The organism is Pseudomonas sp. 13B_2.1_Bac1 (genome assembly GCF_025466155.1).
Taxonomy (GTDB): Bacteria; Pseudomonadota; Gammaproteobacteria; order Pseudomonadales; family Pseudomonadaceae; genus Aquipseudomonas; species Aquipseudomonas aylmerensis.
Window position 1 is genome coordinate 1 of the sequence record NZ_JANLOH010000103.1, and the last position, 46,076, is coordinate 46,076.

Annotated in this window: 50 protein-coding genes; 17 read left to right on the forward strand and 33 right to left on the reverse strand. The window is 63.2% G+C overall.

The window, feature by feature from the left end:
• Positions 1-91: 91 nt before the first annotated feature.
• The 5 genes from NTD80_RS25310 to NTD80_RS25330 form a co-directional block, all read right to left on the reverse strand.
• Positions 92-1,300, reverse strand: a complete 1,209-nt coding sequence (locus NTD80_RS25310) for a DSD1 family PLP-dependent enzyme (RefSeq protein ID WP_262135409.1) — start codon at positions 1,298-1,300, stop codon at positions 92-94.
• Positions 1,301-1,356: 56 nt separating this feature from the next.
• Positions 1,357-2,694: a D-arabinono-1,4-lactone oxidase gene (locus tag NTD80_RS25315; protein WP_410017437.1), complete on the reverse strand. Its 1,338-nt coding sequence runs from the start codon at positions 2,692-2,694 to the stop codon at positions 1,357-1,359.
• 66 nt (positions 2,695-2,760) lie between these two features.
• A complete protein-coding gene (locus NTD80_RS25320) occupies positions 2,761-3,120 on the reverse strand; it encodes a c-type cytochrome (RefSeq protein WP_262135381.1) in 360 nt (119 codons plus the stop codon).
• 146 nt (positions 3,121-3,266) lie between these two features.
• Complete coding sequence (locus NTD80_RS25325; protein WP_065900920.1) at positions 3,267-4,019, reverse strand: outer membrane beta-barrel protein; 753 nt, start codon at positions 4,017-4,019, stop codon at positions 3,267-3,269.
• A 133-nt stretch (positions 4,020-4,152) separates the two neighbouring features.
• The gene (locus NTD80_RS25330; RefSeq protein ID WP_262135382.1) at positions 4,153-4,980 is read right to left on the reverse strand and encodes an arylamine N-acetyltransferase family protein; all 828 of its coding nucleotides are present in this window, start codon (positions 4,978-4,980) and stop codon (positions 4,153-4,155) included.
• Positions 4,981-5,100: 120 nt separating this feature from the next.
• Here NTD80_RS25330 and NTD80_RS25335 point away from each other — a divergent pair, with 120 nt between their 5' ends.
• Complete coding sequence (locus NTD80_RS25335; protein WP_065900922.1) at positions 5,101-5,337, forward strand: DUF6555 family protein; 237 nt, start codon at positions 5,101-5,103, stop codon at positions 5,335-5,337.
• A gap of 30 nt (positions 5,338-5,367) precedes the next feature.
• Here the strand turns inward: NTD80_RS25335 and NTD80_RS25340 are convergent, their stop codons facing one another.
• Positions 5,368-5,568 carry a DUF6021 family protein gene (locus tag NTD80_RS25340; RefSeq protein ID WP_065900928.1) on the reverse strand — a complete coding sequence of 67 codons (201 nt, stop codon included), beginning with the start codon at positions 5,566-5,568 and terminating at the stop codon, positions 5,368-5,370.
• 12 nt (positions 5,569-5,580) lie between these two features.
• Complete coding sequence (locus NTD80_RS25345; protein ID WP_065900931.1) at positions 5,581-5,760, reverse strand: hypothetical protein; 180 nt, start codon at positions 5,758-5,760, stop codon at positions 5,581-5,583.
• Positions 5,761-5,881: 121 nt separating this feature from the next.
• On the opposite strand from NTD80_RS25345, the gene NTD80_RS25350 reads away from it, so the two are divergent.
• Positions 5,882-6,403 (forward strand): DUF3087 domain-containing protein, encoded by a 522-nt coding sequence (locus tag NTD80_RS25350; RefSeq protein ID WP_262135383.1) that lies wholly within the window; start codon positions 5,882-5,884, stop codon positions 6,401-6,403.
• On the opposite strand, the gene NTD80_RS25355 is transcribed toward NTD80_RS25350, so the two are convergent.
• The 11 genes from NTD80_RS25355 to NTD80_RS25405 form a co-directional block, all read right to left on the reverse strand.
• On the reverse strand, positions 6,400-6,840 hold the full coding sequence (locus NTD80_RS25355) for an MEKHLA domain-containing protein (RefSeq protein WP_262135411.1): 441 nt from the start codon (positions 6,838-6,840) through the stop codon (positions 6,400-6,402). The two genes, NTD80_RS25350 and NTD80_RS25355, sit on opposite strands and share 4 nt — an antisense overlap.
• 43 nt (positions 6,841-6,883) lie before the next feature.
• Positions 6,884-8,014, reverse strand: a complete 1,131-nt coding sequence (locus tag NTD80_RS25360) for an MFS transporter (protein ID WP_262135384.1) — start codon at positions 8,012-8,014, stop codon at positions 6,884-6,886.
• Between the two features lie 57 nt (positions 8,015-8,071).
• The gene (locus tag NTD80_RS25365; RefSeq protein WP_065900938.1) at positions 8,072-9,439 is read right to left on the reverse strand and encodes an MFS transporter; all 1,368 of its coding nucleotides are present in this window, start codon (positions 9,437-9,439) and stop codon (positions 8,072-8,074) included.
• Between the two features lie 86 nt (positions 9,440-9,525).
• Entirely contained in the window at positions 9,526-9,978 is a 453-nt protein-coding gene (locus NTD80_RS25370; protein ID WP_262135385.1) for an alpha/beta fold hydrolase, read from the reverse strand.
• A complete protein-coding gene (locus NTD80_RS25375; protein ID WP_262135386.1) occupies positions 9,971-10,720 on the reverse strand; it encodes a DNA-binding domain-containing protein in 750 nt (249 codons plus the stop codon). The genes NTD80_RS25370 and NTD80_RS25375 overlap by 8 nt, the downstream gene beginning before the upstream one ends.
• Complete coding sequence (locus NTD80_RS25380) at positions 10,717-11,541, reverse strand: DUF692 domain-containing protein (RefSeq protein ID WP_106803410.1); 825 nt, start codon at positions 11,539-11,541, stop codon at positions 10,717-10,719. Before NTD80_RS25380 ends, NTD80_RS25375 begins: the two co-directional genes overlap by 4 nt.
• A 55-nt stretch (positions 11,542-11,596) precedes the next feature.
• Positions 11,597-11,869 carry a hypothetical protein gene (locus tag NTD80_RS25385; RefSeq protein WP_016979675.1) on the reverse strand — a complete coding sequence of 91 codons (273 nt, stop codon included), beginning with the start codon at positions 11,867-11,869 and terminating at the stop codon, positions 11,597-11,599.
• 25 nt (positions 11,870-11,894) lie between these two features.
• The gene (locus tag NTD80_RS25390) at positions 11,895-12,656 is read right to left on the reverse strand and encodes an alpha/beta fold hydrolase (protein ID WP_065900946.1); all 762 of its coding nucleotides are present in this window, start codon (positions 12,654-12,656) and stop codon (positions 11,895-11,897) included.
• A gap of 13 nt (positions 12,657-12,669) precedes the next feature.
• A complete protein-coding gene (locus NTD80_RS25395) occupies positions 12,670-13,083 on the reverse strand; it encodes a DoxX family protein (protein ID WP_065900948.1) in 414 nt (137 codons plus the stop codon).
• Positions 13,080-13,352 (reverse strand): DUF2282 domain-containing protein, encoded by a 273-nt coding sequence (locus NTD80_RS25400; protein WP_106803409.1) that lies wholly within the window; start codon positions 13,350-13,352, stop codon positions 13,080-13,082. Before NTD80_RS25400 ends, NTD80_RS25395 begins: the two co-directional genes overlap by 4 nt.
• A gap of 327 nt (positions 13,353-13,679) precedes the next feature.
• Positions 13,680-14,555, reverse strand: coding sequence for a Dyp-type peroxidase (locus tag NTD80_RS25405; protein ID WP_262135387.1), 876 nt, complete (start codon positions 14,553-14,555; stop codon positions 13,680-13,682).
• 266 nt (positions 14,556-14,821) lie between these two features.
• Here NTD80_RS25405 and NTD80_RS25410 point away from each other — a divergent pair, with 266 nt between their 5' ends.
• Positions 14,822-16,438 (forward strand): NADP-dependent glyceraldehyde-3-phosphate dehydrogenase, encoded by a 1,617-nt coding sequence (locus tag NTD80_RS25410; protein WP_213554288.1) that lies wholly within the window; start codon positions 14,822-14,824, stop codon positions 16,436-16,438.
• A gap of 139 nt (positions 16,439-16,577) precedes the next feature.
• Positions 16,578-17,639: an FUSC family protein gene (locus NTD80_RS25415; RefSeq protein ID WP_262135388.1), complete on the forward strand. Its 1,062-nt coding sequence runs from the start codon at positions 16,578-16,580 to the stop codon at positions 17,637-17,639.
• Between the two features lie 267 nt (positions 17,640-17,906).
• Here the strand turns inward: NTD80_RS25415 and NTD80_RS25420 are convergent, their stop codons facing one another.
• Entirely contained in the window at positions 17,907-18,665 is a 759-nt protein-coding gene (locus NTD80_RS25420; RefSeq protein WP_065900958.1) for a TetR/AcrR family transcriptional regulator, read from the reverse strand.
• Between the two features lie 356 nt (positions 18,666-19,021).
• Here NTD80_RS25420 and NTD80_RS25425 point away from each other — a divergent pair, with 356 nt between their 5' ends.
• The 4 genes from NTD80_RS25425 to NTD80_RS25440 are packed head-to-tail and all read left to right on the forward strand — an operon-like array spanning position 19,022 to position 23,645.
• On the forward strand, positions 19,022-19,729 hold the full coding sequence (locus NTD80_RS25425) for an ABC transporter ATP-binding protein (protein ID WP_065900960.1): 708 nt from the start codon (positions 19,022-19,024) through the stop codon (positions 19,727-19,729).
• Positions 19,726-20,943 carry an ABC transporter permease gene (locus tag NTD80_RS25430; RefSeq protein ID WP_262135389.1) on the forward strand — a complete coding sequence of 406 codons (1,218 nt, stop codon included), beginning with the start codon at positions 19,726-19,728 and terminating at the stop codon, positions 20,941-20,943. Before NTD80_RS25425 ends, NTD80_RS25430 begins: the two co-directional genes overlap by 4 nt.
• Positions 20,936-22,414, forward strand: coding sequence for a TolC family protein (locus tag NTD80_RS25435; RefSeq protein WP_262135390.1), 1,479 nt, complete (start codon positions 20,936-20,938; stop codon positions 22,412-22,414). The genes NTD80_RS25430 and NTD80_RS25435 overlap by 8 nt, the downstream gene beginning before the upstream one ends.
• A complete protein-coding gene (locus NTD80_RS25440; RefSeq protein ID WP_262135391.1) occupies positions 22,404-23,645 on the forward strand; it encodes an efflux RND transporter periplasmic adaptor subunit in 1,242 nt (413 codons plus the stop codon). The genes NTD80_RS25435 and NTD80_RS25440 overlap by 11 nt, the downstream gene beginning before the upstream one ends.
• 770 nt (positions 23,646-24,415) lie before the next feature.
• Here the strand turns inward: NTD80_RS25440 and NTD80_RS25445 are convergent.
• The 12 genes from NTD80_RS25445 to NTD80_RS25500 form a co-directional block, all read right to left on the reverse strand.
• Positions 24,416-25,810, reverse strand: coding sequence for an FAD/NAD(P)-binding protein (locus tag NTD80_RS25445; RefSeq protein WP_262135392.1), 1,395 nt, complete (start codon positions 25,808-25,810; stop codon positions 24,416-24,418).
• A gap of 12 nt (positions 25,811-25,822) precedes the next feature.
• Positions 25,823-26,590 (reverse strand): ABC transporter ATP-binding protein, encoded by a 768-nt coding sequence (locus NTD80_RS25450; RefSeq protein WP_213554281.1) that lies wholly within the window; start codon positions 26,588-26,590, stop codon positions 25,823-25,825.
• A gap of 3 nt (positions 26,591-26,593) precedes the next feature.
• Positions 26,594-27,934, reverse strand: coding sequence for an ABC transporter substrate-binding protein (locus tag NTD80_RS25455; RefSeq protein WP_065900974.1), 1,341 nt, complete (start codon positions 27,932-27,934; stop codon positions 26,594-26,596).
• Positions 27,935-27,955: 21 nt separating this feature from the next.
• Positions 27,956-29,005: a branched-chain amino acid ABC transporter permease gene (locus NTD80_RS25460; RefSeq protein WP_262135393.1), complete on the reverse strand. Its 1,050-nt coding sequence runs from the start codon at positions 29,003-29,005 to the stop codon at positions 27,956-27,958.
• Positions 29,006-29,009: 4 nt separating this feature from the next.
• Entirely contained in the window at positions 29,010-29,891 is an 882-nt protein-coding gene (locus tag NTD80_RS25465; protein WP_262135394.1) for a branched-chain amino acid ABC transporter permease, read from the reverse strand.
• Positions 29,891-30,661 carry an ABC transporter ATP-binding protein gene (locus NTD80_RS25470; protein WP_262135395.1) on the reverse strand — a complete coding sequence of 257 codons (771 nt, stop codon included), beginning with the start codon at positions 30,659-30,661 and terminating at the stop codon, positions 29,891-29,893. Before NTD80_RS25470 ends, NTD80_RS25465 begins: the two co-directional genes overlap by 1 nt.
• Positions 30,658-31,560 (reverse strand): AMP-binding protein, encoded by a 903-nt coding sequence (locus NTD80_RS25475; RefSeq protein WP_262135396.1) that lies wholly within the window; start codon positions 31,558-31,560, stop codon positions 30,658-30,660. Before NTD80_RS25475 ends, NTD80_RS25470 begins: the two co-directional genes overlap by 4 nt.
• Positions 31,561-31,682: 122 nt before the next feature.
• Positions 31,683-33,062: an LLM class flavin-dependent oxidoreductase gene (locus NTD80_RS25480; RefSeq protein WP_262135397.1), complete on the reverse strand. Its 1,380-nt coding sequence runs from the start codon at positions 33,060-33,062 to the stop codon at positions 31,683-31,685.
• Entirely contained in the window at positions 33,062-33,388 is a 327-nt protein-coding gene (locus NTD80_RS25485; RefSeq protein WP_065900990.1) for an acyl-CoA dehydrogenase, read from the reverse strand. The genes NTD80_RS25480 and NTD80_RS25485 overlap by 1 nt, the downstream gene beginning before the upstream one ends.
• 12 nt (positions 33,389-33,400) lie before the next feature.
• Positions 33,401-34,597: an SfnB family sulfur acquisition oxidoreductase gene (locus NTD80_RS25490; protein ID WP_106803397.1), complete on the reverse strand. Its 1,197-nt coding sequence runs from the start codon at positions 34,595-34,597 to the stop codon at positions 33,401-33,403.
• 278 nt (positions 34,598-34,875) lie between these two features.
• A complete protein-coding gene (locus NTD80_RS25495; RefSeq protein WP_262135398.1) occupies positions 34,876-35,214 on the reverse strand; it encodes a hypothetical protein in 339 nt (112 codons plus the stop codon).
• 203 nt (positions 35,215-35,417) lie between these two features.
• The gene (locus NTD80_RS25500) at positions 35,418-35,981 is read right to left on the reverse strand and encodes a helix-turn-helix domain-containing protein (protein ID WP_262135399.1); all 564 of its coding nucleotides are present in this window, start codon (positions 35,979-35,981) and stop codon (positions 35,418-35,420) included.
• A gap of 93 nt (positions 35,982-36,074) precedes the next feature.
• Between NTD80_RS25500 and NTD80_RS25505 the strand changes: the two genes are divergently transcribed.
• From NTD80_RS25505 to NTD80_RS25535, 7 genes are all read left to right on the forward strand, one after another.
• Entirely contained in the window at positions 36,075-37,004 is a 930-nt protein-coding gene (locus tag NTD80_RS25505) for a DMT family transporter (protein ID WP_262135400.1), read from the forward strand.
• A gap of 174 nt (positions 37,005-37,178) precedes the next feature.
• Positions 37,179-40,100: a monovalent cation/H+ antiporter subunit A gene (locus NTD80_RS25510; protein ID WP_262135401.1), complete on the forward strand. Its 2,922-nt coding sequence runs from the start codon at positions 37,179-37,181 to the stop codon at positions 40,098-40,100.
• Positions 40,100-40,444 carry a Na+/H+ antiporter subunit C gene (locus tag NTD80_RS25515; protein WP_003192163.1) on the forward strand — a complete coding sequence of 115 codons (345 nt, stop codon included), beginning with the start codon at positions 40,100-40,102 and terminating at the stop codon, positions 40,442-40,444. Before NTD80_RS25510 ends, NTD80_RS25515 begins: the two co-directional genes overlap by 1 nt.
• On the forward strand, positions 40,441-42,123 hold the full coding sequence (locus tag NTD80_RS25520; RefSeq protein ID WP_262135402.1) for a monovalent cation/H+ antiporter subunit D: 1,683 nt from the start codon (positions 40,441-40,443) through the stop codon (positions 42,121-42,123). The genes NTD80_RS25515 and NTD80_RS25520 overlap by 4 nt, the downstream gene beginning before the upstream one ends.
• Positions 42,120-42,608 carry a Na+/H+ antiporter subunit E gene (locus NTD80_RS25525; RefSeq protein ID WP_262135403.1) on the forward strand — a complete coding sequence of 163 codons (489 nt, stop codon included), beginning with the start codon at positions 42,120-42,122 and terminating at the stop codon, positions 42,606-42,608. The genes NTD80_RS25520 and NTD80_RS25525 overlap by 4 nt, the downstream gene beginning before the upstream one ends.
• Complete coding sequence (locus tag NTD80_RS25530; protein WP_005789171.1) at positions 42,605-42,883, forward strand: K+/H+ antiporter subunit F; 279 nt, start codon at positions 42,605-42,607, stop codon at positions 42,881-42,883. The genes NTD80_RS25525 and NTD80_RS25530 overlap by 4 nt, the downstream gene beginning before the upstream one ends.
• A complete protein-coding gene (locus tag NTD80_RS25535; RefSeq protein WP_262135404.1) occupies positions 42,880-43,218 on the forward strand; it encodes a Na+/H+ antiporter subunit G in 339 nt (112 codons plus the stop codon). The genes NTD80_RS25530 and NTD80_RS25535 overlap by 4 nt, the downstream gene beginning before the upstream one ends.
• 126 nt (positions 43,219-43,344) lie before the next feature.
• On the opposite strand, the gene NTD80_RS25540 is transcribed toward NTD80_RS25535, so the two are convergent.
• On the reverse strand, positions 43,345-43,803 hold the full coding sequence (locus NTD80_RS25540; protein WP_106805635.1) for an HIT family protein: 459 nt from the start codon (positions 43,801-43,803) through the stop codon (positions 43,345-43,347).
• 50 nt (positions 43,804-43,853) lie between these two features.
• Positions 43,854-44,522, reverse strand: a complete 669-nt coding sequence (gene lepB / locus NTD80_RS25545; RefSeq protein WP_065901009.1) for a signal peptidase I — start codon at positions 44,520-44,522, stop codon at positions 43,854-43,856.
• Positions 44,523-44,634: 112 nt separating this feature from the next.
• Here lepB and NTD80_RS25550 point away from each other — a divergent pair, with 112 nt between their 5' ends.
• Together NTD80_RS25550 and NTD80_RS25555 are read left to right on the forward strand one after the other, a co-directional pair.
• On the forward strand, positions 44,635-45,198 hold the full coding sequence (locus NTD80_RS25550) for a dihydrofolate reductase family protein (RefSeq protein WP_262135406.1): 564 nt from the start codon (positions 44,635-44,637) through the stop codon (positions 45,196-45,198).
• Positions 45,199-45,222: 24 nt separating this feature from the next.
• A complete protein-coding gene (locus tag NTD80_RS25555) occupies positions 45,223-45,729 on the forward strand; it encodes a dihydrofolate reductase (RefSeq protein ID WP_262135407.1) in 507 nt (168 codons plus the stop codon).
• Positions 45,730-46,076 lie beyond the last annotated feature (347 nt).

Sequence of the window (46,076 nt, forward strand, 5' to 3'; positions counted from 1 at the left end):
TGGTTACTTTTGGGGCTTTTCCAAAAGTGACCCGCCGTAAGGGCGGAACCAATCTCAGCCATTACCCCAACAATCGATCCACCCACAAAAGTCAGCCATAAACAGCCCAGGTATCAACCACCCTACCCCCCCGAACCGCCAGCAAATCCCCAAACTGCAACAACACAAACTCACTCTGGGTCGGCCGCAAAAACACCTGATCCTCCACCCTCAAGCCCACCGCAGGCGAGCCATTGACCATCTCCTGGTTAGAGCTACGCCCAAACACCTCATTGCTCTGCAACCCCTGGGGCGATTCAAACTCCGCCATCCAGTTCCCGCCATAAATAAACAACGTCTCCCGCTGGTTCGGGTCCCACCACGAAAACAACCGCGACGCACCCTCCAGCGCCGGAATATCCACCGGGCCCGTGCTTTTCAACACCGGCGTGGCAATAAACGCCGCCGGCACATGCTCACTCAGCGATGGCAAATCGTAATGCGTAGGCTTGAGCAACGCCGTACCCACCGACACCTCGGTACTCAAGCGCTCCTGCTCATGAATGCGATAACTCGGACTGCCCGCCGTGTTCAGCGTCAACCCGTCGCGCCACAACCCGGGGAACTGCTGGCGAGTAAAATCCACCGCCCCGTTGTAGCGTTGCATCACCTGCTCGAACAACGCCTGGGGCGAGCCGAGGATACCCGGCACCCCCATGCCCACGAACGGGTCATAGCCCATGAAACCCGCAAAGACCAAGTGCTGCGGGTGCGCGCCGATCAGCGTGAGCATCTGCCCCAGCACCGCGTTGTCACGGATACCGCCGCGGTGCAGCCCCACATCCAGTTCGATATTCACCCGCAGACGCGTGCCCAGGCCCTGGGCCAGCTTCAGGTACTGCTGCAACCGCTCAGGCGTATCCAGCAGCCACTGCAGCTGCCGCGAGGGGTCGAACGGCCCTTTATGCGTTTGATAAAACAGCTCGGCCGAGCGCACCGGCAACGGCTTGCCCATCAGGATGTCGGCGTCGGGAAATACCTGCGCATCGTGATTCAGAAACGGCTGGTGAAACGACATCAACCGCTGAGTGCCAGCGCGCTTGGCGATATACGCCAGCAACCCCGGCGACGGCAGTGACTTCTCCACCAGCCGCAGCTGCTTGCCGCCGCGCTGCACCGACTGCATGACCACGTCGATGTTGTGATCCAGGCGGTCGAGGTCGATCAGCATCACCGGCCGCATCGGGCCATGGGCCTTCAACTCATTATTGAGGTTGCGAAAGTATTCGCTGTACGGCGCGCCGCGATCACTCGGACGCAGCAGCCAGGCACCCGCCGTAAATAAAGCCGCGGTGCCCAGCACAAAATGTCGGCGGTTCATCGGGCCACTCCCAGGATCGATTGCAGGTGCGCATTGAGGAATTTGCCGCTCGGGTCCAGCTCGCGGCGTACGCGGGTGAATTCATCCCAGCGCGGGTACAGCGGCTGCAGCGTGCGGGCATTGAGGGTATGCAACTTGCCCCAGTGCGGGCGCCCGGCGTATTTCCAGAAGATCGGCTCCACGGCGGCGAAGAAGTTGTGGTGGTCCATGGCGTAATGCTGGTGCACGGAGATCGAGCAACTGTCGCGGCCCTCGAACATGCTCAGGGGAATGTCATCCGCCTTGACGTAGCGGTACTCGATGGGAAACCAGGTGCGCAGGTCCTTGTCGTTGATCAGCTTGAGGATCTCGCGCAGGCACGCGGGGCCGTGTTCGGCGGGCACCGAATACTCCATCTCGTTGAAACGCACGTTGCGCACATTGGCGTAGACCTCGAACGACTCGGCCACCCGGTCCTCAAAACTGGCGAAAAAACGCAGGCTGTTGAGCAAGGTGCGACGCGTGTCCGGAAAGTCGCTGGCGTACTTGTCGAGCTTTTCGATGATCGACACGAATTCGTTGCCGCCCGCCTCGGCCGGGTCGATGGGCGGCGTCGGCGCATCGCCGGTTTCGTTGAGGGCGATGGACAGCGCGTAGTCGGAATGGGTCACCACGAGCATTTCCCAGTGCTGGTTCTCGCGGGTGTTCTTCTCGACGTCTTCCAGCAGCTCTTCGGTCCTGGCGATCCATTGGCGTTCGCGCAGGCGGTAAGGCGCGCGGTTCTGCGAGCGGATCCGGGTGGCCACGCCCAATGCGCCAAGGGAGACCCGGGCGGCGTTGAACACCTCGGCATGGCGCTGGGCGTCGCAGTCCAGGACCTCGCCCTGGGCGGTCACCAGTTGCAGCCCGGTGACGCAGCCGGAATACGAGGTAAAGCCGACGCCGGTGCCATGGGTCGAGGTGGAAATCGCGCCAGCCAGGGTCTGGTAGTCGATGTCCGCCATGTTCGGCAGCGCCTGGCCCACGGCCCTGAGCGCCGGGCCCATGCGCGACATCGGCGTGCCGGCGGCGAAGGTGGCTTGCAACGTGGCCGGGTCGTGGTCCAGCAGCCCGTTGAAATAACTCAACGACAGCAACGTGCCGTCGGTGGGCACCAGCGCACTGAAGGAATGCGCCGAGCCTACCGGACGGATCTGCCCCGGCGCCTGGCGAATCACCTGCACCAGTTCGTCCAGGTCCTTGGGGGCCAGCCGCGCCAAGGGCAGGCAGGTCTGCGCCCCCGACCAGTTGCGCCACGGAATCAGGCGCGGCGCCCGCGCCAACTGGGCGAGTGTCGGGCTACTCGCCAGTGCCATAAATGCCCCGGCGAGTGCCGAGCCTTGCAAGAGTTGCCGCCGTGAAAGCGTCATCCACCACCCCTTTTATTCTTGTTGGAGTTGAACACCGGCCATAAAGCTGATCAGCGCCACAAACTGCTCTTCGGAACACTGCATGCACAGGCCCATCGGCGGCATGCCGTTGTAGCCGTTGATGCTGTGGTCCAGCAGCGTGTCCACGCCCTGGGCCACACGCGGGCTCCATGCGGACTTGTCGCCGCTCAGCGGTGCGCCGGACGCCGGGTTGGCGTGGCACAGCTTGCAACTGCTGTCGTAGACCTGGGCCAGTGCCGGGTCGACGGGCATGGCAATCGCGGCCGTGGCACGTGCGGGGGGATGTTTGGGGGTGTCGTCACAGGCGGCAAGCAGGCCGGAGACGGCCAACAACAAGGCGATGCAACGCATGGCCAGCCTCTCTTTTTATAAGGTGGAAAGCGATTCCACACTAAGGCAGCGGCGGCGCGGCGTTGAGGGTTTTGCGGGACACAAAGGGGGGCATTAACGGACAGCCGGATGCGGGGCGTTGGCCTCCCTGCATCCGGCCGTGGGGCTTAGAACGCGATACCGACCTTGAAGCCGTATTCATCACGCTTGAGCTTGGTGTTGTCGGCCACTGCCGAGTCTTCGTCGAGCTTGTACTCGGTGCGGGTGTAGTACAGGCCCGCCATCACTGGCAGGTCGCCCTTCTGGTTCATCAGCAGGCTGACTTCGGCATACGGGTTGGTGCGGTCCTTGAGGTCGACGGTGTCGCTGCCGACGTCATCCACCTTGAGCTTGGCACGCCCGTCGAGGGTGCGGCGCGCACCGGCTTCGACACGCAGGGTCATGTCATCGAACTGGTGGTTGTAACCCAGCGCGGCCTTGGCGAACGGCGATTTGTTGGTGAGCTTGACGTCGTAGTCGTTGGTGTCCGGCTCGTAGCGGGTCCAGCTGTAGCCACCGCCCACGATCACGTCGACGAAGTTGCGCGCATCCAGCGCGGCACGCCAGCCGAGGTCCAGGTCGGCCTGGCCTTCCTTGAGTTTGTTGTCACTCTTTTCGCCGTATTTGGCCTCGATACCGGCCTGGTAGATAAACCCGGATTCGCCGGTCAGCTTGTTGCCGAAGGTGTAGAACAGGCCCGCTTCGGGCATGTGGTCCTTGTCGCTTTCGCTGCCGCCTTCGAGTTTGAAGTCGTTGTAGCTGCCCTGGATCCCGAAGGTCGAAATCGGGTCGGTGGATGGGGCCGCAAACACCACGGCAGGCGCGGCAACCAGTGCCAGTACCGAGGTGTTCTTGAGGAATTTTCCGAATAGCTTGGACATCGTTTTACATCTCCTTGTCTGGTGAGCAAATTATTCAGGAACCGGTTCGAACCCCCGCTCGCGCCAAAGGTTCGAATTAATTTGCTCGGTTTTGGAGGTAAAACGGTTCAGCGCAGGCTCTAGATCAATACTCTTACGCATCTGCCACTATTAAGCCATCAAGCGCCGGACGCAACATAGCCTCCTGCGGCAGACGAATACCAAAGGTCTCGCTGAGCAACGTCGACAGCTCATCCGCGCTCTCAAGCGTGCGCTTGTCACTTGGACGATCCAGGTAATGCACCGCGTAGTGGGCGTTGTTCAGGGTATGGCGTTTGCCCGCGGCCAGGCGCGCGACTTTGAGCTGGCCCACAAACGGCGATTGCGGGTGCGTGGAGACGTACCAGTTGCCGATTTCGTAGTCGATGGCCGCCTGCACTTGCAGGTCGAACACATACAAACCACGCCACTCCCCGCCCACCTGCGCCCACAAGGTGTAACTGCCCTGCCCGTCGAAGCTCAGCCGATAGGGTTCGTGGGCGGTGGCTTGCACCGCCTCGCTGTCCAGTTGCAACGGGCTGCTGGGCACCATGCCGCCGAAGCCGACATCGGTGATGTAGCGCACGCCGTCCAGGGTCACCAGGCTCAGGCGATGGGTGCGCGCGGTGTGCGCATCCGGCGGCCCGCCCATGACCACGCGGCCGGTGATGCCGCGCGCGTCGAAACCCAGCTCCTGCAACAACGCGAGGAACATCTGGTTGAGTTCATAGCAATAGCCGCCCCGCCCATCGAACAGCACTTTTTGCTCGACGCTGGGCAGGTCGATCGGCACCGGCAGGCGCAGCAGGGTCGACAGGCTTTCAAAGGCAAAGGTGCAGACGTGGCGCAGCTGCAACTCCTGCAGTGTCTGCAAGGTCGGCGGTGGCACGGTGTCGTAGCCCAGGCGTTGCAGGTATAGCTGGCGATGAATCAGTCGGGGCATGGCACGGTCCTTGGGCACGGGGCGGGTGCGTCACTATGCCGTGCCGACGTGCGGATTGTCATTTTGAATGAACCTTTTTGAACACTCCCGTATCCATCTATAACAAGACAGGGAGGCAACATGAGTACCGCAAAAATCTACACCATCCACTATCAGCTGCACGGTCAACCGAAGTCCTTTGTAGTGCGCGCCGAAGTGATGAACAACGCCGAGGCCTGGCACTGGGCGGCCGTTGATGCCGACATTGCACACGTCAGCCGAATCGGCCGCGTGGGTCACGAGCAGGTGAAGAAAACCACGCGTCCCTGGGCAGAAAAATACGGGATTACCGAAGTGACCTGGACACCACCCAAGTAAACAAAAGCCCCGCTCAATGGCGGGGCTCGTTTACTTCTTCAAGTCGCCCAACGGATCGTAGGGCGGCTTTTTTTTTGCCTCATCCTTATCCTTCTGATCCAACGGCGCGATTGCCGCACCGATGGGGTCGACCTGCGGGTCGGACACGTCCGGCGAGTCCGGGTCGAAGCCCAACTCATCCTTGTCACGCGCCTGTTCGTTGGAAGCCGGGCCATCTGGGCGTTTGTTCATTACCGTCTCCTGTTACAGCGGGCGAGCCTGGTCGTGGAGGTTTTCGAGGTCTTCCTCGACGCGCTCGACATCATCGTGTTCGTCACGCTCTTTCGGGTCATTGGGGCGCAACGCATCGTTGTCGCGCTCTTCTTCACCGGGTGTGCGATCGGGGTCGGGGGTACCGGGTGGCGGCTGCTTGTAGTCGGGCATGATGGTTCACCTCACGGGGGTTGTGGTGTACCCAGGTTTAGAGAAAGCCCTGGGAACCATCGTTCAACTTGATTGCGCAAAGCATGCGAAGATGCCAGCCCTATGTGGAGAAATGACCCGGATGTTCGAACTCAAACCCTGCGACCCCGTCACCTACCGCCAACAGACCCGCCGCAGCACGCTGATCGTGGCGGTGCTGTTCCTGGCCTTGGCGATGCTGCTGTCGAGCCTGGCGGTGATGCTGTTCGGCGAGCCCGGCGGTGACAACGTGCGTTTCAATGTCGGCGGCGTCTTTGCCGGGGTGCTGGTTACCGTCGCCCTGGTGCGCGGGCTGTTCTGGAACCAGCCGTGGCTGGCGGCGGCGGTGTATGGCTGGCAGCTCAAGCGCGGCCTGATGAGCGTGACCAATGTGATGCACACCGTCACCGCGCGCGTGCAGGCCGATGACCCGACGGCGATCAAGCTGCTGCGCTTCTACCACCTGGGGCTGACGCAGATGCACGCGTTGGACGCCAACTCCAGCGCCCAGGCGCAACTGGCCGGGGAGATCCAGGCGCACGCCGCAAAGATGCAGGCACTGGGGATCGACACCGAGCAAACCCGTCTCGATCCCGCCTGGCTGGAACGTCTTAAAAGCGCTTAAGCCAATACGCCGATACGTTGCCGATCCGGCCAGAACAGCGCCGCCTGGCCGCAGGGCCGGTCCGCCGCATCGAGCAAGGTCCACACCACCCCGGCATAAATCATGAAGGGCTGGTTATGCGCGTCCACCCGCCAACCGCTGTAGCCCTCGGCGATGCCATGGGCGCTGACCTGTTCCAGCAGCGCCTGGCGCGCGGCGCGGTCCAGTTCCGAGGCACTGAACCGCGACGGCATGCCGATAAAGCGCTCGCGCGGGTATTTGAAGCACTGCAAGGCGCATTCATTCACGTAGGTAAAACACGGGTCCGCTGCGCCATCATGGGCCAACAGACTGTAGGGCGCCTGGGTGTGCAGCCAGTCCAGGCGTTGTTGCGGATCCAGGTGAGCGGGCGCCGGCAGTCCCTGGCCGGTCCAGTGGCGATAGGCAGCGTCCAGCACCTGTATCAAGGGTTCTTGTCGGGACACACACAACCTCAGCTTGTCAGTTGGAAATCCTCGTGCGCCAGCAGAACACCGCGCTCACGGCAATCGCCGCGCCAGCCACGCCGAACACCCACGGCGCCGAGGCGATCGGCAGCAGCAGGCCCGCCAGCAACGGCCCCAGGCCCGCGCCGATATCACGCCACACCGCATTGGACGCCAGGGCCGACACGCGCATCGAACCGGGGTTGCGCTCGGCCACCAGGGTGGTCACCAACGGCAGTTGCAGCGCACGCAGCACCAGCACCGCCGCTGCGCCGACAATCACCCAATAGCTGCCGAACGCGGTGAGGGCCAGGGCACTCAGGAACGAAAACAGCAACAGCATCGACGTCGCACCAAAGCGCTGGGCCGCATGGCCGCCGAGGGGGCTCAGGAGCATTTCGGAGACATAACGCAGCGCCATCAAGCCACCGGCGATCAACACCGCATCGCCGCCGAGCAGCTTCTGCGCCTGGATCGACAGGCCAAAGATAAACAGCCCGTCGAGTGCCACCCCTTCGATAAACGACCACAGCGCCACACTGTCGGGCCACTTGAAACGCCGCCCCGGGGTGCTGTGCAAATCATGTCCGACAGTAGGCAGGCCGCGCGCCATCCAAAAGCCCACCAGGCAGCACCCGGCCAGAATCAGAAAAATCGGACGCGGCCCGGCCCACAATGTCAGCCAGCCACCCAATGGCAACGCCAGCATCGGCCCGAGGGCGATCAACGCCCGCGACCGCCCTGCCCGGCGCGCGGCACCGGCCGGTTCCGCGGTCGCCAACACTTGGGTCGAGAGGTTCAGCGCGGCAAAACACAAGCCCCAGACCAGCCGCAGCCCGAGCAGCGCCGCAAAGCCCGACAATACCGAATTGCCCAGCGCGCACAGCGTGGCGGCCCCGGCGGCGATCATGCAGGTCAGCCGGTCGCCGTTGCGCGCGTAGAAATTCAACACATGGCGGTAACCGAAAATCCGCACCAGGCGGTTGGCTGCCAGCAGCACCCCGGCCTGCGCCAGGGTGATGCCGAAGGCCTGGGACTCCATGGGCAGCAACAGGTAGAGCAACACGTCACTGGGCAGGCATAAGGCGAGGGTCAGCGCGGCGCGGCGGGACTGGGTATCAGCGGTACGGAGGGCCAGGCTGGACATAAATCTGAAACATCCCGAAATATTCAGGTCGCCACGGTAGCCTTCCCACCGCGGGTTTTACAACGGCTTTTTCCCGTAGGGCAGCAAACGCAAGCCACTGGCCACGGCGCCCACCAGCGCGAATACACAGCCCAGCCACAACGCATACTGCGGGCCGCTGCCGATAAACAGGTGGAAACACAAGGCCACCAACGACGCCCCCAGCGTCTGCCCGAGCAAGCGTGAAATCGCCACGATACCGCTGGCGCCGCCGCTGCGTGCCAATGGCGCGCTGGTCATCAACGCCTTGAGGTTGGGCGACTGGAAGAAACCGAAACCGGCGCCGCACAACGCCATGCGCCAACCGATATCGAACGCCGAGGCGCCGCTGCCCAGGCTCGCCAGTGCTGCCATGCCCACACTCAGCATCAGCAGGCCGATGCCGCACAACGCGCCCAGCGACACGCGGTCCGCCAGGCGTCCGGCCACCAGCGCCATCACCGCAACCACCGCCGGCCACGGCGTCATCAGGAAACCGGTTTCCACCTGGCTATGCCCCAGCACCGCCTGCAACAGGAACGGCAGTGACACAAACGCCAGGCCCTGGGCACTGAAGGCACAGATTGCCGTCAGGGACGACAAGGCAAACACCGGCCGCTTGAACAGGTCCAGGGCCAGCATCGGCGCCGGGTGCCCGGCCTGGCGACGCAACAGCAACGCACCGCACACCAGCGCGACGGCGATCAGGCCCAGGGTCAGCGCGCCCTGGGCGCCATGCACCGCCGTGCCCAGGCCCAGCACCAACAGGGCAAATAGGCCGGCGCACAGCACCGCCGCCCACCGGTCAAAGGCGTGCCCGGTCATCGGCAGGGTCGGCAATGAGCGCAGGCCCAACGCCAGGGCCAGCAGCCCCAAGGGCACGTTGATCAGGTACAGCCAGTGCCAGGTCGCCACCGAGAGGATGGCCGACGCTGCAGTCGGCCCCAGGGTAAACGCCAGCCCGACGACCAGCGAGTTATAGCCGAGGCCACGGCCGAGCATTTTCGACGGGTAGATATGCCGTAGCAGCGCGGTATTCACGCTCATGATCGCCGCCGCCCCCAACCCTTGCACCACTCGCGCAGCGGTGAGCGTGACCAGCGAACCGGCCAGCCCGCAAAACAGCGACGAGAGGATAAACACCAGCAACCCGCCGAGGTACACGCGGCGATGCCCCAGCACATCACTCAGGGACGCGAACGGCAGCACCGTGGCGATAATCGCCAGTTGATAGGCGTTGACCACCCAGATCACCGAGGCGGAATCGGTGCCGATCCCTTCGGCCAGGGTCGGCAGTGCGGTGTTGACGATGGCCGTGTCCAGGGTGGCCATGCCGATCCCCAGGGAGATCGCGATCACGGCCGGCAGGCGTTTGTTGAGGGGCAGCCCATCGGCAACAGAAGACATGAACAATCCGCACAGGTGGCAAAGGTGTCTAGATTACGGGCAGATCGGGATTTTTTCAGTGAGTGATTGCCTGGCTGTCGAAATTTTCATGTTCGCCAGTGCGCGGTGTTCGCCATCAATGCCACCGCTTCGGCGAAGCCGGCCTGTGCCGAGGTGTTGAGCGTGACCATGCCCACACAGCGACTCGGCTTCAGGCTGGCCGTCCGGGCCGCCACCCGCGCGCCGAGTTCCACGCCGGCGAGCAGCGCCTCGGGGATGTGCAGGGCGTTCATCAGTTCCAGCACGTCCTGGCCAAGCACCGCCTCGTCGGCGCTGCGCAGGGACGGCACGATCACGCGAAAGCCCTGGGCCGCCAACGGCGCTGTCATTTCGGCGAACGCGCCGACATCCGCCGCCAACAACAGGATCGCGTGGCCCTCCTCCGGCCCTGCGGCTTCATAACGCATCTCGAATTCATCGGTGCTGACCTGTTGCAGCGCCAACGTCGGCATCGACACGGTCACGCTGGCCAACAGTAAAAAACCACGCCGATCAACCATCACTCACCTCCACGATCAATTCACTGCCCAGCCATCCGGCCAGGTATTCACCGGCCCGCGCCACGCCGGCCTCTTCGCCCAGCCGCGCCACCAGCCATTCGCACAACCCGGCAAAACTGCCGTCGCCCTGAAGCTGCGCGAGCGCTTGAAACTCCAACGCATCCACCTGGCGCAAACGCGAGGTGAACTGGCGCCGCCACACCAGCACGCCGCCCGCCGCCTCCAGCATCTGCGCCGGCGGTGCGGGCTGCGCCTGCCACAGCGCCGACCAGATGGCATCGGCATTGGTGGTCAGGGCGTGGCAACGCAGGGACGGCGCCAGGCGCAGTACTGCCGTGTCCCACTCCAGCGTAGCCAGCGCCTCCAGTGTCAAAGATTGGGCATCGGCGGCGACAAAGGCCTGGTTGAGGGCCGATTCGATCCAGGCCAGCTCATGCACATCCGGGTTGTGGGGGAACACCTCCAGCAACGTCGGGTAAAACCCCTCGGGATAGGCATCCAGGGTCCAGGCGTGCGGCGGATTTCGGTCGATATGGGTAATGCTGGCGGCCAGGAAGGCCTCGTCACCGAGCCAACGGCGCAGGTGTGGAAACGCCTGCTCCAGGCACGCGACCAATTGCGCGCGATAGTTGTTCTGGTACACCGCCAGGCCCGCGCGGTGATTGCCCAGCGCGCACGCAGCGTCATCCGCCGCACTGACCAGCCAGTGGCGAAAGGTCTGTTGGAATTCGGCCAGGTTCATCGCCGCGCCCCCACGGCACGCGCCATCGACAACTCATGCAGCAGTTCGGCGAGAGGCGGGAGGTGATCGTCGCGCTCGATCATGGTTGCCACCGGCCCGACCCGTGCGATGGCCTCGGCGTACAGGTCCCAGACCCCGCTGCACACCGGGCTGTCATGGCTGTCGATCAATAACTCGGCGCCCTGGCTGTGGCCGGCCAGGTGAATCTGGCGCACGCGCTCGGCCGGGATCCCGTCGAGAAAATCCCGTGCATCAAAGCCATGGTTGCTGGCACTGACATACACATTATTGACGTCCAGCAACAGCTCACAACCGGTGCGCTGGGCCATGGCGGTGATAAAAGCCCACTCACTCATGGACGCGCCCTCGAAGGCCAGGTAGCTGGAGGGGTTTTCAAACAACAGGGTGCGGCCCAGCGCCTCCTGGGCCTGGTGGATATTTGCGCACACGCGGTCGAGTGCTTCGTCGGTGTAGGGCACGGGCAACAAGTCGTGGGCGTTGAAGGCGCCGCTGCGCGACCAGCTCAGGTGGTCGGAGACGAACAGCGGGTCAATCTCGTCCACCAGCGCCTTGAGGCGCCGCAGGTAGTCCGGGTCGAGCCCTTCGGCGCTGCCAATCGACATCGATACACCGTGCAGCGCCACCGGGTGCCGCTCGCGGACCTGGCGCAGGATATGCCGTGGCTGGCCACCTGCGACCATAAAATTTTCGGAGATCACTTCGACGAAATCCACCGGCACCGAGGTTTCCAGGAAGTCGCAGTAGTGCTCCTTGCGCAGCCCCAGGCCATAGCCTGCAAAGTGCGCGGTCGAATTCGACATGATCGCTTCTCCATCAAAAACGGTGGCGAGGGAGCTGACTCGCCACCCAGGGGCGTTACTTCGGCTCAGTCAGGGTGCCGCCGGCCTTGAGGCATTCGGAAGGGGTCTTGACGATCACGCCTTCGCCCTTGCAACTGTTGAGGCCCTTGCAGTCGTTCTTGGCGGTGGCGCACAGGCTGGTGCCCTTGCAGGTGTTGACGCCGTAGCAGCGGCCGGGTTTTTCCTGCTGATCGGCGGCGCTGGCGGCCGTGGCGAATGAAGCAGACGCCATGGCGATCAGGGCGGCGGCAGCGGCAAGGCTCAAGCGGGATTTGAGTGCAGTATTCATGGTGTTTTCCTTTTGGGGGTGTGGGTTATTTGATGACGGCAGCCGCGTCTTCGATGACCTTCGCCACGGCTTCGGGCTGGGAGATGTACACCGAATGGCTGGCCTTGATTTCCGTGACCTTGGAGCCGGCACGCTGGTACATCCAGCGCTGCAGGTCGGGGCTCAGGGCGCGGTCTTCGGTGGAGACCACCGCGTAGCTCGGCTTCTTGTGCCAGGCCGCGGCCCACACGGTGCCGCCGAACAATGCCGTGGTCGCCGGAACCTGCGAGGCGGCCATGAAATCGGTGCGGTTGGTGGTCAGGTCCGCGGCGAAGTCGGCATTGAACCGAGCGCGATCAAAGAACAGGTGACCGTCGCGGCTCGGCTTGATGTCATCGCTCGGCGCCGGCATCGAGCCGATCAACTGGGCCATGTTTTCGCCGACTTCCGGCTGCAGGGCCGCGACGTACACCAGCGACTTGACCTTGTCGCGGTCGCCGGCAATCGAGATCACCGCGCCACCGGAACTGTGGCCCACCAGCACCACCGGGCCAACCTGCTGCTCCAGCACTTCACGGGCCTCGGCCACATCGGCGGCGAGGTTTTCGTGGCCCTGGTGCACCACAGTGACCTTGTAGCCCTTGTGAATCAGGATGTCGTGGACCACGCGCCAGCCAGAGCCGTCGACGAACGAGCCGGGCACGATCACCACGCTCTTGCCGGTGCCGGGTTGAGGTGCGTCGGCCGCCTGGGCCAACAGCGGAACGGTCATGGCCATGGCAATGGCCAGGGAAGAAAGCATACGCATCAGGATGTCTCCATTAAGGGTTGCAACGTTTAGCCCGGATCACGCGGTCCAACGACCAGGCCCCACCGCCATACGCCAGCAGCGGCAGCAACAGGCCCGCCCAGGTCAGGTGCACCGGCCAGGCGTCGGGGTACACGAAGACCTCGATCACCAGGGTCATGCCCAGCAACGCGGCGGCGGCCGGACGGGTCAGCAGGCCCAGTACCAGCAGCAGCGGGAACAGGTGCTCGGCGTAGGTCGCCAGGTGGGCGGCCCACTCCGGCGGGATCAACGGCAAGGCGTATTCCGAGCGAAACAGCGTGTAGGTCGAAGGCTTGAGTTCAAGAAAACCTGTGACCTTGGTGCGTCCCGACAGGAAGAACACCGCCGCGATCCCCAGCCGCGCGACCAGCAACAGCAGTGCCGGTGGCAGCAGGCGCTGGATCACGGCTGCTCCGTCAGGCTGCCGTAGCCTTTGGGCGTCTTGATCTGGGTGCAGGTGCCTTTGTCCACCAGTACCCAGGCGTTGCCCTGGTAGTCGGCGGTGGCGGTGCCGGCGCATGAGGTGCCTTTGCCGGCGGCGCAGTCGTTGGCCCCGGCCAGGGACACGCCGAAGCATTTTTCCTGGGGCTTGGGTTCATCGGCGTGGGCCACCGCCGCAAAGGCGCTGAGGGACAGCGCAAGGGTGGCCGCGAGGGCTGCGTAGGAACGCTTCATCGGTGTATCTCCTGGCTTGACTGAGTGTGACCAGGGCGCGAGTGGCGGTACGTGACCGCCGGCGCCGGCTGGTGGACAGAGTTAAAGCCAGGCGTGTATCCGCTCTGTGTCGCGAACACGCCAGAACGTCATGCCGGTGTATCAGCAAGGTCCAGGGATACAGTGGGATACACGGCAGCAGCCATTGCCGTGGTGCGGGGCTGAGGCCGGCGTTTGCGCAGAGGGGGAACTTGCTGGACGGACGGCCTGCAGAGGCAGGGCCCGGCACACTCAAGGTGTGAACGGGCCTGGCGAGTGCGCAGGGTCAAACCCGCCGGCAGCGCCTTTTCAGAGCGGCGCGGTTACCGCCATCGCACTCAGGTCCAGGTGCCCGTCCTTGACCGGCGGGCACCAGTAATAGCCGCCGGTCAACGGCGTGCTGATGCGGTACAACCCGTCGACAATGCCATCCTCCAACCCGCTCATGCGGCGCAGTTGCGCTTCAAACGCATCGAAGGAATGGCCGAACGCGAGGAACATCAGCCCCGCCTGGCCGTTCTCGGCCCATGGCATCGAGCGGCGCACCACGAATGCTTCAGGGGTGAAGCTCTCCTGGGCAGTGCGCTTGGTGTGGGCGGATTCGGGGGCGTCCTCCAACTCTTCGTTGTCGCCATGGCGACGGCCGATGATGTGGTCGCGCTCCTGGGCGGGCAACGCGGCAAACCCGTCAAGATCGTGCTGCCATTGCTGGATCGCGGCAAAGCTGGCGCCGCTGTCGGTCAGGGCGGCGTCAACGGCGGCGTCGTCGTGTGGGTTTTCGGTGCCGTCCTCGTAGTCGGTGAGGTCAAAACCGGTCTTGAAGCGGAACCCCTCCGTCGATTGCTCCAGGCGAAACGCCGGCGCCAGGGCCTTCTCCAGCGCACGGCTGCGCAGCAGCAACTCACCGCGATCCACGCCGTGCAACCACACCCACAACGCCTGCTGGGTCGACGGGTTGTGCGCCCCCGGACCACTGACCGCCGGGAATGCACGCAAGCCGTCAATGTGCGCACCCAGCGCGTTTACCAGCGGTTCACCCAACCCGACCACTGCCGCCGAATCGGCCAGTTGCACCAGCGCGTCAAGCGCAGCGGGCACGGCTGCCAGGGTATCCACGGCAAAAAACAGGTGGCGCGCCTGCAAAGGCACCGGTGCGGCAAGAATGCCCGGCTGGTACTGACTCATGTGAACTCCTTCTGAAAAGCCGCGCAGTTTACCCCAACGCGCGGGGCCAGCGCGGGCTTGTGCTCGAGGTTTTCCAGGCAGCGCGGATCGAGGCCCAACTGCGCCTTCAACTGTGCCCACCCCTTGGGCGTGACCTGCACGGCACGGGATGCTTTCGCCCGGCGCAGCCAGCCGGCGGGCTGTTGTAACGCGTCTGGCCCTTGCCATACAGACCTTGGATGGGTGACTCTCTAGTCATGTTTTGCAACTATTCCAGGGGTAGTGACATGACCACCAGCAACCTGCTCGCCCAGCTGTTTCCCGCCTCCGCCGCGGACATTCCCGAACAGTTTCGCCTGGCGGCGCCCATTGAACAGCGTGATTACCTGGTAGATGGCCAGTTGCAGGTATGGAACGGCCCATTGGCCCAGGTGCTCAGCCCGGTACAGCTGGGGGACGAGCGGGTGCATATCGGCAGCACGCCGCTGCTCGACGCCGACACCGCCCTCCTCGCCCTCGACGCCGCCGTGCGCGCCTACGACCGGGGCCAGGGTGAATGGCCGACGATGCGGGTGGCCGACCGTATCCAGCACGTCGAAGCGTTTTTGCGGCGCATGCGCGAACAGCGGGATGCGGTGGTCAAGCTGCTGATGTGGGAGATCGGCAAGAACCTCAAGGACTCGCAGAAAGAGTTCGACCGCACCTGCGACTACATCACCGACACCATCAATGCGCTCAAGGAACTCGACCGGCGCAGCAGCCGCTTCGAGCTGGAACAGGACACGCTCGGGCAGATCCGCCGCGTGCCGCTGGGCGTGGCGCTGTGCATGGGGCCTTACAACTACCCGCTGAACGAGACGTTCACCACGCTGATCCCGGCGCTGATCATGGGCAACACCGTGGTGTTCAAGCCGGCCAAGCTCGGCGTGCTGCTGATCCGGCCGCTGCTGGAAGCGTTCCGCGACAGCTTCCCGGCCGGGGTGATCAACGTGATCTACGGCAGCGGCCGTGAAACCGTGAGTGCGCTGATGGCCAGCGGCAAGATCGATATCTTTGCGTTCATCGGCACCAACAAGGCCGCCAGCGACTTGAAGAAGCTGCACCCCAAGCCGCACCGCTTGCGTGCCGCACTGGGCCTGGATGCGAAAAACCCCGGCATCGTGCTGCCCGAAGTGGATCTCGACAACGCGGTCAGCGAAGCGGTCACCGGCTCGCTGTCGTTCAACGGCCAACGCTGCACCGCGCTGAAGATCCTGTTTGTGCACGAGGACGTGGTCGAGCGTTTTATCGAGAAATTCAACGCCAAGCTGGCCACCCTGAAACCGGGCATGCCGTGGGAAGACGGCGTCGCCCTGACCCCGCTGCCGGAAGCCGGCAAGGTCGACTACCTCAATGCGCTGGTGGCGGATGCGACCCAGCACGGGGCCCAGGTGGTGAATACCAATGGCGGCACCTCGCGTGGCACGTTCTTCTACCCGGCCGTGCTGTACCCGGTGAACCCGCAGATGCGCGTGTACCACGAGGAACAGTTCGGCCCGGTGGTGCCGATCGTGCCTTACCGCGACCTGGACAGCGTGATCGAGTACGTCCTCGACTCGGACTTCGGCCAGCAACTGAGCCTCTTCGGCACCAATGCCGTGGAAGTCGGGCGCCTGGTCGACGCGTTCGCCAACCAGGTCGGCCGTATCAATATCAACGCCCAATGCCAGCGCGGTCCGGACACCTTTCCGTTCAACGGGCGCAAGAACTCGGCCGAGGGCACGCTGTCGGTACATGACGCGCTGCGCGTGTTCTCGATCCGCACCCTGGTGGCCACCAAATTCCAGGAAAGCAATAAGGCGCTGGTCAGCGATATCCTGCGCAACCGTGACTCAAGCTTCCTGACCACCGACTACATTTTCTGACAGCAGACTTCTGTAGGCGCTTGGCCTGCGATGCAAACACCTCGGTGCTGCAGACACACCGGGTGGATGCTATCGCAGGCAAGCCAGCGCCCACATTGGCTCGAGTTAACCCTGACTTTTTGAGGCCCCTTCAATACCGATGAACCTGCCCCTGTTTGCCCGGCGCCTGCTGCGCCCCCTGCTCGACCCCTACCGCCGCTATCGGCATGCCAAGCTGATCCACGCCGTGCGCGTGTCCATCGGCCTGCTGGCAACGATCCTGCTCACCACCGGCATCAACCTGCCCCACGGTGAGTGGGCCTCGGTGACCATGTTGATCGTGATCGGCGGCCTGCAGCACCACGGCAATATCGGCAAGAAAGCCGTGGAGCGCGCCTACGGCACCCTGATCGGCGCCAGCGTCGGCTTGCTGCTGGTGGTGCAACAGGCCTACTTCGGCCTGCCGTTGCTCACCTACCTGTTGATGTCAGTGGTGTGCGGGTTCTTTTCCTACCACGCCATCGGCAAGGGCGGGTACATCGCGCTGCTGTCGGCGATCACTGTGTTTATCGTCGCGGGGCATGGCGACAACCCGATCTCGGACGGTTTGTGGCGCACAGTCGATATCCTGATCGGTATCGTGCTGGCCCTGGCCTTCTCGTTCGCCCTGCCGCTGTATGCCGTGTACTCATGGCGCTACAACCTGGCCAGCGCCCTGCGCGACTGCGCCGCGATCTACAGCCGCATCATCAATGGCCAGTCGGTGACTGACGATGAACACCTGAAACTGCTCAACCGCCTCAACGCAGCGATGCTGCAACTGCGCTCTCTGATGCCGTCGGTGTCCAAGGAAGTGCGCATCTCCATGACCGAGCTGGACGCGATCCAGCGCCACCTGCGCATGTGCATCAGCACCCTGGAGATCCTCGGCAACACCCGGCCCGACCCGCGCGATGAACAGGCGATGGCGCGCATGCAGATCATGTTGAAAGCCGAGCACCGGCAGATCCGGGTGCAACTGGTGGGAATGGCGCGGGCGTTGAAGTCGGGGGTAACGGAACGGCTGGAACGGCCGAGCCACATCACCGGCAACGAACCTGCGCTGGATGCGCCGGTGTACAGTGCGCTGGATGGGTATCGGTTGTTGACGGTGCAGTTGGCGGCGAACGTGGATGCGATGCGTCAACGCCTGGCCAAGAGCGCCGGGCGCTGGAAAATCTAAAGGATCGGTTTGGACGTGTATGACCACGTCAACACTTTCACACTTTCTCTTACATATTTTTCACGTTTTATTCACATCCCAAGACGTAGGGTAAAGCCTCATCCGTTACAAACGTTGCATATCAAGCCCGCCGCCCCAGCGGGCTTTTTTTTGCGCGTTTTTTATCAGGATCGACTCCCCGGCGAAAAACCCAGGCGCCGCGTTCAGTTTGAAATTGAACGTTATCGCTTTGAGTTTTTCGCCGGCAAACCGGCATCTACAGGACTATCAGCGCGTAGCCTTGGCGGCCGGGGCAGCCGCTTGCTCGCGAATGGCACGCTGGGTATCCAGCACCTTGGCCAAGGCGTTTTCGGCTTCCGGGCTTTGCTGGGGCACGCGAATCGCCGCGGACACCAGGGTGATCAGCTTGGCCATGACTTCGGCGTCGGTGGCCGGGCGTCCCAGGCTCATGGAGTTCATCAGCAGGCGCAATTCGGTGCCGGCCATGACCCCGGAAATGGCCTTGAGCGCAAATTGCAGGCGCACGCCCAGCTCATTGCGCGGCAGGTCCGGCAGCGCCAGGGCAAAGGCTTCGAAAAAGCGCTGGAACACCGGCTGGTAATGGACCTTGAGGTATTCCTGGATAAATGGCGACGTGTCGCTGTAGACCCGCCCCAGGAACCGGATGAACGACCGCCCTTCCCCGCTGGCACTCGCCGGGTCACTGCGCTCCAGGCCCATGGCCGGCGCAAATAGCACACCGAGCAACGTGTCGCAGTCCAGCGGCCCGTCGGATTCGGCTTCGCAGCGCGCCAGCAGTTCCAGGCGCTGCTCGTTGAGCGGCTCGAGGCGCTGCATCAGCAGGGTTTTCATCAGGGAATCCTTGTCCCCGAAGTGATAATTCACCGCGGCCAGGTTGACCTGGGCACGCTCGGTGATCTGCCGCAGCAGCACGGCGTCGTAGCCGTATTTGATGAAGAGAGCCTCTGTCGCATCCAGCAGTCGAGTCTTGGTTACATTTGGAGCGCTGAGTTTCTTCGCGACCATACAAGTTCCACGTGGGAAATATTGTTTTAAAAAATAATTTGATTTTTTATACCGGGGCCGCTGATCGAAAGCAAGTAGTGACACTGCGCCATATGATTGAAAGCCTTTGCCGGCGGGCTCGTTGAGGGTAGTTGAAGGGTTTTTGCCAGGTGTGCTGGCCTGCCGGGGAAATCATTTCAAAGGGTAAAACCGCTCTATATCCATGGCTGGCGAAGCGCGTAGAACACGGTTAGTATTCAAACAATATTTTAAAAACAAGAAATAAAACCAGTCCGTGACGCGTTCCAGGCAGCTCCCGAACTTGTTACAAGGATTTACCGGGGGCAGTGCGGCGCGTCGAGACTGAAGGCGTAGTCATGATGACAGATACCCCCGCGCACCCAGGCTTGATTTCCCTGCAAGGCATCGGCAAAAGCTATCAGCTGGCCGGTCAACACCTGTCCATTCTCAATGATGTGTGCCTGACCATCGCCAGCGGCGACAGCTGCGGCATTCTCGGCGCTTCCGGGTCCGGCAAAAGTACCCTGCTGAACATCCTTGGCCTGCTCGACCTGCCCAATTGCGGCAAATACCACTTTGCCGGCCACGATATTTTCAGCGCCAGCCCCGATCAGTTGGCGGCGATCCGCAACCAGCAGATCGGTTTCGTGTTCCAGAGCTTCAACCTGCTGCCCCGTTTGAGTGCCCTCGACAATGTCGCCCTGCCCCTGAGCTACCGCGGTGTGTCGCGTCACGAATCGGTGGAGCAGGCCCTGCGCATGCTTGAACAGGTCGGCCTGGCCGAACGCGCCCATCACCGCCCTGCCGACCTCTCCGGCGGCCAGCGCCAACGCGTGGCGATTGCCCGCGCGCTGGTGGGCAACCCTTCGGTGATCCTCGCCGACGAGCCCACCGGCAACCTCGACAGCACCACCGCCCAGGACATCATGGACCTGCTCCTGGAGTTGAACCGCGAGCAGCAGGTGACGCTGATCATCGTCACCCACGACCCTCACATCGCCGAGCGCCTGGAACGCAAGATCCTGGTACGCAATGGCGTAGTGCAAGAGGCCGGGCGCCTATGAGGGGGCAGGCACAGAGCAGCCTGCGGGTCGAACAGAGTCTCGGCCAACTGCTGCATGAAGCCTTGGTGAGCCTGCGCACCCTGGGTAAACGCTCGATCCTGGCCCTGCTCGGCATCGTGATCGGCAGCTCCTCGGTGGTCGCGTTGATCAATATCGGCCACAACGCGGCGGTGGATGCCGCGATGATTTTCAAGGACATGGGCACCGACACGCTGGTCGCCCAGTTTGCCACCAAGGGCAGCAATACTGCGCCGATGCGCGCCCGCCTGGATCTGGAGGCAGTGCGCCAGGCGGCACCAGGGATCGAACATATCGGCGCATTGACGCTGTTCAGCGGCCCCCTGCTGTTCCATGGCCGTACCGTCAACGCCAACTTCGTCGGTAGCACCGACGATATCAAGGACGCGATGCGACTGGTGGTGCGCGAGGGACGGTTTCTGACGAGCTTCGACGCCAATGAGACCTACGCCGTGATCGGTGATCAGCTGTTCCAGGCGTTGAGTACTCCGGGCGATCCACTGAAATTGGGTGATCGCGTGCGCATCAACGACTACCTGTTTTTGGTGGTCGGCATTCTGCAATCCCAGCCCCGCGCAATGCTGATGCCGGTACAGGCCAACGAATCACTGTTTCTCCCCGCCGAGGGCATGCGCCGCATCTACGCCACCCCGCAAATTGGCAATGTGATCATCCGCGCCGCCCCCGAACAGAACATGGACCTTATTGCTAAACAGGCGGCCGCAGCCTTGCAAACGCAAACGCCCAATCATGAAGTCGCAATCACGGTGCCCCAGCAAATGATCGATGGCATGACCCGCCAAAGCCGTACGTTCGCCTACCTGTTGCTGGCACTGGGGGCGATCTCCCTGGTGGGCGGCGGCGTGGGGGTGATGAACGTGATGCTGATGAACGTCTCGGAACGCCGCCGCGAAATCGGCATTCGCATGGCCCTGGGTGCGCGCCAGCGCGATATCCGCAACCTGTTCCTGCTCGAGGCCGTGACACTCACGGCAGTGGGGGCCTTGTGCGGCGCGGTGTTGGGCATGACCTGCGCCTGGCTGTACGCATGGATGTCGGGCTGGACATTTGCCCTGGCCACCGCCGCGCTGCCCTTGGGCGTGGGTAGCACGTTGCTGGTGGGCTTGTTCTTCGGCATCTATCCGGCGGTCTCGGCCTCGCGGCTGCAGCCGGTGGAGGCCTTGCGCGATGAGTAAATGGCTGTGGTTGCTCGCCTTGATCAGCCTGCACGGTATGGCCGCCGACATTGTCATCAAGCCGTCCGCACCCAGCACCACCCGCAGCGGCTACGACCGGGGCGTGTCGTTGAAGGCCCAGGCCACCGACATGACCCTCGGTGACGCCGTGTACCTGGGCCTGCGCAACAACCCAGCGATCCGCAGTGCGTATCTGCAGCGGGTGGCGCAGAAGTTCGATCTGCGCGTGGCCGAGGATGTGTTCAACCCCAAGCTCACCCTCAACAGTTATTACCGCAGCAACCGTGGCTCGGCCGACAGCGCGCGCAATGCCAACGTCGCCCCGGCCACCAGCCTGCTCGGCGAGTACGGCACCCGCCTGAGCATGGCCTGGACCCAGCAACTGAACAACGCCGACCGCGCCGGCCGCTACCGCAGCGACGGCCTCGACCTGGCGATCATCCAGCCATTGATGCGCGGCGCCGGCTGGGACGCCACCACCGCGCCGCTGCGCCTGTCTCGCCTGTCGGAACAGGCCAACCGCCTGAACCTCAAGGCCACCGTGGCCCAGACCATCAGCCAGATCATCGCCACCTACCGCGAATTGCTGCGTGCCCAGGAGCAACTGAGCATCGTGCAGGACGCCCTCAAGCGCTCCGGCACGCTGCTGGAGGTGAACAAGGCGTTGATCAGCGCCGGACGCATGGCCGAGTTCGAAATCGTGCAGACCGAAGCCGATATCGCCACCCAGCAACTCGGTGTCGAGGAAGCCCAGAACCAGCTCGACACCAGCCGCCTGGCCCTGCTGCGCCTGCTGGCGCTGGACCTGTCCACGCCGATTCGCGCCACCGAAGCCCTGGAGGCCAGCCCCCTGCAGATCGACAAGCGCCAGGCCTTCAACCTCGCGCAGAACCAGCAACCGGAATACCTTGCCGCCCTCCTCGGCAGCCAGCAGGCCGACCTCAACCTGGTGATCGCCAAGGACTCCGGGCGCTGGCAGGTGGACCTGGTGGCCGGCGCCAATCAGGTCCGCGACGCCTACGACAACGATGCCGGCCGCTCCAACAACCGCACTTGGGACAGCTACGCTGGAGTGCAGGTGCAGATCCCCATCGGCGACATCAGCACGCGCCAGGCCGAAGTGCGTGCGCGGGTGAATGTGGAGGATCAGGAGATCCGCATCACCGATGCGCGCCAGGAACTGGAACGCAGCGTCAACGACGTGGTGCGAGACCTCGGCACCCGCTGGCGGCAATACCAGATATCCCAGCGCGCGGTGGAATTGTCACGGCGCAAGATCGAGATCGAGCGCGAAAAACTCAGCGCCGGACGCTCCACCAACTTCCAGGTGCTGAGCTTCGAGACTGACCTGCGCAACGCCGAGAACGCGCAACTCAATGCGCTGATCGCTTATTTGAACGCCCAGACCCAGCTTGACTTGACCCTGGGCATGACGCTGGAAAGTTGGGAAATCGCCCTCAATGACTACTAAACACAAAGGCCTGTTGGTTGTATTGATCGTGCTGCTGGCCGGCGCGGGGCTGGCCCTGCGCAACCCGACTGAAGGCCCCGCCACCGCCGGCGAGCAATGGTTGGCGGTGAAGCCCGACTCGCTGGTGCACCAGATCGGCCTGGTGGGCAAGATCGAACCCGACACCACCCTGACCCTTACCGCGCCCTTCGATGGCACTGTGCAGGCCAACCTGGTGGAGCAAGGCCAGCAGGTCGAAGCCGGGCAGGTGCTGCTGCGCATGGACCCGGCCATTCTCGAAGTGCAATTGCGCGAAGCCCTCTCCGCGCAGCTCAAGGCACGGCGCACCGTGCAAGAGATGCAGGACTGGGACAGCGGCCCCACCGTCAGCCGCGCCCGGCGCAGCCTGCGCACCGCCGAAATGAGCGCCGGCAACACCCAGCGCAAGCTGACCGAAAGCGAAAACCTGTTCCAGCGCGGCATCATTCCGCGCAACGAACTGGACGACCTCAGGCAGCAGACCCAGCAGCAACAGCTTGACCTCGCTTCAGCGCGCAGTGAGCTGCAACAGGCACTGGACCAGGGCAAAGGCGAATACCGCCAGATCGCTGACATGGAGCTGACCAACGCGACGGTGAAATACGATGCCCTGCACACACTGCTCGAAGGCAAGGAGCTCAAGGCACCGTTTTCCGGGATCGTAGTGCCGCCGCCCGGCAACAACGCCACTCAGGGCGGCGGCAACAACAACGCGCCGGTGCAGGCCGGCAGCAGGGTCAACCAGGGGCAGGTGCTGTTTGGTCTGGCCAATATCGAACGGCTGAAAATCGTCGCCAAGGTCTCGGAGCTGGACATCAACCAGCTCCATCAGGGCCAGGCAGTGGAAGTGATGGGCGACGGTTTTGATGGAGAGCGGCTGAGCGGCTCGGTGAGCGTGGTCAGCGGCCTGGCGATTTCCAGCGACGGCCAGGGCAGCGCGCAGTTTCCGGTGACCCTGTCGATCCCCAAGCTGACACCGCAGCAGTTGCAGCGAGTGCGGCTGGGGATGAGTGCGCGCTTGACCATCGTCACGTACAACAATGAACAGGCAATGGTGATTCCAAGCCAGGCGCTCCAGGCGGACATGACCGTGGAGTACCGAGCAGCAATGGATAAACCGGTGGAGCGCGTCAAGGTCAGCACCGGGCAATCGACCCCGCAGGGGGTTGAAGTGTTTGGCCTGAAACCTGGGTATGTGAAGATCCCGGGATGAATGAATATTCAAATGTGGGGGGGGCTGGCTTGCGGTTCTCTGCTGATAAAGGGGTGGCTGACCCGCCGCTATCGCAGGCAAGCCAGCTCCCACAGTGGAACTGCGCCAGGCACAGGAGTCAGGCAAGCCATAAATCAGTGTGGGGGCTGCGCCAGGCACAGGATTCAGTCCAGCCCCGCCAAGAACTGTGGGAACTGAGCCAGGCGCAGGATTCAGTCCCGCCGCAAATCAGTGTGGGAGCTGGCTTGCCTGCGAAGGCGATGGATCAGTTGCATCATGGTTGACTGACACTGCGCCTTCGCGAGCAAGCCCGCTCCCACAATGGAACTGCGCCAGGCACAGGATTCAGTCCAACCACAAATCAATGTGGGAGCTGGCTTGCCTGCGAAGGCGGTGGGTCAGCTGCACCATGGTTGACTGACACTGCGCCTTCGCGAGCAAGCCCGCTCCCACAGTGGAACTGAGCCAGGCACAGGAATCAGGCAAGGCACCAACCAGTGTGGGAACTGAGCCAGGCACAGGATTCAGTCCAGCCACAAATCAGTGTGGGAACTGCGCCAGGCACGGGAATCAGTCCCGCCACAAACCAGTGTGGGAGCTGGCTTGCCTGCGAAGGCGGTGGGTCAGCTGCACCATGGTTGACTGACACTGCGCCTTCGCGAGCAAGCCCGCTCCCACAGTGGAACTTTGCCAAACACAAGAATCAGGCCTGCCACAAACCAGTGTGGGAGCTGCGCCAGGCACAGGAATCAGGCAAACCAGCTCCCACATCAGAGCTGTGTGAGCTTGGCAGCCAACGCCTTGGCCTGGATCGCCACGTCGGTCACTGCCGTGCTCTCCCACCACATCCCGCGCAACGGCGGGCCCATGGCGAACAGGCGCTGGCTGACATTGCCCTCGGCATCCAGCACCGCCCCCGACGCATCCGCCGCAATTCCCAGCGCCAAGGGGCCGGGCTGGATCAACCCGCGTTCGAGCAACTGCCGTGGCAACGGCCGGGCCACGCGGCGCCAGTCGTATTCGATGCCGCTGGAGTTGATCAGCGCCGCACCCGACACCTGCCGGATCACCTGCTCGCCACGCGGGCGCAGGCGGATCGTCACGCCCTCGCCGCCAGGCTCCAGCCCTTTGAACGACGCCGCCCGAATGCGCAACCGCCCTTCCTCCCGCAATCGCGCCACCAACTGCGCGCTCAACGGCGGTGAGCGGTGGTGATGGCTCTCCCACCATGGCCGCACATGCCGCACGAATTGGCGCTTCTCACGCTCACTGGCCTGGCTCCACAACCGCCCGATATGCGCACGCACCGTGTCCAGCGGCGCCTGCCAATCGATGCCCTGCGCCAGCGCGAGACAGCATTGACGACGGACCTCGCGCAGCAGTTGCAGAGGGCTGCGCAGGCTGTGGTCGGCAGCGAGAAAATCCTCCCAGCTCGGCGGCTGGCGACGCGCATGGGGCAACAGTCCGTGGCGGGAAAAAATCTCGATCGGCCCGCGATGCCCGGCCTGCTCCAAAGACACCACGGCATCGACCATGGTCAACCCGGAGCCGATGATCAGCACGGGGGCCTGCGGGTCGATCTGGGTCATCGCCTGCACATCCCACGGGTCGACCGCAGCGGCATTCAAGCCGCTGGACTCGGTCTGCGGCGTACGCGCCGCCGGGAACATGCCGGTAGCCAGCACCGCGTGGGCGCCGCGCAGTTGCTGGCCGTTATCGAGGGTCAGCAGAGTTGAATCGGCGCTCACTTGCAGGTCGACCACTTCCCCGCGCACATGCTCGACAGTCGACGCAGACAAAGCCTTGGCCTCGGCCAGGCGTTGCTGTGCGTAGACGCCAAAAAGCCCGCGCGGCGGGAACAGTTCACTGACGGGCACCGATTGCTCGGCCGACTCCGGCCATCCGCCGGCGCCGATGTAATCGGTGAGCCACTGGGTCAGGTCGTCGGCATTGTCGGGGTCGACGCTCATGCGCGCCGCATTGCCGTTCAGGGTGTGGCCCAGCTCGACCGCGCTGTAGGCCTCGCCACGCCCGAGTTCGGCGCGCGGCTCGATCACCAGGATCCGGCGCTCGCCCGGCAGGCGCAGCAGTTGCACGGCGAGCATCGTGCCGCTCAGGCCGCCGCCGATGATCAGGACATCGGCGTTGCGGATGGTTTCAGTCATGCAGGTTGGCCCTTACTGTTTACCCAGATAAATGTCATGCAAATCGCCCCGCGCCAGCAGTTCAGCGGCGCTGCCACTCAAGGCCACGCGCCCAGTATCCAGCACATAGCCATGGGACGCATAGGTGAGCGCGACGTTGATGTTCTGCTCGGCGATCAGGAAGCTCACCTGCTGTTCGCGATTGAGCTGCGCGATGATCTCGAAGATTTCCTGCACGATCATAGGCGCCAAACCCATGGACGGCTCGTCGAGCAGTACCAAAGTAGGACGAGTCATCAACGCCCGGCCGATGGCGACCATCTGTTGCTCACCGCCGGAGGTGAGGCCGGCGCGGGTGTGGCGTTTGGTCTTGAGCCGGGGGAACCAAGCGTAGATGCGCTCCAGGTCGCGCTCCAGGTCCTTGCGGCTCGGGCGCCGCACGAAACCGCCGCTGCGCAGGTTGTCCTCGACGCTGAGCTGGCCGAACACATGGCGGCCCTCCAGCACATGCACCATGCCATCGCGCACGCGCTGGCCGGGCTCGACACCGGCCAGGTCGGCGCCGGCGTACTCGATCGTGCCCCGGCTGACTTCGGCCCGTTCGGCGCGCACCAGCCCGGAGATCGCCTTGAGCGTGGTGCTCTTGCCGGCGCCGTTCGCGCCGAGCAAGGCGACGATGCCGCCCTTGGGCACCTCCAGCGACACCCCGGCCACCGCGAGGATCGCACCGTCGTAGATCACTTCAATGTCGTTGACCGTCAGCAGTGACGGGCGTGCGGCGTCGGCGGCGGGCTGGCTCATGGTTTATTCATCCCCAGTGCAGGTACGCGGCGTCAGGCCTTTTTCCTTGGCGAACGCGGCCGACTTCTCATCGATCAGCGGACGCAACAGCGCGCGGTCGGCGGCGATCCACTCGCTGACCAGCGTCCAGTTGGCGCCGTCCCACTGCTGCACCCGCGCCGAACCGCCGCCTTCGTGGTCGCGGCATGACAGCTTGAGGTTCTGCATCAGGCCCAGGTAGCCCATGTCCTTGAGGCGCGCATCATCGATATTCAGGTGTTCCAGGCCCCAGCGGCCTTCTTCGCCATTGAGTGGGCGCTTGCCGAACTTGGCCTGGCCGGTGCGAATCGCTTCCACGGCCACGGCGGCGTTCACCAGGCCGGAGTTGTAGTAGACGCTGCCGAAGTTTTTCAGGTCCTTGAGGTCGCTGTGGCCTTTATCGAGGATGTATTGCTTGAGGCGTTTGTGGATCTCGAAATCCGCGCCGGCCGGGTACGGCGTGAGCGCCAGGTAGCCTTTGGCGGAGGCACCGGCCGGCAGCACGTCTTCGCTGGAGCTGGCCCAGATATCGCCAATGATGTGGTCGACCGGGAAGCCGAAACGCGCGGCGGTCTTCACTGCCACCGGGGTGGACACGCCCCAGGTGCGCAGGAACACCCAGTCCGGGTTGGCCTGGCGCACCTGGCGCCATTGCGCCGACTGCTCGTTGCCGGGATCGGCGACCGGAATCTGGATATTTTCGAAGCCGTATTTCTCTGCAAGCAACTTCAGCGGGCCAAGGGTTTCGCGACCGTAGGCCGAGTCGTGGTAGACCGTGGCGATCTTCTTGCCCTTGAGTTTGTCGAAACCGCCTTCGCGCTGGGCGATGTAATTCACCAGGGTCGAGGCTTCGCTGTAGAAGGTCAGCATCACCGGGAAGTTATAGGGGAACACCGTGCCGTCAGTGGCTTCGGTGCGACCGTAACCGAGGGTGATCAGCGGGATCTTGTCGACCTCGGCGCGCTCGCTCAAGGCATAGGCCGCCGGGGCGCCGTTGGGCTGGTACACCGCGACCGGCGCGCCATCCAGGCCATTCTTGAAGCGCTCGTAGCACTCGATGCCCTTCTCCGCCGTCCACTCGGTCTCGCATTCCTGCCACACCAGCTTCACACCGTTGATGCCGCCTTCGACCTCGTTGATATAGCGCAGGTAGTCGATCATCCCGGCCCACACCTGCACGCCGCTGGACGCATAGGCGCCCACGCGGTAGGTCGCCAGGGGAATGAATTGCTGGTCGGGCGAAGCCATCGCCGGGGGCACAGCGCCGGCCAGGGCAGCCAGCGCGAAGGCGGCGCCGGCCAGGGAACGTTTCAAGGATGCACGCATGGGAATTCTCTTGAGGGAATGTCAGAAACGCAGCGGCCACTGCCGCACACGGTCACGCAGGTTGTGCAACAGGCGAATCAGCCCCTCGGGTTCCTTGATCAGGAACACGATGATCAACACGCCAAAGATGATTTTCTGCAGGTTCTGCAACTGCCCTGCATCCACCGACCCACCGAACAATGCTTGCCCGGCATGACTGAGGAAGATCGGCAGCAAACTGATGAAGGCCGCGCCGACGAAGTTGCCGGCTATGCTGCCCATGCCGCCGATAATGATGATGAACAGGATCTGGAACGAGCGGTTGATATCGAAGCTGCTGGCACTCGCCGTGCCCAGGTAGGCAAAGGCCCACAGCGCGCCGGCGATCCCCAGGTAGAACGAGCTGACCGCAAACGCCAGCCGCTTGTAGCGCACCACCGGGATGCCGACCACGGCGGCGGCGGTGTCCATGTCGCGGATCGCCATCCAGTTGCGCCCCACCTGGCTGCGCACCAGGTTGATCGCGGTCCAGGTCAGCAGCAGCACCGTCACCAGGGTCAGCAGGTAACGGCCCAGCGGCGTATTGAGGTCGTACCCGAACAACGCCAGCTTCGGCGCCGAGATCGTGCCGGACGAGCCGTAGTTGTAGAACCAGGGGAATTTGACGAACAGCCACTCCAGGAAAAACTGCGCGGCCAGGGTGGTGACCATCAGGTAGAAGCCCTTGATCCGCGAACTCGGCAAGCCGAACAGCAGCCCGACCAACGCGCTGATAATCCCGCCGCCGAGCAGCGCCACCGGCAAGCCCAGCTCCGGCAGGCGCAGCAGGAAGCCATAGGTGGCGAAGGCGCCGACTGCCATGAAGCCGGCCGCGCCCACGGAGGTCTGCCCGGTATAGCCGGTGAGCAGGTTCAGGCCCAGCCCGGCGAGGGACAGCACCAGGAACGGGATCAGGATCGCGTTGAGCCAATAGTCATTGCCCCACAGCGGCACGCCGATAAAGGCCACTGCCAACAGGGCGAGCAGGCCCCAGGGCACGCGCCGGTGGACCAGCAACAGCGGCGCGGTGAGTTGAGCAACAGGGGTCGACATGGTTTCAGACTCGCTCGATGGCGCGCTCGCCGAACAGGCCGGCGGGACGGATATACAGGAAGGCCAGGGCCAAGACATAAGCGAACCACGGCGTGATGCCGCCGCCGATCAACGGGCCGATGTACACCTCGGCGAGGTTCTCCGCCGCGCCGACAATCAGCCCGCCGACGATCGCCCCGCCAATCGAGGTAAAGCCGCCGATAATCAACACCGGCAAGGCCTTGAGCACCACCAGCGACAGCGAGAACTGCACGCCCTGGCGCGCGCCCCACAGCAACCCCGCCACCAGCCCGACCACGCCGGCCACGGCCCAGACGATCTGCCAGATACGGTTGAGGTTGATGCCGATCGACAGCGCCGCCGTGGTGTCATCCGCCACCGCGCGCAACGACACGCCGATGCGGGTCTTGTTGAACAGCAGCGCGAGCACCGTCACCAGCACCACGGCCACCGTCGAGGCGATCAGGTCGAACTGGCTGAGCATCAGCGGCCCGACAAACAGCGGCACGTCGTCGATGCCCAAGTCCAGCGCGCGCACTTGCGAGCCCATCAAACCCTGGGCCAGGCCTTCGATAATGAACGACAGGCCGAGCGTGGCCATGAACAGGGTGATCTGCGAACGGTTGACCAGCGGGCGCAGCACCAGGCGCTCGATGAGCAACGCGCCGACGATCATCACGATCACCGTCAGCAGCAATGCCAGGGCAAAGGGCACGCCCTGATCGTGCAGGCTGACGAAGGTCAGCGCGGCAAACAGCAGCATCGAGCCCTGGGCGAAATTGAACACACCGCTGGCCTTGTAGATCAGCACGAAGCCGATGGCGACCAGCGAGTACATGGTGCCGGCGAGCAGGCCGCCGAGCAGGGTTTCGAAGAAGAAGGTCATCAGTGTGCGACTCCCAGGTAGGCCGCGATCACCTCGGGGTTGGCTTGCACGTCCGCCGGCGTGCCGTCGCCGACCTTGCGCCCGTAGTCGAGCACCACTACATGATCGGACAGGCCCATGACCACGCCCATGTCGTGCTCGATCAACACCACGGTGGTGCCGAGGTCGCGGTTTACGTCGGCGACGAAACGCGCCATTTCCTGTTTTTCCTCAGCATTCATCCCGGCCATGGGCTCGTCGAGCAGCAACAGGCTGGGCCCGGCGATCAGCGCGCGCCCCAGTTCCACACGTTTTTGCAGGCCGTAGGACAGGTTGCCCGCCAGCACATCGCGGTGGGCCTGCAGCTCCAGGAACGCGAGGATGCCCTGCGCCCGCTGACGGAACGCCTCGGCTTCACGGCGGGCGCGGGGCAAGCCCAGCGCCTGCTCGATCAAGCTGCTGCGCATGTGCCGCGACAGGCCGGTGAGGACGTTGTCGAGCACACTCATTTTCTTGAACAGCGCATTGTTCTGGAAGGTCCGGCCAATGCCTCGGCGCGCCGCGCCCAGCGGATCGATGCGGTGCAAGTGCTGGTCCTCGAAGATGATCTCGCCGGCATCGAAGCGATACACGCCGTTGAGCACATTGAGCAACGAGCTTTTGCCGGCGCCGTTGGGGCCGATCAACGCGCAGATCTCACCGCGCCGCACCTCGAAGGACAACGCATTGATCGCCTTCACACCTTTGAACGACAGCGAGATATCCCGCACCTGGAGAATGGCCTGGGTCATGCGCTTTCCCGTTTGAATTCGGCAAGCCACGTCGGCTCTGTCGTGGAAGTGAGGGGCTGCCAGATGTAGGTGAGGCGCTGGAAGCCGAGCAGTTTGCGCACGCGATTTTTCAGCAGGCGGCGCAGGCCGCTGTGCGGGTGGGCGATGGCCCAGTCGCACAGGCGCCGGCGCCAGGTGCCGTGGGGTGCCAGGCGGCTTTCGATATCCTCGGCCAAAGATTGCAGGCGCGCGGGCGACAGCAGCAGACCGGTGGGAGCGACTTCACTGCGATCGCGCCGCGCCGATGCCGGGCTTTCCGGGAACGCCAGGCCGTGCCCGCTGTTCAGCCATTGCTCGAGCACCACCGCCAGGCCGCCCTGCCACTGGGTGCCCTCCTCGCTCCACAGCGCGGTTTCGCCGCTGGGTTGCCACCAGCGCTGCACCTGCTGCGCGGGGTCGGTGGGGCCCAGCAGCTGGGCAAAATCGAGTCGATTGGCGGCTGGCCAATGCCGTGCCTGTTGGCGGTCCTGCACATAACAATGGGTGGGACGAATGCGCCATAGCTGGTGATGCAAGGCTTCGGTGTCGAGGTGATCGGCGAGGGTCAGCACCGGCCCGCCCACGGACTGCGCCGCCAGGGCCAGCAGCAACAGGTTGGGCTCGAATGCACCGCTGAGGGCCAGCCGCGACGACTCGCCGAAACCCTGTTGGCGCAAGCCATCGGCCAGGCGCTCGACATCGCGCAGCGCGTCGATCCAGCGCCAGGCATACCACTGGCCCTGGCGCTTGTGGCGCAGCGCGGTGTGCAGCGGTGTGATCTGCGCCCAATGCTGCAGTTGCTCCAGGGCCTTGGGCAGATTGCCGAGCAGTTCGGCAGGCCATTCCAGGGCCAGCGGACGCTTGAGTTCGTGCACGCTCATAGGGGTGATGCTCCTATTCAAGGGGTGTGCGTGCGGTGGTCCGCTGGCTGAATTATTTGACTCGACACCGCTCATCTGTGGGCGCTGGCTTGCCGGCGCCCAAGGGGATCGGCTTGAGTCAGTTAGATTGCGCTGGCTTTAAGGTCGCGATAACCGGCCCCCGGATGGTTCGACGCCAGCCGTGCACCGTCGCCGAAGAGTTTCTCGCGCAAGGTGCCCTGGGCGTATTCGGTCTTGTACACGCCGCGCTTCTGCAGTTCCGGCACCAGCAGGTCGACGGCGTCGATAAAGGTTTCGTGGGTCAGCGCGTAGGCCAGGTTGAAGCCGTCGACGTCGGTCTCTTCCACCCATTCCTGCAACAGGTCCGCCACGGTTTCCGGGCCGCCGACAAACAGCGGGCCGAAGCCGCCGATGCCAACCCAATCGGCCAATTCATTCGGGGTCCAGACCTTGTTCGGGTCCGCCGTGGAGAAGGCTTCCACCGCCGACTGAATGGCGTTGGTGTGCACGTGCTTGAGTGGCTCATCGGGTTTGAACTGGCTGAAGTCGATGCCGGTCCAGCCGGAAATCAGCGCCATCGCGCCTTCATAGCTGACATAGGATTTGTACTCCTCGAACTTGGCCTTGGCCTTGGCGTCGGTCTCGCCGACGATCACCGTCTGCAGGTTGAAGATGAGGATTTTCTTCGGATCACGCCCCGCCTCGGCTGCACGCCGGCGGATGTCGGCGACGGTCTTCTTCAGCAGCACTTTGGACGGCGCGGCGACGAACACGCACTCGGCCTGCTCGGCGGCGAACTGCTTGCCGCGACTCGACGCGCCGGCCTGGTACAGCACCGGCGTGCGCTGCGGCGACGGTTCACACAGGTGAATGCCGGGCACCTGGAAGTGCTTGCCGACGTGGCGGATCTCGTGGATTTTGCTCGGGTCGCTGAAGATCCGGCGCTCGCGATCACGCAGCACCGCGCCCTCCTCCCAGCTGCCTTCCCAGAGTTTGTAGCAAACCTGCAGGTATTCCTCGGCGTAGTCGTAGCGCGCATCGTGTTCGGTCTGGGCTTTCTGGCCCAGGTTCTTCGCGCCACTTTCGAGGTAGGAGGTGACAATGTTCCAGCCGACGCGGCCCTTGGTCAGGTGATCGAGGGTCGAAAGCCGGCGCGCGAACGGGTACGGGTGCTCGAACGACAACGACGCCGTCAGGCCGAAACCCAGGTGTTCGGTGACCAGTGCCATCGGTGCTATCAGCGACAGCGGATCGTTGACCGGCACTTGTGCCGCCTGGCGAATCGCCGCGTCGCCGTTACCGTTGTAAACGTCGTAGATGCCCAGTACATCGGCGATGAACAAGCCGTCGAACTTGCCGCGCTCGAGGATTTTGGCGAGGTCGGTCCAGTACTCCAGGTCCTTGTACTGCCACGAACGGTCACGCGGGTGCGCCCACAGGCCAGGGGATTGGTGGCCGACACAGTTCATGTCGAAGGCGTTCAAGCGGATTTCACGGGACATCAAAGCACTCCGTTGAGGTGATAGTTGCCGACAACCTGGTATTTGTGGCGCAGCGGGTCATCGAGGCTCGGCGGCAATGCGGTACGTTGGCCGGTCAGTTCAAATTCGGTGGCGCTGGCAAAAAGCAGGGCTTCGGCGGCAGCGATCTGTGCTTCGGTGATGGCCACCGGGCTCGGGTGGGTCTCGGCGCGTTCGAGCAAGGCGGCGGCCACGTCCACGCGGATCTGCAGGTCGCCGAAGCGGCTGATCACGTAGGGGTCGTCACTCTTCGCGACGGCGCGGCGGGTGCTGTCCAGCAGTTGGCGCGCTTGATTCAGTGCAGTCATGGGGCAGGCTCCTCAGTTCCAGGCGTGGCGTGCGGGCTTCACGCCGTTGAGCACGAAGTTGCCGATCAGGTGGTATTTCCAGCGGGCCGGGTCGTGCAGGGTGTGGGTGCGCGCGTTGCGCCAGAAGCGGTCGAGGTTGTGTTTGCCGGTGACCGAGCGAGTGCCAGCCAGTTCGAAGAGTTTGCTGCTGGCGAGCAAGGCGGTTTCCGCCGACAGCACCTTGGCCTGGGCGACGACCAGTGAAGCGTTGGCGACGCTGTCTTCATTCGGCTCGGCCAGCGCCTGGTCCACCGCCTTGCCGGCCTTGGCGAGGATCGCTTCGGTGCCGTGCACGCGCCATTCCAGATCGCCGATGGCGGCGATGGTGAACGGGTCTTGCCAGCCGTGATCCTGTTGGCTGTCGATCCATGGCCGCGCCTGGCGTGCGTAAATCTTCGCCTGCTCCAGGGCACCGAGGGCGATGCCGGTGTCGACGGCAGCCTGGATGATCTGCGAGATCGGGCCGTTGGCGGTGGGTTGGTCGAAAGCCTGGTGGGCGGGGATCACCGCGCTGAGGGGGACGGTGACGCCGTCGAGGGTCACGCCGCCGCTGGCGGTGGTGCGCTGGCCAAAGCCGTCCCAGCTGTCGATCACACTCAAGCCCGGCGCGTCACGCTCGACAAAGGCGATAAACGCCTGGCCGTGTTCGTTGTTGCCGACGGTGGGCACGATATGCGCGAACAGCGCGCCGGTGCAGTAGAACTTCTCGCCATTGATTTGCGCGGTGTCGCCGTGCACGCGGATCTGCGTGTCGAAGGTGCCGGCGTTTTTGCTCTTGGCTTCGGAGAAGGCGTTGCCGAAACGGTAGCCGGCCAGCACCTTGCCGAAGTAATGGCGTTTTTGTTCCTCGGTCGCGGTTTGCAGCAGGATGTCCACCACGCCCAGGTGGTTCTGCGGGATTTGCCCCAGGGACGGGTCGGCGGCGGAAATCAACTTGATCACCTCGGCCACGGTCACGTAGGACACTTCGGCGCCGCCGTAGGCCTTGGGAATGGTGATGCCCCACAGGCCGCTGGCGGAAAATTCGTCGAGTTCGGCCACCGGCAGGCGGCGCTCGCGGTCACGCACGCTGGCGTCGACGGCGAAGCGTTCGGCCAGGCGCTTGGCGACCTCGATGGCTTCGGCATCCGAGCGGATGATATGGGCAGGGTGTTGAGGATGGGCTGACATGGGCCGACTCCAGGCTCCGATGGGATACTGGAGTGATTGCAGGAGTCGTGCCTGAATTTAATCGCCAGTAAAATCAGCGGGTTGCTGGTTAATCAGGGCGCCAGGGCGGGTTTCAAACCAGCAAAGTGTCCATCCACTGTTGCCTGGCAGACAGTTGAGTCACTCCCCGCTGCATGACGTGGAGGATGAGGAACAGCATGGGTCAAAGCCCTGTGCAGAAACAACAAACTGCCCAACCAACCGTGGCTAGCTGGACAGTTCAAGCACTCAGGGCCGGATCAGACGACAGTTACTTGGAGGATGTCCGAGGAGCCTCGATGTACCGTATCTCGGTACCAGACATCATACTTGACGGACACCGGGCCCTGGCCGACATAGCGTGAGAAGGCACCTTTGGGAACCGGAATTTGTTGCTTGTCACTAGGATTGACCACGGTATGTTTAATCGTCGGCCATCCATGAAATTCCAGATGGATAATGCAATGTTCCTCGATGAGTGCTTGTGGGTACACCGTGCAGATTGCCGCACCCTCCACCTTCGATATTTCGATGATATTTTTTGGAAAATCCTCAAATGCGGGAGCGGAAAACACCGCTTTGGTTTCTTCGGGATTCATGGTCAATGTCCTCTCGGCTAATGCTTACGGGGAATGTATTCACAATGGATTACCCGTGCAAAAAACGGCTGGACATCGCACTTGCAGAAGGTTTCTTCCGTTGTAGCAATGATTAAGCGCTGCCGTCGTCGCCTGCACAACTGTCAGACTTCACAGGTACGGCAAAAAATTGATTGTTTTCAAGGCGTAAGCAAAATGCAGGGTCAAATCACGACATTGCGCACAAAACGCACGGCGACGGAGCCGTCATTACGGTAGGCATGCGGCTGGTGGCTGGCGAACATGAAGAATTCACCGGCGCCTATGGTGGTTTCCCGATCGCCGAGCACCAAGGTCAGGCTGCCCTCGAACACGAACAACTGTTCGCTCCAGCCTTCCAGATCGGGATCCGGGCAATAACGATCACCGGGTTCGAGGCGCCACTCCCATAACTCGACCTCGCGCCGCGCAGTCGCCTTGGCGAGCAACACCGCCTTGCTACCATCGATTTCGCCCGCCCAGGCCAGCTCGTTGATACGGCTGTGATCGCGCACATCCGGGGCCTGGATCAGGTCGCTGAACGCCACGTCCAATGCTTCGGCCACGCGGTCGAGGGTCGACAGGCTGACGTTCTTCTCGCCCGCCTCAATGGCCACCAGCATGCGCCGGCTCACCCCGGACTTTTCCGAGAGCGCAGTCTGGCTCAGGTCGGCGGCATGGCGCAGGCGCCTGACGTTCTGGCTGACGTGCTGCAGGACCGAGGCCCGTTGCGGATTTTCTTTGTGCACTATATTGCTCATAAGGTGGGTGTGCGCAGTATACTGCCCAGCAGTGCGGCGCATTGTGCGGTCCGTGCCTTTCCCTTGCAAGACCGAGCCGCCATGACCGCCGCGAATACCGCCCCACGTTTCAACCGTTTCAGCAAAGCCGAATGTCTCCTGGTGTTTATCACCATGATCTGGGGCGGCACCTTCTTGCTGGTGCAGCATGCCATGACGGTCAGCGGGCCGATGTTTTTCGTGGGCCTGCGCTTCGCCGCAGCGGCCATCGTGGTGGGCTTCTTCTCCCTGCGTACCCTGCGCGGCCTGACCCTGTTCGAGTTGAAGGCGGGCGCCTTCATCGGCACCTCGATCATGTTCGGCTACGGCATGCAGACCATCGGCCTGCAAACCATTCCAAGCAGCCAATCGGCCTTCATCACGGCGCTGTATGTACCGTGCGTGCCGCTGTTGCAGTGGTTGGTGCTGGGGCGCCGTCCGGGGCTGATGCCAAGCATCGGCATCATGCTGGCCTTTACCGGGTTGATGCTGCTGACCGGCCCGACCGGGGCCTCGCTCAACTTCAGCCCCGGCGAGATCGCCACGCTGATCTGCGCGATCGCGGTGGCGGCCGAGATCATCCTTATCGGCGCCTATGCCGGGCAGGTGGACGTGCGCCGGGTGACCGTGGTGCAACTGGCCACCGCCTCGCTGTTGTCATTTTTGATGGTGGTACCGATGGGCGAAGCGCTGCCGGGGTTTTCATGGTTGCTGGTATTCAGCGCCGTGGGCCTGGGCTTGACCAGCGCGGTGATCCAGGTGGCGATGAACTGGGCGCAGCAGAGTGTCTCGCCCACCCGTGCCACGTTGATTTATGCCGGCGAGCCGGTGTGGGCTGGGGTCATCGGGCGGATCGCCGGGGAACGCTTCCCGCCGCTGGCGATGCTGGGCGCGGCGTTGATAGTGGTGGCGGTGATTGTCAGTGAGCTGAAGACGCGCGGTTCGAAAGTTGTCGATGCCAAGGCCGAAGTCGAACCGGAAAGCCAGGCTTGATGATCTAAGCGGCAAACGACAAACGGCAAGAAATATACGCTCGGCTATCCTCTTGTAGCTTGCCGCTTATAGCTGCCCTCTCCGACCTCTGTAGGATCCTGCCACATCTTGCCGTTTGGTGATCGAGAAAGCGGCACGTATGATGCATCCCAAACTCCCGCAGATTAGAAGCCTATGTCCCTGATAGTTCTACTGCTTCTGCCTTTTATTGGCAGCTGTCTGGCGGCCTTGCTGCCGCACAATGCACGTAACACCGAATCCCTGCTGGCGGGCCTTGTAGCCTTGGTCGGTACGATTCAAGTCGCCCTGCTCTACCCCCAGATCGCCCACGGTGGCGTGATCCGCGAAGAATTCATGTGGTTGCCCAGCCTCGGGCTGAACTTCGTGCTGCGCATGGATGGGTTCGCCTGGCTGTTCTCGATGCTGGTGCTGGGCATCGGCACGCTGGTGTCGCTGTACGCCCGCTACTACATGTCACCGGAAGACCCGGTGCCGCGTTTCTTCGCGTTTTTCCTGGCCTTCATGGGGGCCATGCTGGGCCTGGTGATTTCCGGCAACCTGATCCAGATCGTGTTCTTCTGGGAACTGACCAGCCTGTTCTCGTTCCTGCTGATCGGCTACTGGCACCACCGCGCCGATGCACGCCGGGGTGCCTATATGGCGCTGATGGTCACCGGTGCGGGCGGTCTGTGCCTGCTGGCCGGGGTGATGCTGCTGGGGCATATCGTCGGCAGCTATGACCTGGACCTGGTGCTGGCGGCGGGCGAGCAGATTCGCGCGCATTCGCTGTACCCGGTCATGCTGGCGCTGGTGCTGGTGGGCGCCCTGAGCAAGAGCGCACAGTTCCCGTTCCACTTCTGGCTGCCCCACGCGATGGCGGCGCCGACCCCGGTTTCCGCCTACCTGCACTCGGCGACGATGGTGAAGGCCGGCGTGTTCCTGCTGGCCCGCCTGTGGCCGTCGCTGTCCGGCAGCGAAGAATGGTTCTGGATCGTCGGCGGTGCCGGCGCCCTCACCCTCCTCCTCGGCGCTTACTGCGCCATGTTCCAAAACGATCTCAAGGGCCTGCTGGCCTACTCCACGATCAGCCACCTCGGGCTGATCACCCTCCTGCTGGGCCTCAACAGCCCGCTGGCCGCCGTCGCCGCCGTGTTCCACATTCTCAACCACGCGACCTTCAAGGCCTCGCTGTTCATGGCTGCCGGCATCATCGACCACGAAAGCGGTACCCGCGATATCCGCAAGCTCAGCGGCCTGGTGCGGTTGATCCCGTTTACCGCGACCCTGGCGATGGTCGCGAGTGCCTCCATGGCCGGCGTACCGTTGCTCAACGGGTTCCTGTCCAAAGAGATGTTCTTCGCCGAAACCGTGTTCATCACCTCGACCGCCTGGGTAGAGTTCGCCCTGCCGTTGATCGCGACCATTGCCGGTACGTTCAGCGTGGCCTACGCCCTGCGCTTCACTGTCGACGTGTTCTTCGGCCCGACCGCCACCAACCTGCCGCACACCCCACACGAACCGCCGCGCTGGATGCGCGCGCCGGTCGAGCTGCTGGTGTTCACCTGCCTGCTGGTGGGGATCTTCCCGGCCCAGGTGGTCGGTTCGATCCTCGCCGCCGCCGCCCTGCCGGTCGTGGGCGGAGTGCTGCCCGAGTACAGCCTGGCGATCTGGCACGGCTGGAATGCGCCGATGATCATGAGCCTCGTGGCGATGTCCGGTGGCGTGGTGCTGTACCTGCTGCTGCGCAAGCAGCTCAAGCGCGGGCGCTTCAAGTACCCGCCGATCATCAGTTACTTCAACGGCAAGCGCGGCTTCGAGCGCAGCCTGGTAGTGATGATGCGCGGCGTGCGCAAGATCGAAAAACGCATCAGCACCAAACGCCTGCAGACCCAGCTGTTCCTGCTGGTGCTGGCGGCAGTGATCGCCGGCCTGATCCCGATGCTGCACAGTGGCATCAGCTGGGGCGACCGCCCGAAAATCCCGGGGTCCATCGTGTTCGTGACCTTGTGGCTGCTGGCGATTGCCTGTGCCCTCGGCGCTGCCTGGCAGGCCAAGTATCACCGGCTGGCGGCCCTGACCATGGTCAGCGTGTGCGGCCTGATGACCTGCATCACCTTTGTGTGGTTCTCGGCGCCGGACCTGGCGCTGACGCAACTGGTGGTCGAGGTGGTGACCACCGTGCTGATCCTGCTGGGCCTGCGCTGGCTGCCACGGCGGATCGAAGAAGTCTCGCCACTGCCCAGCTCGCTGCGCAAGGCACGTATCCGTCGCCTGCGTGACTTCCTGCTCTCCACCGTGGTGGGCGGCGGCATGGCGCTGCTGTCCTACGCGATGCTGACGCGCCAGACGCCCAACGACATTTCCTCGTTCTACTTGAGTCGCGCCCTGCCCGAAGGCGGCGGCAGCAATGTGGTGAACGTGATGCTGGTGGACTTCCGGGGCTTCGACACTCTGGGCGAAATCACTGTGCTCGGCGCCGTGGCGCTGACGGTGTACGCCCTGCTGCGCCGCTTCCGCCCGTCCAAGGAAAGCATGCAACTGCCGGCGCAACAGCGCCAGCTCGCGCCGGACGTGGCCACCGACCTGGTCAACCCGCGCCAGGCCAGCGACACCGCCCTGGGCTTCATGATGGTGCCGGCGGTGCTGGTGCGCCTGCTGCTGCCGATTGCGCTGGTGGTGTCGTTCTACCTGTTCATGCGCGGCCACAACCAACCGGGCGGCGGCTTCGTCGCCGGGCTGGTGATGTCGGTGGCGTTTATCCTGCAATACATGGTCGCCGGCACCCAGTGGGTCGAGGCGCAGATGAGCCTGCGGCCGATGCGCTGGATGGGCTTCGGGCTGTTCTCGGCGACCCTCACCGGGCTCGGTGCGCTGTTTGCCGGGTACCCCTTCCTGACCACGCACACCTGGCATTTCAGCCTGCCGCTGCTGGGCGACATTCATATCGCCAGCGCGTTGTTCTTCGACGTCGGCGTGTACGCCATGGTCGTCGGCTCGACGCTGCTGATGCTCACCGCCCTCGGTCACCAATCCGTACGAGCGCATAAACCGAGCAACCAGGCCAAAGTGGTTGCCGCAACGGAAGGAGCCGCCTGATGGAAGAAGTCATCGCAATCGCCATTGGGGTCCTGGCGGCCTCCGGCGTCTGGTTGATCCTGCGCCCACGGACGTTCCAGGTAGTGATGGGCCTGTGCCTGCTGTCGTATGGGGTCAACCTGTTCATCTTCAGCATGGGCAGCCTGTTTATCGGCAAGGAGCCGATCATCAAGGACGGCGTGCCGCAAGACCTGCTCAACTACACCGACCCGCTGCCCCAGGCGCTGGTGCTCACGGCCATCGTGATCAGCTTCGCCATGACCGCCTTGTTCCTGGTGGTGCTGCTGGCCTCCCGGGGCCTGACCGGCACGGACCATGTGGACGGCCGGGAGCCCAAGGAATGACGTGGATGAATCAACTGATCGTCGCGCCGATCCTGCTGCCGCTGCTGACGGCCGCGTTGATGCTGATGCTCGGCGAGAAGCACCGCCCGCTCAAGGCGCGCATCAACCTGTTCTCCAGCATGATCGGCCTGGGTATCGCGATTCTGCTGCTGTACTGGACGCAAAAAGGCGGCCCCGGCTCGATTGGCGTGTACCTGCCGGGCAACTGGCAGGTGCCGTTCGGCATTGTGCTGGTGATCGACCAACTGTCGGCACTGATGCTGGTGCTGACGGGGATCATCGGGGTGAGCGCGCTGCTGTTCGCCATGGCCCGCTGGGACCGTGCCGGCACCAGTTTCCATGCGTTGTTCCAGATCCAGATGATGGGCCTGTACGGCGCGTTCCTGACCGCCGACCTGTTCAACCTGTTTGTGTTCTTCGAGGTGCTGCTGGCGGCGTCCTACGGCTTGATGCTGCACGGCTCGGGGCGGGCGCGGGTGTCGTCGGGGCTGCATTACATCGCGATCAACCTGCTGGCGTCGTCGTTGTTCCTGATTGGTGCGGCGATGATCTACGGGGTCACCGGCACGCTGAACTTCGCTGACCTGGCACTGAAAATCCCGCTGGTGCCCGAGGCTGATCGCGGCTTGCTGCACGCCGGTGCGGCAATCCTCGCCACGGCGTTCCTGGCCAAGGCCGGCATGTGGCCGCTGAACTTCTGGCTGGCACCCGCCTATTCCTCGGCCAGCGCACCGGTGGCGGCGATGTTCGCGATCATGACCAAGGTCGGCGTGTACACCGTGCTGCGCTTGTGGACCCTGCTGTTCTCCGGCCAGGCCGGGGCCTCGGCGCTGTTTGGCGGCGACTGGCTGGTGTACGGCGGCATGGCCACGATCATCTGCGCGGCGCTGGCGATGATCGCTGCGCAGCGGCTGGAGCGCATGGCAAGCCTGAGCATCCTGGTTTCGGCCGGGATCCTGTTGTCGGCGGTGGGTTTTGCCCAGCCCAGCCTGACTGCCGGCGCGCTGTTCTATCTGGTCAGCTCCACGCTGGCGCTGAGTGCGCTGTTCCTGCTGGCCGAATTGATCGAACGCTCGCGCTCGGCCAATGACCTGCCGCTGGACGAGGAAATCGACGCGCTGCCCAAGGCCATGGAATCCTTGCACCCGCGTCCGGGCGTCAACCTCGATGACGAGCAGAAAGCTGTGATCGGCCAGGTCATCCCCTGGACCATGGCCTTCCTCGGCTTGAGCTTCGTGGCGTGCGCCTTGCTGATTATCGGCATGCCGCCGCTGTCGGGGTTTATCGGCAAACTCAGCTTGTTGAGTGCGCTGGTCAATCCGCTGGGCCTGGGCGTCAGTGTCGATGAGCCGATTCGTCCCGCGGCCTGGGGCCTTGTGGCGCTGCTGATCCTGTCCGGCCTGGCCTCGCTGATCGCTTTCGCCCGCCTGGGCATCCAGCGCTTCTGGACCCCGGAGGAGCGCCCCTCGCCGCTGCTGCGCCGCTATGAGTGCGTGCCGATCTTCTTCCTGCTGGGCTTGAGCATCCTGCTGACCTTCAAGGCCGAACCGTTGATGCGCTACACCCAGGCCACCGCCGAGAGCTTGAACAACCCGGAACACTATGTGATGGCGGTGATGGCGACGCGTCCGGTACCCAGCCCTGAGGCCCAGGCGGCCGCGCTGGAGGTGCAACCATGAAGCGACTGTTCCCTGCCCCGTGGCTGTCCCTGGCGTTGTGGATGTTGTGGCTGGTGCTGAACCTGTCGGTGAGCCCCGGCAACCTGCTGCTGGGCGCCCTGCTGGGCTTTCTTGCGCCGTTGATGATGGCACCGCTGCGGCCCTTGCCGATCCGCATCCGCCGTCCTGGCGTGATCATCCGCCTGTTTTTCCTGGTGGGCCGCGATGTGATTGTCTCCAACCTGCAAGTGGCCTGGGGCGTACTGATGTGCGGCTCCCGCCCGCCGCGTTCGCGCTTCATCAAAATCCCCCTCGACCTGCGCGACGCCAACGGCCTGGCCGCGCTGTCGATGATCACCACCGTGGTGCCCGGCACCATCTGGTCGGAACTGGCGCTGGACCGCAGCATCCTGCTGTTGCACGTGTTCGACCTGGAGGATGAAGCGCCCTTCATCGAGCACTTCAAGACCACCTACGAGCGGCCCCTCATGGAGATCTTCGAATGAGCGCCCTGCTTTCCAATGCGATCCTGTTCAGCCTGTTCCTGTTCTCGCTGGCCATGGTGCTGACCCTGATCCGCCTGTTCAAGGGCCCGTCGGCCCAGGACCGGGTACTCGCGCTGGACTACCTGTACATCCTGGCGATGCTGATGATGCTGGTACTGGGCATTCGGTATGCGAGTGACACCTACTTTGAAGCGGCGCTGCTGATTGCACTGTTCGGCTTCGTGGGCTCGTTTGCCCTGGCGAAATTCCTGCTGCGTGGGGAGGTGATTGAATGATGCCGTTGTGGATGGAAATCGTTGTCGCAGTGCTGCTGGTGCTCAGCAGCGTGTTTGCGTTGATTGGCGCGCTTGGCTTGCTGCGGATGAAGGACTTCTTCCAGCGCATGCACCCGCCGGCGCTGGCCTCGACATTAGGCGCCTGGTGCGTGGCGCTGGCGTCGATTATCTATTTTTCGGGGCTCAAGTCCGGGCCGGTGCTGCACGGGTGGCTGATTCCGATTTTGTTGGCGATCACCGTGCCGGTGACGACGTTGCTGCTGGCCCGTACGGCGCTGTTTCGCAAGCGCATGGCCGGTGATGATGTGCCGGCCGAGGTCAGCAGCCGGCGCTGATTCATCAAGCGAACACAGTAAAAAATGTGGGAGCGGGCTTGCTCGCGAATGCGGTTTTTCAGTCAGCACATCAGCGACTGACCCACCGCATTCGCGAGCAAGCCCGCTCCCACATTTGGTTTTGCATTAGACAAATGATCTGATGTGCGCCGCCAACTCCGCTAGCTCGGCATCATCCGCCCGCACAAAATCGTGGGACGAGATATAGCCCTCATAGGCTTCGAAGAACTTCTCCACCTTGGAGCTGATGGGCTTGAAGGTACTGTCCCCGCCCGTCCCATGCATGGGAAACAGCTTCGCATGCAAATGATCCACTCCATACCCTTCAAGAATCATCCCCGTACGGGCCACATCGGGAAACGCGCGGTCGATCTGTTGCGCAGTCTTCTTCGCGGCGATAGCAAGCCCGGCCAACACCTCATCCGACTGCGCAAACGCATAGCTGCCGTAGTGCTGCTTGGGGATTACCACGCTGAAACCCGGTGTATTGGGAAAGATCGAGAGAAACGCCATATGCTGGTCGTCTTCCCACAGAATGTGCGCTGGGGAGGTCTTTTGAACAATGCTGCAGAAAATACACGTCATTTGAATCTCCATCAGTGGCTCTTGTTGCCCTTCAGATAGCACAGATCCCGTTACAAGATCGACGCGCCAAACCTGCGAAACCGTGGCATCCAATCATCGAGAATCTGCGCCGACGCCAGCACGTGATGCGCCCGACCGATCAACAGCCGACGTGGCACAAAGCCGATGTATCGCGAGTCATCGCTGTTATCGCGGTTATCCCCCAGCATGAAATAGCTGTCGGCCGGCACCACCACTGGCGCGAAATTGCGCATCGCCCGCACCGTCGGCATGAACTGCACAGTACGCTGGCGGTTGGCGGCCAATTCGTTCAGCTTGATCCCAGGTACCGTGTGACCGGGGACAATTGGCTCGCTGATGTCCTGCGCATCACTGTAGGTGGCTGGCGTACCGTTGACCCACAGCACTTCATCGCGCATTTCCAGGGTGTCGCCGGGAACGCCGACAATCCGCTTGATCAGGCGCATGCCATCCTTGGGTGACGAGAACGTCACCACATCGCCGCGCTGGGGGTTATCGAGGTGGGCCAGGGAAATATCCGTGAGCGGGACCTTGAGGTCATACGCTACGCGATTGACCAGCACCACATCGCCTTCCAGCAAGGTCGGGCGCATGGAGCCGGAGGGAATCGGATTCCAGTCGGCCAGGGACGTACGGAAAACGCCGAAGCATATCCAGAAAATGATTGCGTAACGGTAACGGATCAACCAACTTCGCATACATCCTCGCGCGACAGAAAGGGGCATCAGGATTGTTTCTTAGACGCCCGGTTGTGGCACGCGAGGATTAAATGAACATTAGCGTCAAAGCGCACTAAAAGGAGTTTTCGCCATGGATATCCGCTGTTCCGTTTTTATCGCAACCAGCATCGACGGTTTTATTGCCCGTCCAGACGGTGATATCGAATGGTTGCACCGACCTGAATACGAAACCGCGGAGTTGAACGGCGTGACCTATGAACGCTTCATCCCCACGGTCGATGCACTGGTAATGGGTCGCAAAACCCTGGAGAAAGTCTTGTCCTTCCCGGATTGGCCCTACGAGGGCACGCCCGTCATTGCCCTCTCCCATCAGCCTCTGCAGATCCCTGCGCATCTGGAGGGCAAGGTCGAGGTCATGGCAGCAGACGTCACCTCACTCGTAGCAACGTTAGCCGAACGCGGTATGAAGCACCTCTATATCGACGGTGGCCAGACGATCCAGGCGTTTCTTGAAGCGGGCCTGGTCAATGAGCTGATCATTACGCGTATCCCGGTTTTGCTCGGGCAAGGCATTCCACTGTTCAGCCAGGTTGGCAGTGAGCGGGAGCTGCAGCATATTGGCACCTACGTGTCGGACAATGGTTTTGTGCAAAGTCGGTATCAAGTAATGTCAGGCGCTCACGCCGCGCAATAATGGATTTCTCTGAAGGAACAGACCATGAACCCACCCCTCGCATTGGTCGCAGGCATAGGCAGCCGTAATCGCTCCATCGGCAAAGCCGGCGGGCTGTTGCGAATGGTGCCGGATGATCTGCGCAGATTCGCTGCCAAGACGATTGGCAAGCCGGTCATCATGGGCCGAAAAACCTTCGAGTCGGTCATTGCCCTCAGCGGTAGGCCATTGGCCAATCGGCCCAACATCGTGCTGTCCAGAAACCCCGACTATGTGCACGAGCACGCTATCGCCTGCCAGTCCCTGGCAGCGGCACTAGAACGCGCAGCCCTCTACACCCCCGAGGAAATTCATATCGGTGGCGGGCCAGAGCTTTATGACCAAGCGATACACCTTGTGGACAGGCTGTACCTGACCCTGTTCGACGATGATCACGAGGGTGAAGCCAGGTTTCCGCGTTTTGAGGATGAGTTCGTTGAGGTCTGCCGCCATGGCGTCCGACAACACGAGGGCCTTGAGTATGAATGGGTGGACTACGTCAAGCGTAGATAACCACGCGATGAAACGGCCACGCTAAAAACTGTAGGGGCTGGCTTGCGGCGATGGCGGTGTATCAGCCAGCATGTTCGGTGGCTGATACACCGCCATCGCAGGCAAGCCAGCTCCCACATTTGGATTGGGGACATCTGCGGATCGGCCGCGTGTCTGCCAACAATCCATTGACTAAATCCTTCTGAAAAACCATAGCCGTCCGTTGAAGGCTATGGCGTCGTACCCAGACGCTGCCGGTCAACGCTACGGAGGACCTGGCGTCAGCTCAAGCGCTGGCAAGCATTTGGCTTTTCACAGAAAAATCTGAAACCGAAGAATTCGCAAAGTGGGCACGGTAAAAAATGTGG

Excerpts from the sequence above, each read along its gene's own strand:
- NTD80_RS25315 (WP_410017437.1), bottom strand. The coding sequence starts at position 2,694 with ATGGCACTGGCGAGTAGCCCGACACTCGCCCAGTTGGCGCGGGCGCCG.
- NTD80_RS25320 (WP_262135381.1), bottom strand. The coding sequence starts at position 3,120 with ATGCGTTGCATCGCCTTGTTGTTGGCCGTCTCCGGCCTGCTTGCCGCC.
- NTD80_RS25325 (WP_065900920.1), bottom strand. The coding sequence starts at position 4,019 with ATGTCCAAGCTATTCGGAAAATTCCTCAAGAACACCTCGGTACTGGCA.
- NTD80_RS25330 (WP_262135382.1), bottom strand. The coding sequence starts at position 4,980 with ATGCCCCGACTGATTCATCGCCAGCTATACCTGCAACGCCTGGGCTAC.
- NTD80_RS25335 (WP_065900922.1), top strand. The coding sequence starts at position 5,101 with ATGAGTACCGCAAAAATCTACACCATCCACTATCAGCTGCACGGTCAA.
- NTD80_RS25340 (WP_065900928.1), bottom strand. The coding sequence starts at position 5,568 with ATGAACAAACGCCCAGATGGCCCGGCTTCCAACGAACAGGCGCGTGAC.
- NTD80_RS25345 (WP_065900931.1), bottom strand. The coding sequence starts at position 5,760 with ATGCCCGACTACAAGCAGCCGCCACCCGGTACCCCCGACCCCGATCGC.
- NTD80_RS25350 (WP_262135383.1), top strand. The coding sequence starts at position 5,882 with ATGTTCGAACTCAAACCCTGCGACCCCGTCACCTACCGCCAACAGACC.
- NTD80_RS25360 (WP_262135384.1), bottom strand. The coding sequence starts at position 8,014 with ATGTCCAGCCTGGCCCTCCGTACCGCTGATACCCAGTCCCGCCGCGCC.
- NTD80_RS25365 (WP_065900938.1), bottom strand. The coding sequence starts at position 9,439 with ATGTCTTCTGTTGCCGATGGGCTGCCCCTCAACAAACGCCTGCCGGCC.
- NTD80_RS25370 (WP_262135385.1), bottom strand. The coding sequence starts at position 9,978 with ATGGTTGATCGGCGTGGTTTTTTACTGTTGGCCAGCGTGACCGTGTCG.
- NTD80_RS25375 (WP_262135386.1), bottom strand. The coding sequence starts at position 10,720 with ATGAACCTGGCCGAATTCCAACAGACCTTTCGCCACTGGCTGGTCAGT.
- NTD80_RS25380 (WP_106803410.1), bottom strand. The coding sequence starts at position 11,541 with ATGTCGAATTCGACCGCGCACTTTGCAGGCTATGGCCTGGGGCTGCGC.
- NTD80_RS25385 (WP_016979675.1), bottom strand. The coding sequence starts at position 11,869 with ATGAATACTGCACTCAAATCCCGCTTGAGCCTTGCCGCTGCCGCCGCC.
- NTD80_RS25390 (WP_065900946.1), bottom strand. The coding sequence starts at position 12,656 with ATGCGTATGCTTTCTTCCCTGGCCATTGCCATGGCCATGACCGTTCCG.
- NTD80_RS25400 (WP_106803409.1), bottom strand. The coding sequence starts at position 13,352 with ATGAAGCGTTCCTACGCAGCCCTCGCGGCCACCCTTGCGCTGTCCCTC.
- NTD80_RS25405 (WP_262135387.1), bottom strand. The coding sequence starts at position 14,555 with ATGAGTCAGTACCAGCCGGGCATTCTTGCCGCACCGGTGCCTTTGCAG.
- NTD80_RS25410 (WP_213554288.1), top strand. The coding sequence starts at position 14,822 with ATGACCACCAGCAACCTGCTCGCCCAGCTGTTTCCCGCCTCCGCCGCG.
- NTD80_RS25415 (WP_262135388.1), top strand. The coding sequence starts at position 16,578 with ATGAACCTGCCCCTGTTTGCCCGGCGCCTGCTGCGCCCCCTGCTCGAC.
- NTD80_RS25420 (WP_065900958.1), bottom strand. The coding sequence starts at position 18,665 with ATGGTCGCGAAGAAACTCAGCGCTCCAAATGTAACCAAGACTCGACTG.
- NTD80_RS25425 (WP_065900960.1), top strand. The coding sequence starts at position 19,022 with ATGATGACAGATACCCCCGCGCACCCAGGCTTGATTTCCCTGCAAGGC.
- NTD80_RS25430 (WP_262135389.1), top strand. The coding sequence starts at position 19,726 with ATGAGGGGGCAGGCACAGAGCAGCCTGCGGGTCGAACAGAGTCTCGGC.
- NTD80_RS25435 (WP_262135390.1), top strand. The coding sequence starts at position 20,936 with ATGAGTAAATGGCTGTGGTTGCTCGCCTTGATCAGCCTGCACGGTATG.
- NTD80_RS25440 (WP_262135391.1), top strand. The coding sequence starts at position 22,404 with ATGACTACTAAACACAAAGGCCTGTTGGTTGTATTGATCGTGCTGCTG.
- NTD80_RS25445 (WP_262135392.1), bottom strand. The coding sequence starts at position 25,810 with ATGACTGAAACCATCCGCAACGCCGATGTCCTGATCATCGGCGGCGGC.
- NTD80_RS25450 (WP_213554281.1), bottom strand. The coding sequence starts at position 26,590 with ATGAGCCAGCCCGCCGCCGACGCCGCACGCCCGTCACTGCTGACGGTC.
- NTD80_RS25455 (WP_065900974.1), bottom strand. The coding sequence starts at position 27,934 with ATGCGTGCATCCTTGAAACGTTCCCTGGCCGGCGCCGCCTTCGCGCTG.
- NTD80_RS25460 (WP_262135393.1), bottom strand. The coding sequence starts at position 29,005 with ATGTCGACCCCTGTTGCTCAACTCACCGCGCCGCTGTTGCTGGTCCAC.
- NTD80_RS25465 (WP_262135394.1), bottom strand. The coding sequence starts at position 29,891 with ATGACCTTCTTCTTCGAAACCCTGCTCGGCGGCCTGCTCGCCGGCACC.
- NTD80_RS25470 (WP_262135395.1), bottom strand. The coding sequence starts at position 30,661 with ATGACCCAGGCCATTCTCCAGGTGCGGGATATCTCGCTGTCGTTCAAA.
- NTD80_RS25475 (WP_262135396.1), bottom strand. The coding sequence starts at position 31,560 with ATGAGCGTGCACGAACTCAAGCGTCCGCTGGCCCTGGAATGGCCTGCC.
- NTD80_RS25480 (WP_262135397.1), bottom strand. The coding sequence starts at position 33,062 with ATGTCCCGTGAAATCCGCTTGAACGCCTTCGACATGAACTGTGTCGGC.
- NTD80_RS25485 (WP_065900990.1), bottom strand. The coding sequence starts at position 33,388 with ATGACTGCACTGAATCAAGCGCGCCAACTGCTGGACAGCACCCGCCGC.
- NTD80_RS25490 (WP_106803397.1), bottom strand. The coding sequence starts at position 34,597 with ATGTCAGCCCATCCTCAACACCCTGCCCATATCATCCGCTCGGATGCC.
- NTD80_RS25495 (WP_262135398.1), bottom strand. The coding sequence starts at position 35,214 with ATGAATCCCGAAGAAACCAAAGCGGTGTTTTCCGCTCCCGCATTTGAG.
- NTD80_RS25505 (WP_262135400.1), top strand. The coding sequence starts at position 36,075 with ATGACCGCCGCGAATACCGCCCCACGTTTCAACCGTTTCAGCAAAGCC.
- NTD80_RS25510 (WP_262135401.1), top strand. The coding sequence starts at position 37,179 with ATGTCCCTGATAGTTCTACTGCTTCTGCCTTTTATTGGCAGCTGTCTG.
- NTD80_RS25515 (WP_003192163.1), top strand. The coding sequence starts at position 40,100 with ATGGAAGAAGTCATCGCAATCGCCATTGGGGTCCTGGCGGCCTCCGGC.
- NTD80_RS25520 (WP_262135402.1), top strand. The coding sequence starts at position 40,441 with ATGACGTGGATGAATCAACTGATCGTCGCGCCGATCCTGCTGCCGCTG.
- NTD80_RS25525 (WP_262135403.1), top strand. The coding sequence starts at position 42,120 with ATGAAGCGACTGTTCCCTGCCCCGTGGCTGTCCCTGGCGTTGTGGATG.
- NTD80_RS25530 (WP_005789171.1), top strand. The coding sequence starts at position 42,605 with ATGAGCGCCCTGCTTTCCAATGCGATCCTGTTCAGCCTGTTCCTGTTC.
- NTD80_RS25535 (WP_262135404.1), top strand. The coding sequence starts at position 42,880 with ATGATGCCGTTGTGGATGGAAATCGTTGTCGCAGTGCTGCTGGTGCTC.
- NTD80_RS25540 (WP_106805635.1), bottom strand. The coding sequence starts at position 43,803 with ATGACGTGTATTTTCTGCAGCATTGTTCAAAAGACCTCCCCAGCGCAC.
- lepB (WP_065901009.1), bottom strand. The coding sequence starts at position 44,522 with ATGCGAAGTTGGTTGATCCGTTACCGTTACGCAATCATTTTCTGGATA.
- NTD80_RS25550 (WP_262135406.1), top strand. The coding sequence starts at position 44,635 with ATGGATATCCGCTGTTCCGTTTTTATCGCAACCAGCATCGACGGTTTT.
- NTD80_RS25555 (WP_262135407.1), top strand. The coding sequence starts at position 45,223 with ATGAACCCACCCCTCGCATTGGTCGCAGGCATAGGCAGCCGTAATCGC.